This is a genomic window from Mariniluteicoccus endophyticus, from assembly GCF_054780035.1.
Window position 1 is genome coordinate 224,654 of the sequence record NZ_BAAGXC010000017.1, and the last position, 54,000, is coordinate 278,653.

The 54,000-nt window shown below is 70.8% G+C and carries 58 protein-coding genes and 2 pseudogenes (2 of these 60 only partly in view); 31 read left to right on the top strand and 29 right to left on the bottom strand.

Annotated elements, in window-relative coordinates; all coding sequences use genetic code 11:
• The 5 genes from ACYVGD_RS08350 to pepN form a co-directional block, all read right to left on the bottom strand.
• On the bottom strand, positions 1–916 hold the 5' portion of the coding sequence (locus tag ACYVGD_RS08350) for an ABC transporter ATP-binding protein (protein ID WP_460742776.1). Its footprint begins 152 nt before the window's first position; only the first 916 of its 1,068 coding nucleotides appear in the window; its start codon is at positions 914–916; the stop codon falls past the left edge of the window.
• A 14-nt stretch (positions 917–930) separates the two neighbouring features.
• Complete coding sequence (locus ACYVGD_RS08355) at positions 931–1,851, bottom strand: ABC transporter permease (RefSeq protein ID WP_460742777.1); 921 nt, start codon at positions 1,849–1,851, stop codon at positions 931–933.
• Entirely contained in the window at positions 1,844–2,782 is a 939-nt protein-coding gene (locus ACYVGD_RS08360; protein WP_460742778.1) for an ABC transporter permease, read from the bottom strand. Before ACYVGD_RS08360 ends, ACYVGD_RS08355 begins: the two co-directional genes overlap by 8 nt.
• 129 nt (positions 2,783–2,911) lie before the next feature.
• Positions 2,912–4,534 carry a peptide ABC transporter substrate-binding protein gene (locus ACYVGD_RS08365; protein ID WP_460742779.1) on the bottom strand — a complete coding sequence of 541 codons (1,623 nt, stop codon included), beginning with the start codon at positions 4,532–4,534 and terminating at the stop codon, positions 2,912–2,914.
• A 248-nt stretch (positions 4,535–4,782) separates the two neighbouring features.
• Positions 4,783–7,305, bottom strand: coding sequence for an aminopeptidase N (gene pepN, locus ACYVGD_RS08370; RefSeq protein WP_460742780.1), 2,523 nt, complete (start codon positions 7,303–7,305; stop codon positions 4,783–4,785).
• 84 nt (positions 7,306–7,389) lie between these two features.
• Here pepN and ACYVGD_RS08375 point away from each other — a divergent pair, with 84 nt between their 5' ends.
• Complete coding sequence (locus ACYVGD_RS08375) at positions 7,390–8,571, top strand: GNAT family N-acetyltransferase (protein WP_460742781.1); 1,182 nt, start codon at positions 7,390–7,392, stop codon at positions 8,569–8,571.
• Between the two features lie 45 nt (positions 8,572–8,616).
• Entirely contained in the window at positions 8,617–9,621 is a 1,005-nt protein-coding gene (locus ACYVGD_RS08380; protein ID WP_460742782.1) for an LLM class F420-dependent oxidoreductase, read from the top strand.
• Between the two features lie 12 nt (positions 9,622–9,633).
• On the opposite strand, the gene ACYVGD_RS08385 is transcribed toward ACYVGD_RS08380, so the two are convergent.
• The 3 genes from ACYVGD_RS08385 to yaaA all read right to left on the bottom strand — a co-directional run bounded on the left by ACYVGD_RS08385 (position 9,634) and on the right by yaaA (position 12,395).
• Positions 9,634–10,962: an SMI1/KNR4 family protein gene (locus ACYVGD_RS08385; protein ID WP_460742783.1), complete on the bottom strand. Its 1,329-nt coding sequence runs from the start codon at positions 10,960–10,962 to the stop codon at positions 9,634–9,636.
• 40 nt (positions 10,963–11,002) lie between these two features.
• Positions 11,003–11,467 (bottom strand): SRPBCC family protein, encoded by a 465-nt coding sequence (locus tag ACYVGD_RS08390; protein ID WP_460742784.1) that lies wholly within the window; start codon positions 11,465–11,467, stop codon positions 11,003–11,005.
• 145 nt (positions 11,468–11,612) lie between these two features.
• Positions 11,613–12,395: a peroxide stress protein YaaA gene (gene yaaA / locus ACYVGD_RS08395; RefSeq protein WP_460742785.1), complete on the bottom strand. Its 783-nt coding sequence runs from the start codon at positions 12,393–12,395 to the stop codon at positions 11,613–11,615.
• Positions 12,396–12,435: 40 nt separating this feature from the next.
• Between yaaA and fumC the strand changes: the two genes are divergently transcribed.
• Positions 12,436–13,830: a class II fumarate hydratase gene (fumC, locus tag ACYVGD_RS08400; RefSeq protein ID WP_460742787.1), complete on the top strand. Its 1,395-nt coding sequence runs from the start codon at positions 12,436–12,438 to the stop codon at positions 13,828–13,830.
• A gap of 75 nt (positions 13,831–13,905) precedes the next feature.
• Here the strand turns inward: fumC and ACYVGD_RS08405 are convergent, their stop codons facing one another.
• Positions 13,906–15,249, bottom strand: a complete 1,344-nt coding sequence (locus tag ACYVGD_RS08405) for an MFS transporter (RefSeq protein WP_460742789.1) — start codon at positions 15,247–15,249, stop codon at positions 13,906–13,908.
• Positions 15,250–15,360: 111 nt separating this feature from the next.
• On the opposite strand from ACYVGD_RS08405, the gene ACYVGD_RS08410 reads away from it, so the two are divergent.
• Together ACYVGD_RS08410 and ACYVGD_RS08415 are read left to right on the top strand one after the other, a co-directional pair.
• A complete protein-coding gene (locus tag ACYVGD_RS08410) occupies positions 15,361–16,962 on the top strand; it encodes a hypothetical protein (protein WP_460742790.1) in 1,602 nt (533 codons plus the stop codon).
• A gap of 69 nt (positions 16,963–17,031) precedes the next feature.
• Complete coding sequence (locus tag ACYVGD_RS08415) at positions 17,032–17,655, top strand: IMPACT family protein (RefSeq protein ID WP_460742791.1); 624 nt, start codon at positions 17,032–17,034, stop codon at positions 17,653–17,655.
• A 6-nt stretch (positions 17,656–17,661) separates the two neighbouring features.
• Here ACYVGD_RS08415 and ACYVGD_RS08420 read toward each other — a convergent pair whose 3' ends face one another.
• Positions 17,662–18,912: a hypothetical protein gene (locus tag ACYVGD_RS08420; RefSeq protein WP_460742792.1), complete on the bottom strand. Its 1,251-nt coding sequence runs from the start codon at positions 18,910–18,912 to the stop codon at positions 17,662–17,664.
• A 95-nt stretch (positions 18,913–19,007) separates the two neighbouring features.
• Here ACYVGD_RS08420 and ACYVGD_RS08425 point away from each other — a divergent pair, with 95 nt between their 5' ends.
• Positions 19,008–19,901, top strand: coding sequence for a hypothetical protein (locus ACYVGD_RS08425; protein WP_460742793.1), 894 nt, complete (start codon positions 19,008–19,010; stop codon positions 19,899–19,901).
• Here ACYVGD_RS08425 and ACYVGD_RS08430 read toward each other — a convergent pair.
• A complete protein-coding gene (locus ACYVGD_RS08430; RefSeq protein WP_460742794.1) occupies positions 19,849–20,583 on the bottom strand; it encodes a CDP-alcohol phosphatidyltransferase family protein in 735 nt (244 codons plus the stop codon). The two genes, ACYVGD_RS08425 and ACYVGD_RS08430, sit on opposite strands and share 53 nt — an antisense overlap.
• A gap of 146 nt (positions 20,584–20,729) precedes the next feature.
• Here ACYVGD_RS08430 and ACYVGD_RS08435 point away from each other — a divergent pair, with 146 nt between their 5' ends.
• A complete protein-coding gene (locus ACYVGD_RS08435) occupies positions 20,730–22,952 on the top strand; it encodes an NADP-dependent isocitrate dehydrogenase (RefSeq protein WP_460742795.1) in 2,223 nt (740 codons plus the stop codon).
• Between the two features lie 84 nt (positions 22,953–23,036).
• Here the strand turns inward: ACYVGD_RS08435 and ACYVGD_RS08440 are convergent, their stop codons facing one another.
• Positions 23,037–23,999 carry a tetratricopeptide repeat protein gene (locus tag ACYVGD_RS08440; protein ID WP_460742796.1) on the bottom strand — a complete coding sequence of 321 codons (963 nt, stop codon included), beginning with the start codon at positions 23,997–23,999 and terminating at the stop codon, positions 23,037–23,039.
• A gap of 104 nt (positions 24,000–24,103) precedes the next feature.
• Between ACYVGD_RS08440 and ACYVGD_RS08445 the strand changes: the two genes are divergently transcribed.
• Genes ACYVGD_RS08445 through ACYVGD_RS08455 form a run of 3 tightly spaced genes read left to right on the top strand, consistent with a single transcriptional unit; the run spans position 24,104 to position 26,285 of the window.
• Positions 24,104–24,799 carry a type 1 glutamine amidotransferase gene (locus tag ACYVGD_RS08445; protein ID WP_460742797.1) on the top strand — a complete coding sequence of 232 codons (696 nt, stop codon included), beginning with the start codon at positions 24,104–24,106 and terminating at the stop codon, positions 24,797–24,799.
• 52 nt (positions 24,800–24,851) lie between these two features.
• Positions 24,852–25,472 (top strand): biliverdin-producing heme oxygenase, encoded by a 621-nt coding sequence (locus tag ACYVGD_RS08450; protein ID WP_460742799.1) that lies wholly within the window; start codon positions 24,852–24,854, stop codon positions 25,470–25,472.
• Between the two features lie 57 nt (positions 25,473–25,529).
• Entirely contained in the window at positions 25,530–26,285 is a 756-nt protein-coding gene (locus ACYVGD_RS08455; RefSeq protein ID WP_460742800.1) for an SGNH/GDSL hydrolase family protein, read from the top strand.
• 73 nt (positions 26,286–26,358) lie between these two features.
• Here ACYVGD_RS08455 and ACYVGD_RS08460 read toward each other — a convergent pair whose 3' ends face one another.
• Both ACYVGD_RS08460 and ACYVGD_RS08465 read right to left on the bottom strand, forming a co-directional pair.
• The gene (locus ACYVGD_RS08460) at positions 26,359–27,138 is read right to left on the bottom strand and encodes a siderophore-interacting protein (protein ID WP_460742801.1); all 780 of its coding nucleotides are present in this window, start codon (positions 27,136–27,138) and stop codon (positions 26,359–26,361) included.
• Positions 27,135–28,388 (bottom strand): MFS transporter, encoded by a 1,254-nt coding sequence (locus tag ACYVGD_RS08465; RefSeq protein WP_460742802.1) that lies wholly within the window; start codon positions 28,386–28,388, stop codon positions 27,135–27,137. The genes ACYVGD_RS08460 and ACYVGD_RS08465 overlap by 4 nt, the downstream gene beginning before the upstream one ends.
• Before the next feature lie 256 nt (positions 28,389–28,644).
• On the opposite strand from ACYVGD_RS08465, the gene ACYVGD_RS08470 reads away from it, so the two are divergent.
• Positions 28,645–29,943 carry an ATP-grasp domain-containing protein gene (locus ACYVGD_RS08470; protein WP_460742803.1) on the top strand — a complete coding sequence of 433 codons (1,299 nt, stop codon included), beginning with the start codon at positions 28,645–28,647 and terminating at the stop codon, positions 29,941–29,943.
• Between the two features lie 67 nt (positions 29,944–30,010).
• Here ACYVGD_RS08470 and ACYVGD_RS08475 read toward each other — a convergent pair whose 3' ends face one another.
• Positions 30,011–30,571 (bottom strand): hypothetical protein, encoded by a 561-nt coding sequence (locus tag ACYVGD_RS08475; RefSeq protein ID WP_460742804.1) that lies wholly within the window; start codon positions 30,569–30,571, stop codon positions 30,011–30,013.
• A gap of 28 nt (positions 30,572–30,599) precedes the next feature.
• Here ACYVGD_RS08475 and ACYVGD_RS08480 point away from each other — a divergent pair.
• The 5 genes and pseudogenes from ACYVGD_RS08480 to ACYVGD_RS08500 form a co-directional block, all read left to right on the top strand.
• Positions 30,600–30,920 (top strand): annotated as a pseudogene (locus ACYVGD_RS08480) (DUF933 domain-containing protein); the annotation flags it as partial.
• Positions 30,921–30,922: 2 nt separating this feature from the next.
• Positions 30,923–31,465 (top strand): hypothetical protein, encoded by a 543-nt coding sequence (locus tag ACYVGD_RS08485; RefSeq protein ID WP_460742805.1) that lies wholly within the window; start codon positions 30,923–30,925, stop codon positions 31,463–31,465.
• A gap of 231 nt (positions 31,466–31,696) precedes the next feature.
• Positions 31,697–32,263, top strand: coding sequence for a TetR/AcrR family transcriptional regulator (locus tag ACYVGD_RS08490; protein WP_012802027.1), 567 nt, complete (start codon positions 31,697–31,699; stop codon positions 32,261–32,263).
• A 2-nt stretch (positions 32,264–32,265) separates the two neighbouring features.
• On the top strand, positions 32,266–33,222 hold the full coding sequence (locus tag ACYVGD_RS08495) for an SDR family NAD(P)-dependent oxidoreductase (RefSeq protein WP_460742806.1): 957 nt from the start codon (positions 32,266–32,268) through the stop codon (positions 33,220–33,222).
• Complete coding sequence (locus tag ACYVGD_RS08500; protein ID WP_132991877.1) at positions 33,219–34,043, top strand: SDR family NAD(P)-dependent oxidoreductase; 825 nt, start codon at positions 33,219–33,221, stop codon at positions 34,041–34,043. Before ACYVGD_RS08495 ends, ACYVGD_RS08500 begins: the two co-directional genes overlap by 4 nt.
• Here the strand turns inward: ACYVGD_RS08500 and ACYVGD_RS08505 are convergent.
• The 3 genes from ACYVGD_RS08505 to ACYVGD_RS08515 are packed head-to-tail and all read right to left on the bottom strand — an operon-like array spanning position 34,027 to position 35,888.
• Positions 34,027–34,770: a hypothetical protein gene (locus ACYVGD_RS08505; RefSeq protein ID WP_460742807.1), complete on the bottom strand. Its 744-nt coding sequence runs from the start codon at positions 34,768–34,770 to the stop codon at positions 34,027–34,029. The two genes, ACYVGD_RS08500 and ACYVGD_RS08505, sit on opposite strands and share 17 nt — an antisense overlap.
• 21 nt (positions 34,771–34,791) lie before the next feature.
• Positions 34,792–35,265, bottom strand: a complete 474-nt coding sequence (locus ACYVGD_RS08510) for a PH domain-containing protein (RefSeq protein WP_460742808.1) — start codon at positions 35,263–35,265, stop codon at positions 34,792–34,794.
• A gap of 2 nt (positions 35,266–35,267) precedes the next feature.
• Positions 35,268–35,888: a TetR/AcrR family transcriptional regulator gene (locus tag ACYVGD_RS08515; protein WP_460742809.1), complete on the bottom strand. Its 621-nt coding sequence runs from the start codon at positions 35,886–35,888 to the stop codon at positions 35,268–35,270.
• Between ACYVGD_RS08515 and ACYVGD_RS08520 the strand changes: the two genes are divergently transcribed.
• Both ACYVGD_RS08520 and ACYVGD_RS08525 read left to right on the top strand, forming a co-directional pair.
• On the top strand, positions 35,887–36,447 hold the full coding sequence (locus ACYVGD_RS08520) for an HXXEE domain-containing protein (protein WP_460742810.1): 561 nt from the start codon (positions 35,887–35,889) through the stop codon (positions 36,445–36,447). The genes ACYVGD_RS08515 and ACYVGD_RS08520 overlap by 2 nt on opposite strands.
• Positions 36,448–36,537: 90 nt before the next feature.
• Positions 36,538–36,765: pseudogene (locus tag ACYVGD_RS08525) on the top strand (ABC transporter permease subunit); the annotation flags it as partial.
• On the opposite strand, the gene ACYVGD_RS08530 reads toward ACYVGD_RS08525, so the two are convergent.
• Positions 36,760–37,686: an AraC family transcriptional regulator gene (locus ACYVGD_RS08530; RefSeq protein ID WP_460742811.1), complete on the bottom strand. Its 927-nt coding sequence runs from the start codon at positions 37,684–37,686 to the stop codon at positions 36,760–36,762. The pseudogene ACYVGD_RS08525 and the gene ACYVGD_RS08530 overlap by 6 nt on opposite strands.
• Positions 37,687–37,786: 100 nt before the next feature.
• Here ACYVGD_RS08530 and ACYVGD_RS08535 point away from each other — a divergent pair, with 100 nt between their 5' ends.
• The 5 genes from ACYVGD_RS08535 to ACYVGD_RS08555 all read left to right on the top strand — a co-directional run bounded on the left by ACYVGD_RS08535 (position 37,787) and on the right by ACYVGD_RS08555 (position 41,151).
• Positions 37,787–38,491, top strand: a complete 705-nt coding sequence (locus ACYVGD_RS08535; RefSeq protein ID WP_460742813.1) for an NAD(P)-dependent oxidoreductase — start codon at positions 37,787–37,789, stop codon at positions 38,489–38,491.
• 7 nt (positions 38,492–38,498) lie between these two features.
• Positions 38,499–38,963: an anthrone oxygenase family protein gene (locus tag ACYVGD_RS08540; protein ID WP_460742814.1), complete on the top strand. Its 465-nt coding sequence runs from the start codon at positions 38,499–38,501 to the stop codon at positions 38,961–38,963.
• A gap of 128 nt (positions 38,964–39,091) precedes the next feature.
• Positions 39,092–39,529 (top strand): hypothetical protein, encoded by a 438-nt coding sequence (locus ACYVGD_RS08545; protein WP_460742815.1) that lies wholly within the window; start codon positions 39,092–39,094, stop codon positions 39,527–39,529.
• Positions 39,530–39,531: 2 nt separating this feature from the next.
• Positions 39,532–39,966, top strand: a complete 435-nt coding sequence (locus tag ACYVGD_RS08550; RefSeq protein WP_460742817.1) for a zinc-binding dehydrogenase — start codon at positions 39,532–39,534, stop codon at positions 39,964–39,966.
• A gap of 114 nt (positions 39,967–40,080) precedes the next feature.
• The gene (locus ACYVGD_RS08555) at positions 40,081–41,151 is read left to right on the top strand and encodes an inositol-3-phosphate synthase (protein ID WP_460742912.1); all 1,071 of its coding nucleotides are present in this window, start codon (positions 40,081–40,083) and stop codon (positions 41,149–41,151) included.
• Positions 41,152–41,316: 165 nt separating this feature from the next.
• On the opposite strand, the gene ACYVGD_RS08560 is transcribed toward ACYVGD_RS08555, so the two are convergent.
• Positions 41,317–41,853: a DJ-1/PfpI family protein gene (locus ACYVGD_RS08560; RefSeq protein ID WP_460742818.1), complete on the bottom strand. Its 537-nt coding sequence runs from the start codon at positions 41,851–41,853 to the stop codon at positions 41,317–41,319.
• A gap of 87 nt (positions 41,854–41,940) precedes the next feature.
• On the opposite strand from ACYVGD_RS08560, the gene ACYVGD_RS08565 reads away from it, so the two are divergent.
• Both ACYVGD_RS08565 and ACYVGD_RS08570 read left to right on the top strand, forming a co-directional pair.
• The gene (locus ACYVGD_RS08565) at positions 41,941–42,714 is read left to right on the top strand and encodes a dihydrofolate reductase family protein (RefSeq protein WP_460742819.1); all 774 of its coding nucleotides are present in this window, start codon (positions 41,941–41,943) and stop codon (positions 42,712–42,714) included.
• The gene (locus ACYVGD_RS08570; protein WP_460742820.1) at positions 42,690–43,202 is read left to right on the top strand and encodes a flavin reductase family protein; all 513 of its coding nucleotides are present in this window, start codon (positions 42,690–42,692) and stop codon (positions 43,200–43,202) included. Before ACYVGD_RS08565 ends, ACYVGD_RS08570 begins: the two co-directional genes overlap by 25 nt.
• 14 nt (positions 43,203–43,216) lie before the next feature.
• Here ACYVGD_RS08570 and ACYVGD_RS08575 read toward each other — a convergent pair whose 3' ends face one another.
• From ACYVGD_RS08575 to ACYVGD_RS08585, 3 genes are read right to left on the bottom strand one after another with little or no spacing between them, the layout of a single operon-like run.
• Complete coding sequence (locus ACYVGD_RS08575; RefSeq protein ID WP_460742822.1) at positions 43,217–44,017, bottom strand: alpha/beta fold hydrolase; 801 nt, start codon at positions 44,015–44,017, stop codon at positions 43,217–43,219.
• 9 nt (positions 44,018–44,026) lie between these two features.
• Positions 44,027–45,730, bottom strand: coding sequence for a 3-ketosteroid-delta-1-dehydrogenase (locus ACYVGD_RS08580; RefSeq protein ID WP_460742824.1), 1,704 nt, complete (start codon positions 45,728–45,730; stop codon positions 44,027–44,029).
• 60 nt (positions 45,731–45,790) lie between these two features.
• Positions 45,791–46,390 carry a TetR/AcrR family transcriptional regulator gene (locus ACYVGD_RS08585; RefSeq protein ID WP_460742826.1) on the bottom strand — a complete coding sequence of 200 codons (600 nt, stop codon included), beginning with the start codon at positions 46,388–46,390 and terminating at the stop codon, positions 45,791–45,793.
• A 40-nt stretch (positions 46,391–46,430) separates the two neighbouring features.
• Between ACYVGD_RS08585 and ACYVGD_RS08590 the strand changes: the two genes are divergently transcribed.
• Positions 46,431–47,216, top strand: coding sequence for a hypothetical protein (locus ACYVGD_RS08590; RefSeq protein WP_460742828.1), 786 nt, complete (start codon positions 46,431–46,433; stop codon positions 47,214–47,216).
• Positions 47,194–47,850 carry an alpha/beta fold hydrolase gene (locus ACYVGD_RS08595; RefSeq protein WP_460742830.1) on the top strand — a complete coding sequence of 219 codons (657 nt, stop codon included), beginning with the start codon at positions 47,194–47,196 and terminating at the stop codon, positions 47,848–47,850. Before ACYVGD_RS08590 ends, ACYVGD_RS08595 begins: the two co-directional genes overlap by 23 nt.
• A 5-nt stretch (positions 47,851–47,855) precedes the next feature.
• Here the strand turns inward: ACYVGD_RS08595 and ACYVGD_RS08600 are convergent, their stop codons facing one another.
• From ACYVGD_RS08600 to ACYVGD_RS08610, 3 genes are all read right to left on the bottom strand, one after another.
• Positions 47,856–48,587 (bottom strand): hypothetical protein, encoded by a 732-nt coding sequence (locus ACYVGD_RS08600; protein WP_460742832.1) that lies wholly within the window; start codon positions 48,585–48,587, stop codon positions 47,856–47,858.
• A complete protein-coding gene (locus ACYVGD_RS08605; RefSeq protein WP_460742834.1) occupies positions 48,584–49,381 on the bottom strand; it encodes a hypothetical protein in 798 nt (265 codons plus the stop codon). Before ACYVGD_RS08605 ends, ACYVGD_RS08600 begins: the two co-directional genes overlap by 4 nt.
• A gap of 103 nt (positions 49,382–49,484) precedes the next feature.
• Entirely contained in the window at positions 49,485–50,081 is a 597-nt protein-coding gene (locus tag ACYVGD_RS08610) for an ATP-binding cassette domain-containing protein (protein ID WP_460742836.1), read from the bottom strand.
• 130 nt (positions 50,082–50,211) lie between these two features.
• On the opposite strand from ACYVGD_RS08610, the gene ACYVGD_RS08615 reads away from it, so the two are divergent.
• The 3 genes from ACYVGD_RS08615 to ACYVGD_RS08625 are packed head-to-tail and all read left to right on the top strand — an operon-like array spanning position 50,212 to position 52,226.
• Positions 50,212–51,081: a sensor histidine kinase gene (locus ACYVGD_RS08615; protein ID WP_460742838.1), complete on the top strand. Its 870-nt coding sequence runs from the start codon at positions 50,212–50,214 to the stop codon at positions 51,079–51,081.
• Entirely contained in the window at positions 51,078–51,740 is a 663-nt protein-coding gene (locus ACYVGD_RS08620; RefSeq protein ID WP_460742840.1) for a response regulator, read from the top strand. Before ACYVGD_RS08615 ends, ACYVGD_RS08620 begins: the two co-directional genes overlap by 4 nt.
• 24 nt (positions 51,741–51,764) lie before the next feature.
• Complete coding sequence (locus ACYVGD_RS08625) at positions 51,765–52,226, top strand: DUF1801 domain-containing protein (RefSeq protein ID WP_460742842.1); 462 nt, start codon at positions 51,765–51,767, stop codon at positions 52,224–52,226.
• Here ACYVGD_RS08625 and ACYVGD_RS08630 read toward each other — a convergent pair.
• Genes ACYVGD_RS08630 through ACYVGD_RS08640 form a run of 3 tightly spaced genes read right to left on the bottom strand, consistent with a single transcriptional unit; the run spans position 52,223 to position 53,545 of the window.
• Positions 52,223–52,753: a hypothetical protein gene (locus ACYVGD_RS08630; protein WP_460742844.1), complete on the bottom strand. Its 531-nt coding sequence runs from the start codon at positions 52,751–52,753 to the stop codon at positions 52,223–52,225. The two genes, ACYVGD_RS08625 and ACYVGD_RS08630, sit on opposite strands and share 4 nt — an antisense overlap.
• On the bottom strand, positions 52,743–53,048 hold the full coding sequence (locus ACYVGD_RS08635) for a hypothetical protein (RefSeq protein WP_460742846.1): 306 nt from the start codon (positions 53,046–53,048) through the stop codon (positions 52,743–52,745). Before ACYVGD_RS08635 ends, ACYVGD_RS08630 begins: the two co-directional genes overlap by 11 nt.
• Complete coding sequence (locus tag ACYVGD_RS08640) at positions 53,045–53,545, bottom strand: DinB family protein (protein WP_460742848.1); 501 nt, start codon at positions 53,543–53,545, stop codon at positions 53,045–53,047. Before ACYVGD_RS08640 ends, ACYVGD_RS08635 begins: the two co-directional genes overlap by 4 nt.
• 87 nt (positions 53,546–53,632) lie before the next feature.
• Here ACYVGD_RS08640 and ACYVGD_RS08645 point away from each other — a divergent pair, with 87 nt between their 5' ends.
• Positions 53,633–54,000, top strand: partial view of an FAD-dependent oxidoreductase gene (locus tag ACYVGD_RS08645; RefSeq protein WP_460742850.1) — the 5' portion only. 985 nt of this gene lie beyond the right edge of the window; the window shows 368 of its 1,353 coding nt (coding positions 1–368); its start codon is at positions 53,633–53,635; the stop codon falls past the right edge of the window.

Here is a 54,000-nt window from a genome sequence, read left to right on the forward strand (position 1 = left end):
GGATGCGCATGAGGTTCGGCGGCAGTCCGCCGATGGCCGACAGAGTCTGGCCCTTCTGGTCCAGGCGCGGGATCGACTCGAGCAGGCCCTTGGTGTAGGGGTGGGCAGGCTTGCCGTAGAGGTCGTGGACCTCGGCGGTCTCGACAAGCCGGCCGGCGTACATGACCGCGATGCGGTCGGCGACGTCGGCCACGACGCCCAGGTCGTGGGTGATCAGGATCAGACCCATCCTGCGCTCCTCCTGGAGCTCCTTGAGCAGGTTCATGATCTGAGCCTGGACCGTGACGTCGAGGGCCGTCGTCGGCTCGTCGGCGATGAGGACGGCCGGATCGAGCGCGATGGACATCGCGATCATGATGCGCTGGCGCATGCCGCCCGAGAACTGGTGGGGGTATGCCTTCACGCGCTCCTTGGCGGCGGGGATGTTGACGCGCTGCATCAGGCGTACGGCCTGGTCGAGCGAGTCGGACTTGTTCATCCCACGGTGCTTGCGGAACATCTCGGCGATCTGCCAGCCCACCGGGAACACCGGGTTGAGCGCCGACAGCGCGTCCTGGAAGATCATAGAGATCTCGGCGCCGCGGATCTTCTGGCGCTCCTTCTCGGGCATTTTCAGCAGGTCGGTGCCGCAGTAGCGGACCTGACCACCGGTGACATAGCCGGGCGGGGTGTCGAGGATCCCCATGATCGCCTGCGCGGTCACCGACTTGCCGGAGCCCGACTCGCCGAGGATCGCGAGCGTCTCGCCCTCGTCGAGGGTGAAGTCGACCCCGTTGATGGCCTTGGCCACGCCGTCACGCGTGCGGAACTCGACCTGCAGGTTCTCGACGTCCAGGAGACGCCCGTCGACGGCCTTCCACTTCGACGGCGCGTGTGTTGGCTTGGTGGTGGGAAGCTCTTCGGCCTTGGTTGCCATGTCGTCCCCTCCTCTCAGCGGTTCTTCGGGTCCAACGCGTCACGGATCGACTCACCCAGCAGGATGAAGCCGAGCACCGTCAGCGACAGGAACAGGGACGGGAACAGGAGCATGTGCGGGGCGGCGGCGATATAGCCGATGCCCGACGCCTCGGAGATGGCCACGCCCCAGGAGATGACCGGGGCCTGGAGGCCGATGCCGAGGAACGACAGCGTCGCCTCGGTGGCGATGTAGGCACCCAGGTTGATCGTCGCCACGACGACGGCGGGCGCGAACGCGTTCGGCAGCACGTGGGAGAAGATCAGCCGCATCGGGGTCGCGCCGAGGGCGCGGGCGGCCTGGACGTAGTCGGTCGGCTTGACCTGCAGCACCGACGAGCGCATGAGGCGCGCGATGGTTGGCCAGCCGAGCACCACGATGGCCGCGACGACCTTCAGCACCACGACCATGTAGGGCGTGTCGAGCTTGTTGGGGAACGTGTAGAGGATCAGGATGCCGCCGAGAAGCAGCGGGATCGCGAAGAACACGTCGCCCACGCGGGAGAGGATCGTGTCGACCCAGCCGCCGAAGTAGCCGGCGATGATGCCCACGAGCGAGCCGAGGAGCAGCGTGCCGAGGGTGGCCAGCACACCGACGAGGACCGAGGCGCGTGCACCGTAGATGGTGCGGGCGTACACGTTGCACCCCTGCAGGTCGTAGCCGAACGCCGCGCCGGGGCCGGGGGCCTGACGGGCGTGGTTGAGGTCGCAGAAGAGCGGGTCGGCACGGGTGAACAGCTGGGGCACGACCGCCATCAGGACCACCAGGCCGATGAGGAGGGTGGCGATCCAGAACATCGGGCTCACACGCAGCTCGCGCCACGCGTCGCCCCACATCGAACTCACACGCTCCCTGGGCGCGTTGTCGACCTGGACTTGGGTCGCGGTGTCAGTCATGGCTGATCCTGGGGTCGAGGAAGGCGTACAGGACATCGACGATGAGGTTCGCCAGCAGGTAGATCAGCACGAGGCACGTGACCGCGCCGACGACGGAGACGCCGTCCTGCTGCTGGATCGACCGGAAGATGAAGAAGCCCACGCCGTTGATGTTGAAGATGCGCTCGGTCACGATGGCGCCGCCCATGAGGCCGCCGAAGTCGATGCCGATCTGGGTGACGACCGGGACGAGGGAGTTGCGCAGCGTGTGGACGCCGATCGTGCGGCCCTTCGACAGGCCCTTGGCCTTCGCGGTGCGCACGTAGTCGGCGCGCAGGTTCTCCACGAGGCTCGTGCGCGTCAGGCGCGTGATGTAGGCGATCTGCAGCGACGCGAGCACCATCGCCGGCAGGATCAGCGAGTAGATCAACTCTGGACCCATGTCACCGTTGGCCGCTGTCACCGGGAACAGGTGGAGCTTGAGGCCGAAGATCATCTGGAACAGACCGCCGATGACGAACACCGGGATCGAGATCAGGATCAGCGTGATGATCGTGATGATGATGTCGGGCAGCTTGCCCTTGGTGATGCCGGCGAGCACACCGGCGGCGATGCCGATGACGATCTCAAGCAGGATGGCCATAAGGGCGAGGACCGCGGTGGTCGGGAATCGCTGGCCGAGCTCGTCGACGACCTTGTTGTTGTAGAAGTTTGTGCCGAGGTCGCCACGCAGCAGCTTGCTGAGGTAGAGCGCGTACTGGACGAGCACGGGCTTGTCCAGGTTGTACTCGTGCTTGAACTTGTTGATGTACGCCGCGTCGCAGGGGCGCTCGCCGCAGCGGCCCTCCCAGGGCTCACCGGGCAGCGCGTACACCAGGACGTAGATCAGAAAGGTTGCGCCCAGGATCACCGGGATCATCTGCAGCAACCGTCGGATGACATAGGTGATCATCCCGTGCTCCTCTCCGTTCGTGGCTGGAGGCGCGGATCAGACTATCCGTCCGGCGCACCTCGTCCAATAGGGACATGAGGCGGCCCGCCGGCTGGGTGTGCCGGCGGGCCGCTTCGGGTCAGCCTGGGATCACTTGGTGGTGATCGAGGACAGGTCGAGCGTGCCGAACGGCGTGACCTTGACGTTGGTCACCTTGTTCGACCAGCCGGCCGGGGTCGCCGAGTACCACGTCGGGGTGGTGGGCAGGTCCTTGGCGAGGATCGCCTCGGCCTCCTGGTAGAGCTTGTTCGCAGTGGCGGAGTCGGTGGCCTTGTCGGCCTCGACGAGCTTGGCGTCGAACTCGGGCGACGAGTAGTTGAAGTCGTTCGACGAGGCGCCCGTCTTGTAGATCGGCGTCAGGAAGTTCTCGATGTGCGGGTAGTCCATCTGCCAGCCGTTGCGGAACAGGCCCTTGATCTCGCGCTTCTTGATCTGGTTGCGCAGGGTCTTGAAGTCGGGCGTGGTGATCACGCGGCAGTCGACACCCAGCACGTTGCGCCAGTTGTTGCACACGGCGTCGGCCCACTGCTTGTGGCCGCCGTCACCGTTGACCGCGAGGGTCAGCGGGCCGTTGTAGCCGCCGGCGGCGGTCCACAGCTCCTTGGCCTTGGCCTCGTCGTACTTGCAGTTGTCGCCGCACTGGTTGGGCTTGGCGCCGTCGACGACGGGCGAGACCCAGCCGGTGGCCGGCGTACGCGAGCCGTTGAAGATCTGCTTGGTGATCAGGTCGCGGTTGATCGACATCGACAACGCCTGACGCTTGCGGACGTCCTTGAGCTGCTCGTCGACCGGCGAGAAGGCCATGGCCTGGATGACGCCCGACTGAGCGGTGGTGGAGCGACCGTTGAGCTGGGCCTTCCACGCGTCACCCACGAGCTGGTCGGCCGGGATGACGTCGGTGAAGTCGAGCTGGTTGGCGACCACGTCGTTGTAGGCGGCGTTGGCGTCGTTGTAGATCTTGTAGTTGACCTTGTCGACCTTGGCGCCGAACTTGCCCGAGTAGTCGGCGAACTTCTCGAGGACGATCGCCTGCTCGTTGTTCTGGGTCACCTTGAACGGACCGGCACCGACCGGGTTCTTGCCGTAGGCCTCGGGATCCTTGAAGAAGGAGTCGGGCAGGGCCGAGAAGGCGGTGTAGCCGAGGCGGACCGGGAGGTTCGAGACCGGCTCGGTGGTCTTGATGGTGAAGGTGTAGTCGTCGGTCGCCTTCAGGCCGGACATCTCGGACTTGAGGCCGTCGCACTTCTCGCCGTCGCCGTAGACGTCCTTGTAGCCCTCGATCGGCTCCATGAAGTAGCCGGAGACGTAGCCCTGCTTGCACGCGGCCGAGAAGTTCCAGGCGTCGACGAAGTTCTTCGCCTTGACCTCGGTGCCGTCGTGGAACTTCACGCCCTTGCGGATCGTGACGGTGAAGTTCTGGTTGTCATCGGTCTTGATCGACTCGGCGATGTCGTTCTCGGGTGCCGCGGTCTCGGGGTTGTAGTGAACGAGCTTGGCAGAGATGGCGTCCATGACGTTGCCGCCACAGGTCTCGTTCGTGTTGGCGGGGATGAGCGGGTTCTGCGGGGTGCAGCCGCGCATCGAGATCTGGCCACCGGTCTTGTTGCCGCCGGTGTCGCCACCGGTCGTGCCGCCGCCACCGCAGGCGCTGAGGGCCAGGGCGGCGATGCTGGTCATCGCGGCGGCGGCCATCAGGCGAGAATTTCCTCGCATGCAAGTCCTCCTAGAGCTGGGGCCGGGCTGTCGCCCCACCCGTACGATTTGTCCGTCATGCGGACACGGCGTGGCAGGCCCTGATCGGCACCACCGCGCTCAGTAGAGCCAGTTCTATGCCATGCAAGAACTGGGTTACAAGCGGCTCACCAAAGCGCAACTGTTTTGTGACCTCCATGTGCCGCCACGGCGAACCGTTAACTTTGTGACCACGATCACAAGTTGAGTACCCGCCGGTAAGGAGGTGGTCAGGCCCCGTCGTGCCACGCCTCACCCGCGTACCGGCGCTGCGACTCGACGGCCCGACGCAGCACCTCGGCGGCATCGGTCAGCGACCGGCGCACGCTCGGGTCGAGGTCGGGCTTGGCCAGGGTCTCCCCCACAAGGTCGAGCGTGCGCTGCGACGTCACCGACAGCGGGAACGCCTGCAGCACGAGACGGGCCAGCGCCCAGCCGCGCCGGAACGACGCCGTGCTGTTGACCTTGGCGAAAAACGGCTCGACGAAGCGCTCGGTCAGCTCCACCTGCTCGGGCAGGAACAGTCCGTCGGCGGTCGCGTACAGCTCGTACGCAGAAGCCTCGCTCGGGCCCATCAGGAGGTCGAAGGCGGTCTCCTTGGCCTCGGGCTCGGGGATCGCGGCCAGCGCCCGGGCGCGGTGGTTGCGCCCCGAGGCCGAGCGGTCACCCGCGAACTGTCGCTCGACGAGCTCGCGGTCGCCCGTCAGTGCGGCCAGGCGCTCGACCACCGACCAGGCCATCTCGGAGTCGAGCTCGCGACCGCTCGGCACGCCGTCACCGGTCAGCCAGCCACGGAGCTGATCCTCGTCGTGGCTGGTCCCGATCAGGGTCCGCCACGCCGTCAGCTGCCGGTCGGAGCCGGGCTCGGCGTCATCGAGGACGCGTCCGGCCAGCAGCGCCAGCCGCTCGGTGCGCTGCGGGCGCACCATCGGCGGCGTGTAGGGGCCGATGAGCTCGGCGCGGGCCCAGCTCAGCATCGCCCGCAGGATCACGTCGTCAGGCTCGTCGTCGAGGTGGGTCTCGAGCATGGTGAGCACCAGGTCGGGGTCGACCTCGGTGGAGCGGACCTGGTCGCGGACGGAGTTCCACAGCACCACGCGGGCGAGCGGGTCGGTCACGACGTCGATCGAGGGCCAGTCGAACGGGACGTGGTCGGGACGGATCCGGGCCCAGGTGTCGTCACCGGCATCGGGCACGAGGAGGACCCCGGACAGGTCGACCTCCACCGGCTCGTCGGCGACCTCGACCTCTTGGGTCGCGGTCTCGCGGCCGTTGATGTCGTAGGCGGCCACGGTGATGACATGGGTGCGGCGCGAACCCGTCGCACGCTCCTCGACATCGGCCTGGTCGCCGCGACGCTGGTCGTCGGGCGACTCACGCACCACGACGTTGCGGTCGCCGTCACGCACCACGCGGAGGATGTCCATGCCGACGGAACCCAGCCACGCGTCCGTCCACTCCCCGAGGTCACGGCCGCTGGCCCGCTCCCACGCGGCGACGAGGTCGGCGAACTCGGCGTTGCCGAACGCGTGGCGCTCGAAGTAGTCGCGCAGCCCGAGGATGAAGCTGTCTTGACCGATGTAGGCCACCAGCTGCCTGAGGATGCCCGCGCCCTTCGCGTACGAGATGCCGTCGAACTGGGCCAGGGCGCTCTCGGCGTCCTCCGAGCCGTTGCCGGCCACCGGGTGGGTCGACGGCCCCTGGTCGGCGACGGCGCCCCAATCCTTGCGATTGATGCCGAAGTCGACCCACAGGTCGTAGTCGGTCCGGTCGCTGGCAACCCACTGGCCCATGAGCTCGGCGAACGACTCGTTGAGCCACAAATCGTCCCACCAGCGCATGGTCACGAGGTCGCCGAACCACTGGTGGGCCATCTCGTGGGCGATGGTCGAGGCGCGGGTCGCCCGCTCCGAGCGGGTGGAGGCGCCTCGGAACAGGAACTGGTCGCGGAACGTCACGCACCCCGGGTTCTCCATCGCCCCGGCGTTGAAGTCGGGCACGAACACCTGGTGGTAGGACCCGAACGCGTACCGCACGTCGAACATGTCGTGGTAGGCGTCGAAGCAGCGGCGCGTGACCTCGAGGATGTCGTCGGCGTCGCGCTCCAGCTCGGCACGCAGCGACTGGCGGGCGTGGATCCCCAGCGGGATGCCGTCGTGGACGGCGGTCACCGACGCGTACGGCCCCGCGACGAGGGTGGCGAAGTAGGTCGACAGCGGCGGCGTGGGCGCCATCTCCCAGCGCCCCGGCTCGGTGCAGGTGAACTCGCCGTTGCCGAGCACCTTCCAGTCGAGCGGCACACGCACCGACATCGTGTACGGCGCCTTGAGGTCGGGCTGGTCGAACGACGCGAACCAGCGGGGACCGGCGTCGAGGAACGACATCGCGTACGCGTAGTAGGCGTCGTCGGCGGGGTCCTGGTGGAGGTGCAGGCCCTCGCCGTCGTTCGACCAGCCCATGAGGCCGCTCACGACCAGCACGTTCTCGGCGGCCAGGCCGGGCAGGGGGAGGCGACGCCCGTCTGTGTCGAACGTGGCGGGGTCGAGCTCGACGTCGTTCAGCGTCGCGGCGACCAGCGAGACGGGCGCGAGGTCGACCCACGTGGACTCCCCCGGCGTACGCGCGGTGAACCGGATGGTCGTCGTCGAGCCGAACACCGGCTGGGTCGGGTCGAGGTCGAGGTCGACGTGGACCGAGGTCACCTCGACGAGATCGGCTCGAGCGCGTGCATCTGCGTGGGTGAGGCTGGCCATGCCCTCACGCTAGCGGGGGGCCACGCCGGGGACCAGAGCGGCCACGCTTTGCGCCCGTGGGTGCGGCGCCTGTTGGATGGGCCCATGGACACCCGCCCGCTGGTCCCCGAGGACGCCGAGGCGTCCCGCACCCTTCGCCACGAGGCGTTCGGCACACCCCGCCGCCGCGACGACAAGGCCTTCCTCGCCACGCGCGGGCAGCACTGGCTCGGCACCTTCGACGGCGACCGGCTCGTGGCCCGGTTCGCCGAGCGGGACTATCAGACGTGGTTCGGCGGAGGCCTGGTGCCGACGTCGGGGCTGGGCAGCATCACCGTCGCCGCTGAGCACCGCAGGGCTGGGCTGCTGGAGCCCCTGATGCGGGCGGGCCTGACCCACGGGCTCGACCGCGGCACCGCGATCTCGACGTTCTTCCCCACCGTCCCGAAGATCTACCGCCGCTTCGGGTGCGAGGTCATCGGCGCCAACGACACGGTCTCGCTGCCGATGCACGCGGTGGCTGGCGTACACGCTCCCGAGGGCGTACGCGTGACCCGGGCTGGCGTCGAGGATTTCGAGACGATCCGCGCGGTCTACACCGCCTGGGCGCGGGAGCAGAACGGCCCGCTGTCGCGCACCGGGCCGCTGTTCACGGCGAGCGCGGAGAAGTTCATGGACTTGTACTCGGGAGTGACGCTGGCGTGGCGCGGCGACCGGTGCATCGGTTACTGCTCGTGGACGCGCGGCTCCGGCTATGGCGACGACTCACGCGTGACCACCTCCGACCTCATCGCCCTCGAGGGTGAGGCCTGGGCGGCACTGCTCGCGGTGCTCGGCTCGTTCTCGGCCGTCGCCGGCGAGGTCCGCATCGACACCTCGGGCGCCGACCTGGCCCGGTATGCCATCGGGACCAAGCACTGGAAGGTCATCGACTCCTCGGCGTACATGCTGAAGGTGCTCGACCCCGGCCGCGCGCTCTCGGCCATCACGTACGCGCCCATGCTGTCGGGCGGACTGCGGTTCGGCGTCGAGGGCGACTTCCTCGGCCACGCCGACGGCACCTGGGAGCTGGAGGTCTCGGGGGGCGGCGGCGAGTGCCGCCGCACCTCGGCCGACGACGCCGCGCCGGTGTTCAGCGCGCGCGGTCTCGCCCTCTGGTACGCCGGAGCCCAGTCCGCCGCGAACCTCCGAATGGCGGGGATGCTGCACGGTGGCGACCCCGCACGCGACCGCGACCTCGACGCGCTGACCGGTGGCCGACAGGTGCACATCCGCGACTACTTCTGAGCCCCGGCGGCGGTCCTGTCGGACGCCGGCCCTAGAGTTCGGGACATGCGATTCGGACTCTTCATCCCGCAGGGCTGGCGCTTCGACCTCGTCGGCATCGACCACGCACAGCACTGGGAGGTCATGCGCGGGCTCGTCGAGCACGCCGACACCGGCGACGCCTGGGAGTCGGTGTGGGTCTACGACCACTTCCACACCACGCCGGTCCACTCGCAGGAGGCCACCCACGAGGCGTGGGCGCTCATGTCGGCTTTCGCCGCGGCCACGTCGCGCGTACGCCTGGGCCAGATGTGCACATGCATGGCCTACCGCAACCCCATGTACCTCGCGAAGTTCGCCACGACCGTCGACCACGTGTCGGGCGGCCGCCTCGAGATGGGCATCGGCGGCGGCTGGTACGAACACGAGTGGCGGGCCTACGGCTACGGGTTCCCACGCGCCGGCGTACGCCTGGGCATGCTCGACGAGGGCGTCCAGATCTTCCGCCAGGCCTGGAACGAGGGCAAGGCCACGCTCGACGGCAAGCACTACCAGGTCGACGGTGCGCTCAACTTCCCCCAGCCGCTGCAGCAGCACGCCGGCAAGCCGCACATCCCGCTGTGGATCGCCGGCGGCGGCGAGAAGGTCACGCTGAAGATCGCCGCGAAATACGCGCAGTACACGAACTTCTCGGGCACGGCCGACGACTTCGCCCACAAGTCCGAGCTGTTGAAGGCCCACTGCGCCGATGTCGGCAGCGACTTCGACGCGATCACCCGGTCGGCCAACTACAACGTGTTCATCGGCCGCGACGAGAACGAGGTCGCCGAGCGCCGGGCCGCCTACATCGATCGCGTGAAGCCCCATCTCACCGACGAGCAGCTCGCCGGCCAGCTCCGCGCGTTCGACGGCATGCCGGGCGTCGGCACGCCCGAGCAGATCGTCGAGAACCTGCAGGGGCTGAAGAAGCTCGGGATGACATACGCGATCACCTACTTCCCCGAGGCCGCGTACGACCGCTCGGGCATCGAGCTGTTCGAGCGCGAGGTCGTCCCCGCGCTGCGCGGCTGACGGGGCCGCCCGTCAGCCGATCGGTTCCTTCTGCAGGGTGAACGTCGGCTTCCCGTAGTGCTCCAGCACGGCGTTGGTGATCTCGAGCGCACGCTCGAGGCTCAGGTCGCGGGACTCGGTGATCGTCGCCGCCGCCAGCCGCGGCGGGAACGCGTCCTGCTCGATGATCTGCGCCCACACGGCCTCGGGTGCCGACAGGTCCTGCAGCGCGGTCAGGGTCGGCAGCGCCGAGAGGTCGTACTCCGGGTGGTTGCGGCCGTACTTGTCGAACTCCAGCGTCACGAGCGCCCGCGACCCGCGCAGCATGCCGTGGTCGAACGGCTCCGGCGTCGGGTTGACCACCACCTCGGTGGCGGTCAGCGCGGCCCCGGGCGTGAGTCGCCGCTCCTTCGGCACGCGGTCGGAGTCGGAGTGGACCAGGCGCGACCCGGCATCGGCGGCGGGCCCCCACGGCTTGGAGCGCTTGAGCCTGCCGCGCAGGAACTCCGTGAGGGACTCGGCGACCAGCAGGGGCGGGGTGTCGAGCTCGTGGTCGAACTGCACGACCTGACCGAGGGCGCCCTTCGGTCCGGGCACGAGGTCGAGGGCGTACGCGTTGCCGCCGCCGTCGTCGGCGAACACGATCCAGAGCGGGGACGCGTACGCCGGCTGGACGACGTCCTTAGCGGTCGGCGCGGGCATGGTCGGCAGCGCGTCCTTGCGGCCCCAGCGCTTCTTCGGGTCGACGACGTTGCCGAGCTTCCCGGTGCCGCCGAGCAGTCCGTCACGCACCTCGGCGTACGCGCCGCGTCCCGACGGCGAGCCGAGGATCTCGCCCTCCTTCACCAGCGAGAACAGCAGTCGCAGCTCCGGCGGGAACCCGACCCCGCGCTTCTTCTCGGCTGCGGCGATCTGCTTCTCGGTGAAGCCCTTGGTGTGGCCGCGCTCGCGCAGCAACCGCTCGATCTCGGCGAGGTCGTTGTCGGCGACGCGGTCCGACAGCGGGACCGGCATCGGGACCGCCCTCGAGCGCGACCCCACCTTGTGGGTGCCGATCCGCCCGGAGACGACGTCGACCGACGGGTTGGTGAACCAGTGCAGCTCGCCGGTCCCGTCGCTGTCGACGACCCACTCCACCACTGTGCTCTCGGGCACGATCGTGATGATCTGGTGGGTGTCCGGCTTCTCCTCGTCGCGGTGGTCCCGGGCCTCGAAGTCCGGATCGCTGCAGCCGTAGACCATCGGCCCCGAGGCCGACCTCCCGTGGTAGGACGCGTCCACGCGCAGCGAGGCGCCGACGTCGCGGGCCATCGCGCAGTAGTAGTCGGACAGGGGCTTCAGCGCCTCGGAGACCTCGCTCATGCATCCATGATCGACTACGGCGGGGCCAGCGGGCCAGAGGTCACTCCACGGCGGAGGCCAGCGCAGCGAGCGAGTCCTCCAGCTGGTCCTTCGACACGAGCGGGAACTTCACCTTCTTCAGCAGGTCGGGGTCGGTGACCTGGGCCCAGTCGTACTGGAGCGTGACGTCGGTGGCGCCCGCGTCCCGGGGCTCGAGTACCCACGTCCACGACCAGCCCTTGGGCTCGGTGTTCGCCGGCGCGGTCTGCCAGCCCACCTGCTTGTTCTCGTGGAACGTCGTCACGCGGTTGTCGGTCTGGTAGTCGCCGCCCATGTGGTCGCCGCGCATGTTCATCCGGAACATCTGGCCGGTGCCGGTGATGCGCTGGGCGTGGCGGTCGGCCGACTGCACGAAGCCGGAGCCGTCGAACTCGGCGTGGCGCTCGGGGTTGGTGAGCGCATCGAAGATGTCGGCGGCCGACGCGTTGATGGTACGGGTTACGGTCACATTCGTCTGGTCAGTCATACGTCGACACTAGGCGGTGTACGCGGCCTTGCCTGCAGGGCCCCCCGCGTACGCCGCGCGACGGCCGTCCGTGGCCTATCCCCAACCGGCCCTCGCCGACCGGCACCCAGCCCGTGGGCCGGGGCACCAGCGCTGAGTACGCGGATCAGCCCCGAGTGCGGCGGAAGACCGGCACCTCTGGCGTGGAGTGTGCCTCCTCGTACCGGTAGCCGGCGGCGTCGAAATCCTTGACCTTCGCAGCGCTACGAACGCGGTGCTGCACCAGCCAGGCGGCCATCTCGCCGCGCGCCTTCTTCGCGGCGAACGAGATGACCTTCCAGTCGCCCTTCGGGCCCTGGTCCTCGAAGCGCGGCGCGACGACCGGGCAGTCGAGCGCGTCGAGATCGACGGCCTTGGCATATTCGTCGGAGGCCAGATTCACCAGCACGCGCGAGCCCGGCGACTCGTCGAGGTCAGCGCGCACGAGGTCAGTGATCCGGTCGCCCCACCAGGCGTAGAGCGACCGCCCGCGGTCGGTGACCAGCGACGTGCCCATCTCCAGGCGGTAGGCCTGCATGAGGTCGAGGGGGCGGAGCAGCCCGTACAGGCCGGACAGGATGCGTACGGTCTTCTGGGCCTCGGTGAGGTCGCGGGCGTCGAAGCGGTCGCGCGCCGCCATGCCGCGGTAGACGTCGCCGTCGAACATGAACAGCGACGGGCGGGCGTTGCGCGCGGTGAACGGCGTGGAGAACTCGCGGAAGCGCTTGACGTTCAGCTCGGCGATCTCGTCGGAGACGTGCATGAGCGCGGCGATCTCGTCGGCGGTGCGCGTACGCATCTCATCGACCAGCTGCTCCGACTCCTCCAGCATGCGTGGCTGGGTGTGCTTCTTCGTGGACAGCGGGGATTCGAGGTCCAGCGACTTGGCGGGCGAGAGCAGGGCGAGCATGGCCGGAAGGCTACCGAATGGGCTCGCGTACGGTGGAGACATGGAGACCCGTACCGAACGCGACAGCATGGGCACGATCGACGTGGCGGCCGACCGCTACTGGGGCGCACAGACCCAGCGCAGCCTCGGCAACTTCGACATCGGCCGCGACACCTTCGTCTGGGGGCGACCGATGGTCCGCGCCCTGGGCGTCCTCAAGAAGGCCGCCGCACAGGCCAACGGCGAGCTGGGCGAGCTGCCGGCCGAGGTTGCCGACCTCATCGAGCGTGCCGCCACAGAGGTCATCGACGGCCAGTTGGACGACCACTTCCCGCTCGTGGTCTTCCAGACCGGCTCGGGCACGCAATCCAACATGAACTCCAACGAGGTCATCTCGAACCGCGCCATCGAGATGGCGGGTGGCGAGCGCGGCTCGAAGGACCCCGTCCACCCCAACGACCACGTCAACCGCGGCCAGTCGTCCAACGACACGTTCCCCACGGCCATGCACATCGCCGTCGTCTGCGAGCTGAACGAGCGCCTCTACCCCGCCGTGCAGCGCCTGCGGGACACGCTCGCCGCCAAGGCTGAGGAGTACGCCGACGTCGTCAAGGTCGGGCGTACGCACCTGCAGGATGCCACCCCGATCACGCTCGGCCAGGAGATCGGCAGCTGGGTCGCCCAGCTCGAGTTCGCGCTCGAGGGCGTACGCGAGGCCGACCGCCGCGCCCGCGGTCTGGCCATCGGCGGGACCGCCGTCGGCACCGGGCTGAACGCCCACCCGGAGTTCGGCGCGCTCGCCGCGGCGAAGATCTCGCAGATCACCGGCCTGGAGTTCCAGCAGGCCGACAACCTGTTCGCCTCCCTGTCGGCCCACGACGCGCTCGTGGGCGTCAGCGCGGCGCTGCGTACGCTCGGCGGCGCAGCCATGAAGATCGCCAATGACGTACGCTGGCTCGCCTCGGGCCCGCGCAACGGCATCGGCGAACTGCTGATCCCCGAGAACGAGCCCGGCTCGTCGATCATGCCGGGCAAGGTGAACCCGACCCAGTGCGAGGCGCTGACCATGGTCGCCGCGCGCGTGTTCGGCAACGACGCGACCGTGGCGTTCGCCGGCTCCCAGGGCAACTTCCAGCTCAACGTCTACAAGCCTGTCATGGCCCACGGCGTCCTGGAGTCGATCCGGCTGCTGGCCGACGGCTTCGTGTCGTTCGACGAGCACTGCGCGTCGGGGATCGAGCCCAACCGCGACCGGATCGCGAAGAACCTGGACGCGAACCTCATGGTCGTCACCGCGCTGAACCGCCACATCGGCTATGACAAGGCGGCGGCGATCGCGAAGAAGGCCCACAAGGAGGGCACCACGCTGCGCGAGGCCGCCATCGCATCCGGTGACGTCAGCGAGGCCGACTTCGACGCGTGGGTCGTGCCGATGGACATGACGCACCCGAGCTGACACCCGCCCAGACGTCACTCACCCTCGTACGCGGGTCCGATCCGAGTACGAGGGTGAGTCGCGTCGATGCCCCGGTCACTCCTCCAGCGCGAGGGCCTTCTTCTCCGGCAGGGTGAAGGCCGCCACGGCACCGAGCGCGAACGCCGCGGCGAAGACGGTGAACACCAGCCAGTTGCCGCCCCCGCCCATGCCCAGCAGGAACGGCACCAGTGACGGGGCGATGATCGAGGCGATGCGACCGAACGCGGCCGCGGCGCCGGTGCCCTTGCCGCGGGCCGCAGTCGGGTAGAGCTCGGGGCCCACCGCGTACAGCGCGCCCCACGCGCCGAGGTTGAAGAACGACAGCGCGCATCCGGCCGCGACGATAGTCGCAGGCGAGTTGGCCAGGCCCATCAGTCCCGCCGCGACCGCGGACCCGATCATGAAGGTCGCCAGCGTCGGGCGGCGGCCCCACTTCTCGATGAGGTACGCCGAAGCCGCGTACCCCGGCAGCTGGGCGAGGGTGATGATCAGCGTGTACTCGAAGGACTTGACCAGCGAGAAGCCCTGGTTGACCAGCAGCGTCGGCAGCCAGATGAACGCGCCGTAGTAGCTGAGGTTGATGCAGAACCACACGACCCACAGGGCGGCGGTGCGGCCCCGGAGCTCGCGGCTCCAGATCGACGGTGGCTTCTCGCCCGTGCTGATCGCCGAGTCGGGCGACGGCACCGGTTCGACGCCCGCCGACTCCTCGAACTTGCGGACCGCCGCCTCGGCCTCGACCTCGCGGCCATTCGCCTCGAGGAAGCGGACCGACTCGGGCAGCCCGAAGCGGATGACGGCGGCGTACACGGTCGGCACGATGCCCACGGCCAGCGCCCATCGCCAGCCCTCGTCGACGGTGGGGATGAGGAAGTAGCCCAGCAGGGCGGCGAGGATCCAGCCGACAGCCCAGAAGGCTTCGAGCATGACCACGACGCGGCCCCGGATGTGACGAGGCGCGAACTCCGAGACCAGGGTCGAGGCGACCGGCAGCTCCGCGCCCAGGCCGAGGCCCACGAGGAAGCGCAGGACCATCAGCACGGCGACCGAGCCGGCGAGCGCCGACGCGCCGGTCGCCAGGCCGTAGACCAGCAGCGTCAGCGCGAAGACCTGGCGGCGGCCGAACTTGTCGGCGAGGAGCCCGCCCAGGGAGGCGCCGATGGCCATGCCCACGAAGCCGATGGAGCCGATGAGCCCGAGCGTGCCCTTGTCGAGCACCCACTCCTTGGCCAGCGCGGCCATCACGAACGAGATGAGGCCCACGTCCATGGCGTCGAGCGCCCACCCGATGCCCGAGCCCACGAGCAGGTTGCGGTGGGCGCCGGAGAACGGCAGGCGGTCGAGGCGCTCAGAACGGGTGAGCGTCTGGGGTCCCGTGGACCCGGGGGTCGTTGACATCGGCGTCCTTTCTGTGGCAGCCAGACCACTTTAGCGTCACTTCCACATGTTTTCCTCTCAGGCCCGAACCCTTACGATTGGAACGTTCTCATCTCCGGACGAAGGTCTTGCATGTCTGACACCCCACGACGCGCCGCCGCGCCATGGGATGACCAGATCTCCTCGCCCGCGCCGGACGCGCCACGCCATGCCGCGGACGTGCGGGACGAGCTCGAGCCGGCTCCCGCGCGGGGGCTGGGCTTCCTCGACGACGCCCTGGTCCGCGACTCCTGGCCGACCGAATCCTGGGATCCCCCCCGTCCCCATCACGTGGCGACCGATGACCTCGGCACGGGCGCCGACGACGACTGGGAAGACCTCGTGCCCGCCCGCGGGCTCGGTTTCCTCGACGACGAGGGGGACGTCGACGAGGGGTACGCCGACCGCGAGGATCTCCACCAGTCCGAGACACCCACCGAGACCCTCCCGCTCGTCCCATCGGTCGAGGACCACGAGGATGACGAGGACGACGCCCCCCACCCCGCCCGGGGCCTGGGCTTCCTCGATCCCGACGAGGCCACGGATGAGCCGACCCACGCCGAGCGGGCGTACGCCGAGAACACCTACGACGAGAACGCGTACGACGAGCCGGTTTACGCCGAGACCGAGGTTGACCCAGACCACGCGGAGGCCCACGAGCTCGAACCGGCCGAGCAGCACGTGGCGGCGTACATCTGGTCGCCCGTCACTGCCGCGATTTGGGATGACGTGTGGGCCGACGACCCGAACCGCGTGCCGGCTCTGGAGCCCCCGCGTGCGCGCTGGCGCCCCCGCCTCAGTCTGGTGACCGCAGCCGTGGCGACCATGGTGGTCGCCGCGATCCCGGCCGCTGCGGGCATGATGAGCAGCCCCCCTGGCGAGGCGGCGGCGATCGCACCGCCGCTGAGCCTGCCGGTCCCGGCCGTCACGCCCACCGCGTCCCCGACACCGACGCCCCGCCCGACGGTCGAGGCCCCGCCCGCGCCGATGGTCCAGCCGGAGGCCGTCCTGCCGCCGGTCAAGGAGCCGGGCGCTGTGACGGGCATCCCCCGTCCGTGCTCGGTCGACCTGCCGTTCCCCACCAGCGGATCGCTGTCGACCCACGTCGACCGCATGGAGAAGCAGTGGAACCTGGAGCTCACGGGCCCCCAGTGGCGCGACGATTCCTACCGCCCGGTGGTGAAGATCTTCTCCGAGACCATGGACGCCGTCGACTGCACCGACTATCTCAAGCGCGTCCAGTCCGGCCACGGCGGGCGCCTCGAGGTCGACTCCGGCTCAACGCGGTCGTGGGCCTGGGGCGACTACGGGCTGACCCGCACCCACGTCCTCACGCTCGACTTCGCCAAGTTCCGGCAGGGGTACGCCGAGGGCGACCGCGGACGCCTCGTCCGGCTCATCATCCACGAGATGGCCCATGCGCTGAACGCCGACCGGGACGGCGAACCCGCCTACTGGCAGCGCTTCCACGGCGTGTGGCAGGCCAATGGCAGACCCACCGCGTACGGCTCGACCGAGACCGAGGCGTTCGCCGACGCGATCGGCTACTACGTGGCGCGCTGCGCGGCCGATAACCCGTACGCGGACCCCAAGAAGAAGCCCTACTACGACTACGTGAAGGCCAACATCTTCGGCGGTCGCGAGTTCGGTGGACCGGTCGCGACGCGCCAGGTCTGCGACGGCGAGGGCCGGTAGCGGTTGACCGAGGAGTCCCGCGCGACCAGGTGCACCACCCTCGATGCCCGGCATCGTGGTGAGCCCGTCGTGGCCGAGCTCGAGATCAAGCGCTCACGCTTCCTCGGCTGCCTGCTGCGCGTCGACGACGAGGCCGCCGCACGCGACTTCGTCGCCCGGCTCCGCCGCACCCACCACGACGCCCGCCATCACTGCTCGGCGTTCGTCCTGGGGCCGGACCGCGACGTCCAGCGGTCGTCCGATGACGGCGAGCCCGCCGGCACGGCCGGGATCCCGATGCTCGAGGCGCTCACACTGCGCCGCACCCGCGGCGACGTCGCCGACCTGACCGACGTCTGCGCCGTGGTCGTGCGGTGGTTCGGTGGCATCAAGCTCGGCGCGGGCGGGCTGGTCCGCGCTTACTCGGACGCGGTCTCCGCCGCGCTGGACACCGCTCCCCTCGTCTCACGCGAACGGCTGCGCATCCTCGAGCTCGACCTCGACCACCGCGACGCCGCACGTGTTGAGGCCTCCATCCGAGATGACGGGTTCGTCGTCCACGACATCGCCTACGCCGCCACGGTGAGCCTGCAACTCGCGGTCCCCGACAACCCGGAGGGGCTGGAGGACGCGTACGCGCGGCTGGCCGCCCTCACCAACGGCGGACGGCCCACCCCCGCAGGATCTGCGTGGGTGGACCGGCCAGCGGGGTGATGTCGTTCAGCTGCGACGACGACGCAGCAGGAGGGCGCCCGCGGCGATGGCCGCGACGGAGGCGCCGATGACGCCGGGCGACATCGGGGCGCCGGTGTCGGCCAGACCCTTGTCGTCCTGCACGTCGCTGCTGGTCGGGGTTCCGGAATCGGCCGGTGCCTCGTCGACCGGCATGTCGGCCGGCGCATCGGCCGGCATGTCCGCCGGGACATCGGCGGCCTGCGGCTCACCGGCAGGCTGGTCGGAGACCGGGGTGTCGCCCACGGGCTCGTCGCCCACCGGCTCGTCCACCCGAACGTCATTCACGGGCTGGTCGGTGACCGGCTGATCCGTCACGGGCTGGTCGGTCGGCGGGACCTCCGGCGACGTGGTCGCGCGCGGGCTGGCCGGCGCGGTCGTCGGGCGGCCGGTTCCGGGCTGCAGGGTCTGCTTCGGCGTGCTCGGCTTGCGCGGCGTGAGGGTCGTGCCGGGCTTCGGCGGCATCGTCGTCGCCGGCGCCGTGGGCTTCGCGGGCGATGACGGCTTCGCCGTTGCGCGCGGCGTGCCAGGCAGCGACGGCTTGTGTGTCGTCGATGGCTTCCCGGCGGTCGAGGGCGTCGCGGTTCCGCGCGGCGTGCCGGACACCGTTGGCTTCGAGGTGGACGAGGGCTTCACCGTTCCGCGCGGGGTGCCCGTCACCTTGATGGTGGTCGCCTTCGGCGTGGACACGACGGTCGGCTTCTTCGTGGGCTTGGTCGTCGGCTTGGTGGTGTTGATCGCCACGATCTCCTTGGCAAGCGACTCCCACTTGGCGTACGCGTCGGGGTAGGCCGAGCGCTGGACCTTCTGGGCGGCGACGCTGAGCGGCATGGACTCCCAGCCCTTGACGTCGGTCAAGCCGGGGTTGTTCGTGTGCTTGGCGACGCCGTAGAAGGCTGCGGTGGCCTTGTGGACGTCACGGATCTCGGCGATGGTGCCCCACCCCATGGACGGGCGCTGCTGGTAGAGGCCGACCGAGTCGCGGTCGCCCCAGTCGAGGTTGCGCAGCGACGACTCCTGAAGGGCGGTCGCGATGGCGATGGCCATGGCGCGCTCGTTCATGCCGAGCTTCTTCGACGCCTCGACGATGGCCTTGCCGTTGGCCTTCTGCTCGCCCGTCAGGTTCGAGTAGGCGGTCGACGCGGCCTGCGCCGACGCCAGGAACGGTGCGGCGGCGACGGGCGACCCGACGACGACACCTGCCGCGAGGGCGGCGAGGAACTTGCGCGTGATCTTCATGACGTCTCCTGGTGAGGGGGCGTCAACAAAGTTAGGGAGGATGACGGGCCGCGCGCATCCGGCGCGGGCAGGAACCTTCCCCCTAGGATTGTTTGATGCCCGTCTCCGGACTGCAGACCGCACGTCAGTTCGCGCTCTCGCCCACCGCCCTGCTCGAGGTCGCCGGCGTCCACCGCAGCTCAGACCTGCGGGCGCATCACGTTCGCGAGGTCCCCGAGCTGGCCGTGCGCCACCTTGCCGACGTCGTCGAAGGCGACGTCTCGGTGCTGGGCCACCTGCTCGAGACGGCCTTGGAGGAGGGTTGCGTCCTCTGGCTCACCCATGTCGACGAGGGACGTCGCGCGGCGCTGGGCGAGCTGTTCGGCCCGGGGCTCGTGCACGTCGTCGGCACGCCGCAGGACGACCTCGTCCCCATCGCGGTGAACCCCACCGCCCTCGTCGAGGCGTGGGCCCAGGACGAGGCCCGCCGTCCGTTCCTGCGGGAGGCCCTCGACGGGCTCGATGCGATCCGCCTACCCGGGCGGGTCGTCCGGGCGCTCGACGCGGCCGGCGTACGCTTCGTCCGCCACGGGCGTCTGGAACGCGCGATCCGCAACCCCGTCGTCATCGCGTACGCGGTGGTGCTGGTCTACTCGGCCCTGCGTGCGCTGCCGGTCAGCTTCGTGCGGGAGTTCCACGGCAATCTGGCGGTGCTGTGGGCGATCGACCTCGTCACGGCGATCCCCTACACGTGGGGCGTGCTCGCCATGGTCACCGCCCATGGAATCGGCCGCCGCCTCGCGGGCACCCTGGTGACGGTGGTCACGTTCGTCGCGCCCTACATCTACTTCTGGGCCCACGGCCGCCACTACCCGCCGTACGTGGTCGTCGTCGTGGTGGCGCTGATGGCGAGCGGCATCGCGATCGAGGGCTGGAAGATCAGCCGCGACCGCCAGATCAACCGGCGGCTGGCTGCTCCTCCCGACCACGGATCGTCCGCCACAGGCTGAGCAGCCCGCACCAGCCGATGCCCAGCCACCACAGCACCTGGATCCACACGGGGCGATCGGGGTGCATGAGCACCAGAGCGACCGTGCATGCGAACCAGACGATGACGGCGACGATGTTGACCGCCATGAGCCGGCGTACGCGGAAGGGGTGGAGATAGACCATCGGCACAAGGGTCATGACGGCGAGGACGACGGTGGCGACCACGTTGACGACCGGCCCGGTCTGCAGGATCCACATGTAGACGGCCACGATGTTCCACGCCGCCGGGAAGCCGACGAAGTAGTTGTCGGACGACTTCATCTGGGTGTTGCAGTAGCAGAACATGGAGGTCGCACAGACGACGACCATCATGAGCGCACCCATGGGCGCGGGACCGAACGGCACGTGGAGGTAGAGGAACAGTGCCGGGATGAAGGTCCACGTCAGGTAGTCGACGATGATGTCGAGCACCGTCCCGTCGAACCACGGCACGTGGCGCTTCACCTCCGCACGACGGGCGAGCGTGCCGTCGAGGGCGTCGACGACCAGCGCCACGCCGAGCCACCCCCACATCGCGAGGACGTCACCCCGCACGAGCGACACGAGCGCGAGGCAGGCCCACGCGACGCCGGTCATGGTGAAGGCGTGGACAAGCCAGGCACGGACGATCTGGGCGGGGGTGGACTGCGTCGTGTTCGGCATAACCGGCCCATTCTCGCACGTCAGTGGCACACGCCCGGTCGGCTCGCGCGCGCCTGCGATAGATTCGAGGAAGCACGCAGGGTCGCACACCGACCCACGCGTCCGCCGGACGCACCCCGTCCCCGCACATGAGGAGCCGCCGACACATGGCCAAGATCATCTACACCAAGACCGACGAGGCGCCGCTGATGGCGACGTACTCCCTCCTGCCGATCATCGAGGCGTTCACCTCGCAGGCCGGCATCGAGGTCGAGACGCGCGACATCTCGCTCGCCGGTCGCATCCTGGCCGCCTTCGCCGACCGCCTGCCCGCCGACCAGAAGACGGCCGACGCTCTCGCCGAGCTCGGCGAGCTGGCGAAGACGCCCGAGGCGAACATAATCAAGCTGCCGAACATCTCGGCGTCCGTCCCCCAGCTGAAGGCCGCCATCGCCGAGTTGCAGGCTCAGGGCTTCGACCTGCCCGACTACCCCTCGTCGCCCGACACCGACGAGGAGCGCGACGTCCAGGCGCGCTACGACTCCGTCAAGGGTTCGGCCGTCAACCCGGTGCTGCGCGAGGGCAACTCCGACCGCCGGGCGCCGCTGGCGGTGAAGAACTACGCGAAGTCCCACCCCCACTCGATGGGTGCGTGGAGCGCCGACTCGAAGACCAACGTCGCCACCATGGGCGCCGACGACTTCGCCGCCAACGAGAAGTCGGTCGTCATGGAGGCCGACGACACGCTGAAGATCCAGCTCGTGAAGGCCGACGGCGAGACCGTCGTGCTGAAGGAGAAGCTGCCGGTCCTCGCCGGTGAGGTCATCGATGGCACCTTCATGTCGGCCAAGGCCCTCGACGCCTTCCTCGCCGACGCCATCCAGCGCGCGAAGTCTGACGACGTCTTGTTCTCGGTCCACCTCAAGGCGACGATGATGAAGGTCTCCGACCCGATCATCTTCGGTCACGTGGTGAAGGCCTTCTTCCCGCAGGTGTTCGAGAAGTACGCCGACCAGCTCGCCGCCGCCGACCTGTCGGCCAACAACGGTCTCGCCGCCATCCTGGGCGGCCTCGACAAGCTCGAGGCCGGCGTACGCGACGAGGTCAAGGCTGCGATCGAGCAGGGCATCGCCGACGGCCCGAAGCTCGCGATGGTGAACTCCGACAGGGGCATCACGAACCTCCACGTCCCCTCCGACGTCATCGTCGACGCCTCCATGCCGGCCATGATCCGCACCTCGGGCCACATGTGGGGTCCGGACGGCAACGAGGCCGACACCCTCGCGGTGCTGCCCGACTCGTCGTACGCCGGCATCTATCAGGTCGTCATCGACGACTGCCGCGCCAACGGCGCGTTCGACCCGGCCACCATGGGCTCGGTGCCGAACGTGGGCCTCATGGCCCAGAAGGCCGAGGAGTACGGCTCACACGACAAGACGTTCGAGATCCCCGCCGACGGCAAGGTCCAGGTCGTGAACGCCACGGGTGACGTGCTCATGGAGCACGCGGTCGAGGCCGGCGACATCTGGCGCGCTTGCCAGACCAAGGACGCCCCGATCCGCGACTGGGTCAAGCTTGCCGTCACCCGCGCCCGCGCCTCCCAGACGCCGGCGATCTTCTGGCTCGACTCCAAGCGTGCCCACGACGCCAACCTCATCGCCAAGGTCGAGAAATACCTGGCTGAGCACGACACCGACGAGCTCGACATCGAGATCATGTCCCCGGTCGAGGCGACGAAGAAGTCGATCGAGCGCATCCGCCGCGGCGAGGACACCATCTCCGTCACGGGCAACGTGCTCCGCGACTACAACACCGACCTGTTCCCGATCCTCGAGCTCGGCACCTCGGCCAAGATGCTGTCGGTCGTCCCCCTGATGAACGGTGGCGGCCTGTTCGAGACCGGCGCCGGCGGCTCTGCCCCCAAGCACGTGCAGCAGTTGCAGCAGGAGAACTACCTGCGCTGGGACTCGCTGGGTGAGTTCCTCGCCCTGGCCGAGTCGCTGCGCCACTTCTCCGAGGTCGAGTCGAACCAGCGCGCCGCCGTGCTCGCCGACGCGCTCGACAAGGCCACCGAGCGCCTCCTCAACGAGGACAAGTCGCCGGCCCGCAGGCTCGGCAAGATCGACAACCGCGGCTCCCACTTCTGGTTGGCGAACTTCTGGGCCCAGGAGCTCGCCGCCCAGTCCGAGGACGCCGAGCTGGCGAAGGTATTCGGCCCCGTCGCCGACGAGCTGAAGGGCCAGCAGGACCTCATCGACGCCGAGCTCATCGGCGTCCAGGGGAGCGCGACCGACATCGGCGGCTACTACCGCCCCGACGACGCCAAGGCGTTCGACGTCATGCGCCCGTCGGCCACCTTCAACAAGGTCATCGACGACCTGAAGAAGTGACCCGCTGACCACAGGAGGGCCGCCCCGTCGGGGCGGCCCTCCTGCATGTCCGGGCCTGCGCCCGTCGAGTCATCTCGTGGACGATCAATCGTCGCCCGCGGCGACCTTGTCGTCGGTGCTCACCAGGCGGGCCCGACGTACCATCCCCACACCCGCGCCGACTGCCACGGCCGCGACCACGAGCGCAGCCCCGACCTGCTGGGTGGCCAGGTCGGTGAGGAACGCGAGCACGAGGGCGATCACACCGGCGGCAGCCGCCCCGGCGTCGATTGAGACGAGGATGGGGCGCGTACGCACGAACTCGTGCAGGTCGCGCTGGGGCACCTCCTCGCGGAAACGGCCGATCCACTCCAGGTGGGCCCAGCCTGCGGCGCCGATGAGGCCGATGGCGACGAGGCTGCCCCACAGCCCACCCATGCCTAGGCGTGCCGGCACCGCGACGATCAGGGCGCCCAGCATCGCCGCGATGAGCAGGCGCATGGACAGGTCGAGATAGCCGGTGAAGGCCGCGGACGCGTGCGGAACGTCGAGGTCCGGGTCGAGGTCGAGCGCCGCCTTGTAGGCGCGGCGGGCGCTCGCGTGGTCGTCGCGGTCGAAGTGGTGGTCACCGAGCGCCACGTGCAGCAGCGGCACGTCGGGGTGCTCGGCGATCCCTTCGTCCAGAGCCGCCAGCGCCGCCGCGTGGTCGCCGGCCAGCTGGTGGCCCTCGGCCAGGCGTACGTAGGCCACGGGAGTGCCCGGCTCGGAACGCAGCCAGGCCTCGGCCGACTCGACGAGCTCGGGCCCCTTGCGCAGGCCGCTGGCGATGATGCACCGCTGCTCCCACAACCACCCTGAGACGGCGTTGGCGGTCTGGAGCTGGAGGCAGAGTCGGCGCGCCTCCGACCACGACTCGTGGTCGATGAGCTGGGCGAGCCGCAGCTCGCTGGCCCGGTAGTCGAACGGGTCGAGCGACAGGACCTCGTCGGCGACGCGGTAGGCGCGGTCACGCTCCCCCGCCTCGAACATGCGCCATGCCTGCTCGACGATCATCCGGTGCTCACCCATGCCTGAAGGGTAGGTGGGCACGGTCGCCGGCCCGACGATCGACGCGCAGTTTCGGCGAAGGTTTGGACTCGTTGTCAAATTGCCTGCTGGACTAGGCTGCGCAGGTGGCCAAGAAACCCCGCATCACCGTGCTCCAGCCCGAACCCGACGTGCCCCTCGAGCGGCTGGAAGAGTGGCTCGACACCGACGGTCTACGCATGAGCGTGATCGACCTCCAGGCCAAGGATGTCCCCAACCTCGAGACCATCGGCGACGGCCTGCTGGTGCTGGGCGGACGCATGAACGCGATGTCCCACGACCAGCACCCGTGGCTGCCGCGCGTCAAGGATCTCGTGGCCGACGCCCAGGCCATGGACCTTCCGATACTGGGCATCTGCCTGGGCCACCAGATCATCGCCGACGCGCTCGGCGGCGAGGTCACAGTCGCCGACCCCCGCGGCCTCGAGGAGGGGCCGGTGCGGCTGCGGTGGACCGACGCGGCCGCCGACGACCCCGTGCTCGGCGAGATGGTCGCCCTCGGCGACGGACCGGTGCCGATGTCCCACTACGACGCGGTGACTCGTCTGCCCGAGGGCGCGGTCGAGCTCGCTCGCTCCGACAGGTACGCCAACCAGGCCTTCCGCCTCGGCTCGGCGTGGGGTGTCCAGTTCCACCCGGAGGCCTCCCCGGAACTCATGCAGCACTGGTACGAGGGCCGCCAGACAACGATGCTCGACCGGATGCGTGAGGTCGACGACGAGGTCGTGCGGGCCTGCCGGACCATCTCGCGCGGTTTCGCCAAGCAGGTGTATGCGGGCTGAAACGGTCCCATCGGACCGTCCGCGCCGACCTCCGACGGGGCATGCTGGGCCCATGACCGACCTCGAGACCCTGCCGCTGAGCGAAGCACTGCGTACGGCCACCGACCAAGCCCACCAGGAGGCCGAGCACTCCCCGTTCATGTCCGATCTGCTCGAGGGCCGGGCCGGCCGGGACGCGTTCGTGCGGTTGACCGGCCAGCTGCTGCACGTCTACCGCGCGCTGGAGGCGGGCGTACGCGCCCATGCGGGCTCCCCCGCGCTCGCACCGCTCGTCGACGACCGCCTGGAGCGCACTGCCCGGCTCGAGGCCGACCTGCGCGCGCTGGGCACCGACCCGGCGAAGGCCGAGGCCCTGCCGGCGACCGCTGCCTACGTCTCGCGGCTGCGGGCCGCCGACGCGCCGCGCCTGGTGGCCCACCACTACGTCCGATATCTGGGCGACCTGTCGGGCGGGCAGGTCATCGCGACCTACATGCAGCGGCACTACGGGCTCACCGAGGGCCTGACGTTCTACGACTTCACCGGGGTGGGCAGGCCCAAGCCCTACAAGGACGCCTACCGCGAGGCGCTGGACGGCCTGCCGCTGTCCGTCGAGGAACGCCGGGCGGTCCTCGACGAGGCCGTCGACGCGTTCCGCGCCAACCGGTCGGTATTCACCGAGCTGACCACCTGAGCACTTTCTCAGGGTCCTCTGCTCACTCTCACAGGTTTAGTTGATTGACTGGACAACATGTCCACCTTCCAACTCATGACCGCGCGGATGGCGCTGGGGCTCGCGCTCGTGCCGTCAGGGCTCGCGTACGCCCTCCCGGCGCACGCCGAGCCGGGCGTCGTGACGACCTATGGCACCGGTGCCCCGACGCGCCTGGTGACGCTGGGCGACTCGGTCCCCGCGGGCACAGCCTGTGACTGCGACGACTTCGGCAAGGTCCTGGCTGCCGACCTCGCCACCAGCGACGGAGGGGCCACGGTGGTCAACCACGGGCGCCCCGGCGCGACGACGGCGACCCTGCTCGCCCAGCTCGACGATGAGGACGTGCGCCGCGACCTCACCACCGCGACGGTCGTGACGGTGACCATCGGCGCGAACAACCTCTCCGTCGACGACGCCGCCGACCCGGCACCCAAGGACGCCGTGCTGCGCGCAGAGCTGGCCCGCGCCCTGGCCGAGGTGAAGCAGCAGGCGCCGCACGCCCGCATCCTCGTGACGAATTACTGGAACGTGTCGAAGGTGGGGGCGGTCGCCGCCCCGCTCGGCCCCGACTACGCCCGTGACGCCGAGACGGTGACGCAGGTCGTCAACGCCGCCGTGCGCGACAGCGCCCGCGAGGCCGCGGTGAGGTTCGTCGACATGGAACGCGCGTACGTCATCGCCAGCCTCGACGTGACGACGCTGCTCGCCGCCGACGGCGACCACCCCAACCAGCGGGGTCACGAGGTCATCGCCGCCGCGGTGAAGCACACGCTCACCGACACCCGCGCCTGACCCTTGCCGCGGCCGCTCCCGAACCGCAGGACAGGAAGCCCTGCCCGGTCCGAGCGAGCGCCGGCGGGACGAGCTACCGCCGCCAGTAGCCGCAGAACGTGACCTCGTCCTTCGCCCAGCCGCACCCGCGCACGAGGTGGCGTCGTGCGCCCGTGGCGAGCCTCGCCTCCCCCACCGCGAACGCGTGCCTGCCTCCCGCGGGCAGCGATGCCTCGCCCAGGGCCTCCACGATCAGGTCGCCGGGCGGCGTATCGCCGGGCCGTTCCAGCCAACGCACCTCGACACCGTCCGGAGCGTCGACGGGTTGGCGGTCGGCCGCATCGGTCACCTCCAGCAGGGCCAGTCCCGTCGAGGCGCGCGGGAGGTCTCGCAGCACCCCCAGCACCGCCGGCACGCCCGTCTCGTCGCCGACCAGCAAGACCCGGTCGGCGTGGGGCGAGGGCCAGCCGCACCCCTGATCGAGGAGCGCGACGCGGTCCCCCGCCGTCGCCGCCGCGGCCCACGGGCCCGCGACGCCGTCGGGCCCGTGCAGGACGAAGTCGATGTCGAGCTCCAGCGATCCCGGACGCCAAGCCCGCAGCGTGTAGTTGCGCACCGCGGGGCGCTCGGCCGCGGGCACCGCCATCATCCGCGCGTACGCCAGCCGCGACATGCGGTCGGGGACGTGCCGCAGCGGTGCGCCGGGCGACGGCGGCAGGAACAGGCGCACCCACTGGTCGAACCCGCGCCAGACCAGGCGCGCGAGATCGGGTCCGGTGACGGTGACACGTTGGAACCCGGGCGACACACGCGTACTGCACAGCACCTCGGCGTGGAGGGCGCCGCCCTCCTGGGTGACGGTGATGTTGCTCATGCACGCGCCCCTCGGCGGGCGTCGGCCACGGCGACGAGGGTGCCGACCAGGGCGAGGACGCCGCACCCGACGAGGACCGGCCGGTAGCCGACCGAACCGGCGGCGGCCAGCAGCGCGGCCCCCAGCAGATAGCTGGCGACCATCGCCACCGCGGCCAGTGTGGTGAAGTCCGTCGCTTCCGAGCCGGGACGCGCCATCCCCATGTTGACGGTGTAGACGACGGTGCTGGAGGCGGCCATGGCGCCCACATAGGCCGCGAGAGCGAGCATCGTCGGCACCAGCGGCACGCTGCCGGACGCGGCGGGGAGCAGACCACCGACCGCGAGGGCGGCGGCCAGTCCGGTGAAAAGCAGGCAGTCCGTGGCACCGAACCGGCGCACGCAGGGGGCGACGAGCAGCGACGCGACCGCGGCGGGGGCCACGAGGAAGAAGCCCATGACCCAGCCCAGACGCGAGAGCGACCAACCGGCATCGGTGAGGATCGGGGTGAGCAGGCCGTACGCGGCGGTGGTCCCGGCGAGGTAGAGCGGCATCACGAGCAGCCCCCACCGCAGGCCGCCGGGCTGGCGGAAGACCCGGCCGAGCGCGGCGTATGCCTCCCCCAGGCGGGGAGTGGCGGCCGCGGCGTCCCGCTCACGGTGGCGCAGGACCAGCGGCAGCGGGAGCAGGGAGAGCGCGGTGAGCGTGAGCATGGCCGCGACCCAGCCGAGGTGGGCGTGGACGAGCACGATGACGCCCCCGCCGAGCACGTTGCCGAACCACTGAGCGGCGTTGGCGATGCCGTTGGCGAGCGGGCGGGTGCGGTCGTCGACGGCGCGGGCGGTCAATCCGTCGGCCGCGATGTCCTGGGTCGCGGAGACGAGCGTGTACACGGCGATGACCGCGCCGAGCAGCCCAAGGTGGCGGGCGGGCTCGGGAATCGCGACGAGGGCGAGACCCGACAGCGCCAGCAAGGGCTGGAGGATCAGCAGCCACGTGCGGTAGTGACCCGCCGAAGTGTGACCGAACCGGTCCACCAGCGGTGCCCACAGCGGCTTCAGCGCCCACGTGATCCCGGCGAGGCCGACGGCGGCGAGGCTCTCCAGCGACACCCCTTGCTGGCGCAGCATGGCGGTCAGCCCCACGTAGATGAAGCCCACGCCCAGGTATTGCGTCACGTAGAGCGACGTGACCAGCGGGAGGAGCGAGGCCCCTCGCGCGGGCGCGTCGGTGGTGGCGGGGTCGGACAGAGCACGCTGGTGGACGCTCATCGAAACTCGTTCTCCTCGGGGACAGGACCCCTGAATGGTAAGGCCAGCCTTACCTAAGTGCAAGCCTCGGGACAGCCTCCCGAGGGAGCCCGACGCCGCACGGTGACCTCCTCCATGGGTGTCACCGAAGGTCAGCCCGGCCGGCGGTGCCACCGGTCCGGAATCAAGCAAAAGGGCTACGGCACCGGTACGCGGCCGATAGTTTGCAGGTGAGCGAGGGCCTGAGACCTCGCACCGCCCTAGCGAAAGGCACCGCATGTCGAACAAGCCCGCAGTCGGATTCCTCGGCCCCCAGCCCTACATGAAGGCAGCCATCGAAGGCCTGTCTGAGAAGTACGAGATCCATGAGCTCAACCCGACCGGCTGGTCGCCCGACGAGATGGACGCCGTCGCCACAGTCTGCAAGCAGCAGGGCATCGAGGCCGTCGCCGGCTACGCCCAGAAGGACGCGTTCCACCACATCCTGATCAACGAGCGCCTGGGCAACGTCGCCCCGAAGCGCCTCGCCTTCCTGTACTGCATGAACAAGTACCTCATGCGCACCCTCGAGGCGAACCCGTTCTGGTTCATCCCGATCGACCCGATGGCCGAGACCGACGACGAGATCATCGAGCGCGTCGCCGAGTGGCCCTTCATGCTGAAGAACACCTCACTGTCCCTGGGGCGTGGGATCTACAAGATCAAGGACGCCGACCAGCTGCGCAAGGTGCTGGCCGACTACCGTGCCGACACCGACCTGCAGGCCAAGATCGCCGCCGACAACGCCGCCTACATGCAGGACATGGAGGCCGAGGCCCCCGAGGTCATCCCGCCGTTCATCGGCGAGCACATGGTCGACATGATGAAGTGCATCGAGTACTGCTACGAGGGCTACATCACCGCCGACGGCGAGATCGTCCACTACGCGCTGACCGAGGAGGTCTACTTCTCCAACCACGCCGCCCTCGGCTACATCACGCCGCCGATCTCGATCGGTGTCGAGAAGGCCGCCGAGATCGAGGCCTGGGTCGACGACTACATGGGCCGCATGCGTGACCTCGGCTACGTGGGTCAGTTCTTCAACCTGGAGTTCTGGATCCTCGAGGACGGCACCATCGCCCTCACCGAGATCAACCCGCGCGCCGCCCACTCGTACCACTACAACTACGAGTACTCGTTCGGCACGAGCCTCTACGGGGACAACCTCGAGCTCGCCGCCCACGGCAAGAAGCTCGAGGGCAGGACGCCGTGGGAGATGTGGCGCGACGACGAGACGAAGTGCTTCACGCTCATCGCGCTGATCACGTCGACGGCCACCGGCCTGCTCGACGACATCATCGACTACGACTACGTGCGCCAGCTCGAGACCGAGGGCGTGCTGATCCGCCACACCCGTCACGAGGGCGAGGCCCTCACCGACGCCGACATGACCGCCGCCGGCGCGATGGTCATGCAGATGTGGCTGACCGGTGAGACCCAGCACGACGTCATCGCCCGCGAGCGCGAGATCCGCAGCAAGATCTACCGCATCCCGCCGGAGGGCCTGGTCTACCCGGAGTACTGGGTCACCGCCTGATCCACCTGGCACCACCGCGTACGCCGCTCCCGCTCGTCGGGGGCGGCGTACTCCGTCGTGGAGGGGTTCAGCCCGGCGAGATCGAGGACCGCTCGCGGTAGGTGAACCACCCGTCCTTGGTGATGCCGTACTTGCGCTTGCCGTCGAACGCGGCGATGAAGGTCGTGATGGCCGCCTCGATGCCCGTCCTCGTGCTGGGCCCGCTGGAGACCGTCTGGTGGTCGAGGACGACCACGACGCGGTCGGCGGTGATCTCCATGCGGGCGCGGCGCGGCACCGAGCCGGGCGTCGCCCACTCGATGACGGCGGTCTGCACCCACGAGCGCGGCAGGAGCTGGAGGTCCTCCCCCATCGTCTCCAGCGTGCGGCTGAGGATGCGCCACTCCTCCGACGGCTTCTCGGCGGAGTACTCGCCGAGCTGGTACGTACCGTCCGGCACCAAGTTGTCCGGAGGGATCACCCACCACAGGTGGACGTCTCCATCATCCATCTCACCCCACTTGCCGGCCCGGCGGACGAGGTTGTCGTACTCGGCCAGGGACTCCGCGTCGTACAGGACCGCATCCGAGGCCCAGAGGGCAGCGCTCAGGGCTCCGAGCGAGCGGCGGGAGAAGCGGTTCTCAGGCATGTGCAGGGGACTTTCGTCTCGGCGGCGACCCGTGCTTGATGTGCTGGCGCGCGTCGGCTATGACACCCTCGGCCTGCAGTCCTACTTGACCGCAGGGCCCAAGGAGGCTCGGGGATGGACCATCAAGAAGGGCTGGACCGCGCCGGAGGCTGCCGGCGTGATCCACACCGACTTCCAGAAGGGCTTCATCAAGGCCGAGGTGGTCAGTTTCGATGACCTGGTGGCTGCGGGGTCTGAGGCCGCGGCCAAGGCGGCCGGGAAGATGCGTCTGGAGGGCAAGGACTACGTCATGCAGGACGGTGACGTGGTCGAGTTCCGCAGCGGGCTCGCCTCTGGCGGGAAGAAGTAGACGTGTTCACCGATTTCATTCGCGACCACGCCTTCACCATCGCATGGTTCGGTCTGATGGCGTTCGTCTGGTTCGGCTGGGGTCAGGAGGACCCGCCGTCGGCGTGGCGATCGTGGCTCGGCGCCGGATCGGTGATGGGTCTCCTGCTGGCAGGGCTGTTCGGTTACGGGGTGTTTGCCCGGTGGAGTGAGGGCAGTGCGCTGGAGGGCAGGTACCCGTGGTTCGGGCTGGTCGTCGGCCTGGAGGTGCTGCTGGCGGTGGTCGGCTGCCTGTTCCTGCACCGCAGGGGTAAGGGCCGCTGGATGGCCTGGTGGGTGGCTCTCGTCGTGGCCCTGCACTTCGTGCCCCTGGCATTCTTCCTCGATGACCTGTCCTTGGCCGGCCTGGGGATCATCGAGGCGGCTGGGCTCGCTGCGCTGATTCCTCGGGTCGGGGGCGGGCTCGTCTCCAGCCGTCTGGTCGCACCCTGGATGGGCATCACCTTGCTGGTCTTCGCCGGTGTCTCTGCCCTGCTGTTCGTGGTTCGGACGGGTACCCCTTGGTGAAGGGCGACGCGGTGGATTGTAGATTTTCGGTCTAACGTCTGTGGTCGTCCTTCGTGCGGATCGCGGACCGAATATCCACGGGGCTCGGTTGTGTAGGAGGGCGAGTGCGGGTACCTTATGAAAGGAAACCATTTCGTATCGAAAGGACGGGGCATCGTCATGACAGATGGCTCAGGTGGACTCGGAGGATCGTCAGGTCGCCCTGTCAATGCTGAACTGACGCCGGCGATCATGGAGGCGGTGCTGTCTCTGCTCGCGGACGAGGGCTACGCCCGGCTGACCACCGCTGCGGTCGCGAAGCGGGCCGGGGTGTCCACAGCGACGCTGTACCGCCGATGGCCCTCCAAGCGGGAGCTCCTGCTGGCCGCGGCTGGTCAGATCGGCGAGGCCGAGGCGGACGACGTCGACACCGGCACAGTGGAGGGAGACCTGCGCGCGCTGCTGGCCCATAAGCGTGCTGTGCTCTCCGGCAGGATCGGCGCGACACTCGTCGCGCTCGTCGGCGAGTCGGCGCATGACCGAGAACTCGCCGCGATCGTGCGCACCAGCATCCTCGAACCGACGCGGGAGCACCTGGAGGCGATCTTCGACCGTGCTGCCGCACGGGGCGAGGCCGTGGGAGCCGATGCCGCATCCGCGGCGCACCTGGTCGTGGGGACGGTCTTGGCCCGAGTCGCTTTCGCGGAAGGCGCAGGACACGACGACCTTCTGCCGGGCAGCGACGTGACACTCCTGATCCAGGCCATCGCCGGTGACACCGCCCAACCGGGTCCCGGCGGAAGGGCCCGGAGGCGATGACGATGGAGCAGACCGTGGTGATGACCGGAGCGAGCCGCGGGATCGGCCGCACGGCGGCGCGCCGCCTGCTCGCCGGTCGCCCGCAGGCGCATCTGGTGCTGCTGAGCCGAACCGTCCCGCAGGCACTGGTCGACGAGTTGCGAGCAGCCGGCGGGTCGGTGACTGTCATCCGCGCCGACCTGTCCTCTCTGCGCAGCGTGAGCGAGGCGGCTGACGAGGTGGTGGAGCTGGTGCATCCCGGCCGCCTGCCACCGATCGGAGCGCTGGTCTGCAACGCCGGGGTGCAGCTGACGAACGCACTGACCGAGACCGTGGACGGCTTCGAGGCGACCTTCGCGGTCAACGTCCTGGCCAATCACGTCCTGCTGCGGAGGCTCCAGGGGCACCTGCCTCCCAGCGCGCGGGTCGTCGTGACGGTCAGCGACACGCACTTCGGGGACCTGAGGCACAACCTCGGCATGGTGCCGGGCCCGCAGTGGCACCCGGTCGAGACCCTGGCCCGGGCCGCAGCGTTCCCCGACCCGAGCGGCAGCACAGCGGGGCGGGCCGCCTACTCGACCAGCAAGCTCGCCGCCATCTACCTCGTCCACGAATACGCGCGCCGACTCCCGACCGGCTTGACGATCACCTCGTTCAACCCGGGCTTCGTGCCCGGCACCGACCTCGCACGCGATGCCGATGCCATCTCCCGGTTCGCCATGCGACGGGTCATGCCCCTGCTGACGCTCACTCCGCTGGCGACCTCCCCCAGCCTGGCAGGGCGTTTCCTGGCCGACGCGGTACTCGGCACCGCCTCGGCCCCCACCGGCGCGTACATCGACCGCGACCGAGTGGCTGCATCATCGCCGGCGTCCTATGACCGGCAGCGCGAGCGTGAAGCCTGGGAGGCGGTCGAAGCGCTCACAGCCCGGTTCCTCCCCTCCGCTGCTGACCCGAACCCAGGAAGGGAGAACCGATGAGAACGATCGTCATCACCGGAGCCAGTGACGGCATCGGCGCGGCAGCCAGCCGACAGCTCGCGGAGACCGGAGCACGGCTGATCCTCGTAGGGCGTTCGCCGGAGAAGACCAGCGCGGTCGCCGCCGCCACCGGTGCCGAGCACTATGTCGCCGACTTCGCCAGGCTCGACGACGTACGCCGCCTCGCCGGCGAGCTGAATGAGGTCTGCGAGCGGATCGACGTGCTGGCGAACAACGCGGGCGGCATGTTCTCCGGACCGACAGTCACCCAGGACGGCTTCGAGAAGACCTTCCAGGTCAATCACCTCGCCCCTTACCTCCTCACGCACCTGCTGATCGACAAGTTGATCGGCAGCCGCTCGGCCGTGGTCAACACCTCCAGCATCGGCGCGAGACTGTTCGGCCACATCGACCTCGAGGACCTGAACAACTGGGCGGGGTTCTCACCGAACAAGGCCTATGGCGACGCCAAGCTCGCCAACATCCTGTTCACCAAGGAGCTGCACGAGCGCTTCCACGGCCGGGGCCTCTCCTCAGTCGCATTCCATCCTGGCAATGTCGCGACGAACTTCGCCTCGGACACAGACAGCTACTTCCAACGCGTCTACCACGGCGCGCTCAGGGCGTTCCTGATCTCCCCAGAGCAGGGAGGAGCACGCCTGCGGCACTTCATCGAGGGTCAACCGGGGCGGGCGTGGACATCGGGGGAGTACTACGGTGCACCGGGCCGGATCGGCCGCACGAACAGGCAGGCCTACGACGCCGGTATCGCGGTTGAGCACTGGCGGCGAAGCGCGGCCATGCTCAGCATCGACTGGTGAAGAGCATGCGCCCACAACCCCTCGCGCACATCCGTCGGCGCTCCTCACCGTCGGAGGCGATCCTCAGCGCCGACACCCGCGCGGCCCATGCCTGTTCGCCATGCTCCATCCCGTCGCCAGCGAGCAGGTGAGCGAGCATGGAGTACTCGGCGAGGCCTCCCTCGGGTCGCCCGTCGGCGACGAGCGATGCCGCCAGACGGGATCTCAGCTCGCGCGCACCTGCGACGTCGCGACGCAGGGACACCGGCAGATCCTCGAAGCGGTCGACAAGTGCAGCCCGGTCGTCACGGAGGATCAGCGCGTACAGATGGTCCGGGCCGAAGGCGGGGCACGCCTCCAGCCGTTCCGCGGTACGCCGCCTGCGCTCCACCGGCCACTTCTTCAGCGTCATCGCGGCCCAGGCCTCCAGCTCGATCCCGGCCGGGTCGCCGGGACCGTGCGCCGCCTCCCACCGGTCGAGTCGCCGTTGCACGCGGTCGAGCCGTCCATCCACGACGACCTCGCCGACGTCCACGAACTCAAGGATCGGGGTATCCGGGCCGAAGGCCTCCTTCACATCGGTGTAGAGCCCACGGATCGCCTGTGTCCCCTCCCACGTGCCGTGCCGCGGCCACAGCCGCAGCATGTGCGCCCGCAGGACCTCGACCTTCAACATCGCCCGGACACGCGGATCGTCGGGCGCCGAGTCGAGCAGGGCTATCGCATCCTCGATGTCGAGCGGCTGCATGCTCCGCAGTCTGGGTCCGGGTCAGCGCATCTGGCGGCGGTGCGCGTCCTGCATGACCAGCAGGGCTCGCGTCGGCACAACCGCCCTGGGCGGGACCGGCTCGCCGTGGACGATGGCGTAGGCCCACGAGGTCGCTGTCACCCGCAGCGCCGCTCCCGAGGTGGTGACGACCCTCGCCGCACCGCCCGCCCACCACGACGGGTCGCGCTCGATGATGGCGACGTCGGCCCACAGGAGGCGGTGCGTACGCCACCCGTTGCAGACCTCCAGCCCCGCCTCGGTGACCCGCAGCGAACGCCGGAACACCGGCACGAACGCGAGCAGCTGCGCAGCCGCCGCGAACGCCGCCACCACGAGGACCACCGGGTGCGGGACGAGCACCGCGAGCGCCAGGGGGATCAGGACCCCGACCGCGGCGAGCGCCCCGTAGAAGATCCGCCACGGCGTGGGCAGCGACAGCGCGAACCAGGTACGGGTCCATGGGTCGGTCGGCACGGTCACTCCTGGGTCGGGGGCGCCCAGCGTACGCCTCCCGCTCCGCCCCGGTCGGCGCGCAGGCCGCCCAGCACCACCGACAGGAGGGCGTCCAGGTCGTCCTCGTCGGGCGGCTCGTGGAGGACCGTCAGGCGGTAGACCGCGGCCCCGATCAGGGCGTCGGCAGTGGCGTACGGGTCGGCGTCGCCCCGGTAGACGCCGCTGGCCTGGCCGGCGCGGATCGCCGCCACGACCGCTTCACGGACGGGGTCGACGAGAGCGGCGCGGTAGGCGCTGCGGAGCTCGGGGTCGTCCTGGCGGTGGACCTCGAGCGCGAGCGAGGCGATCCCGGGGCCGGCGTCGCACAGGGAGGCCAGACCCACGGCGCAGGCCCTGCGCAGGTCGCGCTCGGGGTCGCCGCCGGGCGTGACGTCACGCTCCCCCACGAGGTCGACCATGGCGGCGACGACCAGGTGTGCGAGGCTCGGCCATCGCCGGTAGATCGTGGTCTTGGCCACGCCGCTGCCCGCGGCCACGTCGTCGATGCGCAGGCCGGCGTACCCGCGGCCGTCCAGCAGCTCGCGCGTCGCCGCGAGCACACGCCGTTCCACGGAGTCGTCGCGTGGCCGTCCCACCTGTGCCATGGAGGCACTCTTCCAGATCGCGAAGAATTGCGCTACCGTCGGTATCGCTACTAATGGTTTCGAACCGAGGTCGATCATGGACGGCAGGGCGGACGACGGGGTGCTGGACGACAGGGAGCGCTGGCTGGTCCCGCTCTCGCTGTGGGGCTCCTACCTCGCCAACGACGGCGAGGAGCTGGCGACGATGGCACCCACCACTGGGCTGCCCCAGCGCCACGTGCAGGTCGGGGTGGCCGTCATGGGCGCGCTGTACACCGCCGCGGTCGCCGACGGGATCCGGACCCGCGGGCGGGGACGCCTCTACCAGGACGTCCAGCTCGCCTTCGGCGCGCACGGCTTCGGACATCTCGCCGCGAGCGCGCTGCGCGGCGGCTACACCACCGGCACGGCCACCTCGCCGACGGTGGTCCTGCCGCAGTGGTGGTGGGCCAGCCGCCGCCTCCGGGCGGCCGGGGTCCCGCGCACCTCGCACCCGTTGCGGGCCGCCGTCGTCACCGGCGGATGGCTTGCCGTCGCCCACGCGCTCGGCGCGTGCGCCGCCCGAGGGGGCCGGCGATGAACGCCAACGACCGCGCCTGAGCGGCCACCGCCGCGCTGATGCGGCCCGGTCGGCCTGTCGGCGATCCGCATCGCGGCGCTGTAAGGGGTGACCGTGCTGGGCCTGTCGCTGACCTCGATGCTGGTGGGGGCCGTGGTCATCGAGCGCGTCTTCGTGATCCCCGGGGTGGGCTCGATGCTGGTGGACGCCGTCGCGCAGCGCGACCTGATCCTGGTGCAGGACGTGGTCATGGTGCTCGTGGCCATGGTGCTGGTGGTCAACTTCCTGGTGGACGTGCTGTACGTGGTGATCGACCCCCGCATCGGAGGCCGTTCATGACCACTGCGGCGTCCCGGGGTGTGCTCTGACCCGCCCCGGGGGGATGCCGGTCTCCCGCCGGAACGCCCGGCGGAACGACACCTCCGACCCGTAGCCGGTGGCCCGGGCGACGGCCGCGACGCCGGAACCCTCCCGCAGGAGCCGGTGCGCCTCGGCCATGCGTACCCGGGTAACCCACGCCATCGGCGCCTCCCCGGTGAGCGCGGTGAACCGAGCACTGAAGGCGCTGCGCGACAGGCCCGCCACCCGGCTCATCCCCGTGACGCCCCACGGGTGGGCCAGGTTCGCCAGCACCGCGCCCAGCACCGGTCCGATGGCGTCGTCCCGGCTGGCGGCCCACCACCCCGCCTCGGTCGGCGCCTCCCTCACGGCTCGCCGAACCTCACGCAGTGCCAGCCCCTCCACCAGGTGTGCGCTGACCTGAGCCCACCCCTCGGCCTGTTCCTGCGCCTCCCGCAGCACCAAGGCGGCCACGGCCCGCAGAGCGGCGACGTCCTCCCCCTCGGCCGCGGCCCGCAGCAGGGGCGGCAGGCGCGCGGGCAACCGGGGGGAGGCCGGGTGCTCCAGGGCGATAGCGCCGCACACCAGGTGCAGGGCCGGGTCGCGCCCACCGAGGTCCAGCTGCTCGATACCGCCGCCCAGGTCGACCCGGCCGCTCTCGGCCAGACCCACTGTCCACAGGGGCGTTCCGTGGGCCGCGATGCGGTGTCCGGTGCCGTGCGGGACGAGGACGATCTCCCCCTCCCCGAGGGTCACCGTGGTGTCGTCGCAGATCACCACGCACGTGCCCTGCAGGACCAGGTGATACATCACTGACCCTGGCAGCGCCGGGAGGTCGACGGCGGTCGACCCGTCGAGCCTCGTGTCGCAGTGGAAGATCCCACGCGAGCGCAGCAGGGCACCCAAGGGGCTCGGGTCCATCGGTCCTCCGGACGATCGATCATGGATGGAGGACTTCCGGGCATGGATCGTCCCTCGATTCCTCGCCACGATGACACCACACGATCAGAGAGGACCCGTCATGACTCACCCAGAAGCCCCCATCACCGCCCCCGCCGCGGACGGTGCCCTGCCTGCAGCGGTCCCGGTCACCGTCGCCGTCGTCGGAGCCTCCGGCCGCGTCGGCCAGCGCGTGTCGCAGCGCCTCCGCGACGCCGGCCACCGCGTGGTGCCCGTCTCACGCACGCCCGACCCCGGTGCCCCGCCTCCCCATCGGCCGGTGGACGCGCTGGATCCCGAGGCGGTCCGCGCGGCGCTGGAGGGGGTCGATGCCGTGGTCGTCGCCCTCGGCATCTCCGAGAACCCGCTGCGGGTGCGACTGCGCGGCTCCCGGGGTACGGCGGACGACGTCCGCTCCCGCGGGACGCGTCACGTCATCGAGGCGATGCGCGCCACGGGCGCCCGGCGCCTCGTCGTGCTCTCCAGCACCGGGGTGGGGGACTCCGCCGGGGTCCTGACACCCGGCATGCGGCTCGTCATCGCCGGGCTGCTGCACCCCCAGTTCGCCGACCACGCCCGTCAGGAGGAGCTGGTGCGGTCCTCCTGCCTCGACTGGACCATCGCCCGGCCGGTCAACCTGCGCCCCGCCGCGAGCGCGCCGGTGGTGGCCGACCCGCACGGTCGGGTGGTCTCCATGGATGTCGGCATCGACCAGGTGGCCGACTGCCTGGCCCGCTGGGCAACCTCCTCGGAGCACCTCGGGGCCACCGTTGCGCTCTCGAGCTGAGGCCCCCGTGCTCGATGTCGTGATGGGTCTCGCCCTGGTGCTCGCCGCTGTGCTGGCTGGGTTCTGGGCCACCTGGTCGGTCGTGGTCCTGCCGGCCCTGGACTCCCTGCCGGCGCCCGTGGCAGTGGCGGCAATGCGGAGATGCAACGAGACGGTGCTCACGCCGCTGTTCCTCGTGCCGTTCGCGACGGCGCCGTTGACGGCGGCCGCCGGCGGGGTGGGTCTGCTGCTGGAGCGGGCGTGGCTGCCTGCGCTGCTGGTCGGCTTCGCGGTGGTGCTGCAGGTGGTGGGCGTTGTGGTCGTGACGGGGTTCGTCAACGTGCCCCTCAACGGCGCGCTGGCCGAGGCCCAAGGTGCGCCGTCGGAAGCCTGGGCGGCGTTCAGTGGGCCGTGGCAGCGGGCCAATCTGGTGCGGACGGCCTCCGGGCTGGCCGCGCTGGTGGTGCTGCTGGTCGCCGCGCGTATGCCCTGACGCCTTCCTGTCCCTGTCGACACGGGACAACTGCGCGCTGCCGGACTCGTCGACGTGCTGCGGCACGATGGACTCCTGACACCTGGGAGATGCACCAGGGGTTCCACCCGCTTCCGTAGGCTGCCTCCATGCCCACCCCGTCCCTGGCTGCCGCGGCCCCCGCTCCGGTCGCCGCCCGCCCCCCGAGCCGTGCCGGCCGCGCCTATCTGGTGGTCGGCGGGGTGATCGTGGCCGTGATGGTGGCGATGGCGCTGCTCTCCTACGTGTGGACCCCCTTCGACCCCACCCGGGTGGTCGCCTCCGACCGGCTCCAGGGGCCGAGCGCCGAGCACTGGCTGGGGACCGACAAGTTCGGGCGCGACACGTTCAGCCAGGTCCTCGTCGGGGCGCGCACCACGCTCTACGTGGGTTTCGTGGCCGTGGGCGTGGCCGCCACGCGCTCGGCGCGTGCGCCGCCCGAGGGGGCCGGCGATGAACGCCAACGACCGCGCCTGAGCGGCCACCGCCGCGCTGATGCGGCCCGGTCGGCCTGTCGGCGATCCGCATCGCGGCGCTGTAAGGGGTGACCGTGGACGCCGTGGCGGGTGCGGCGGAGCTGGAGACGTGCGCGGCGATGGGCGCCTCCGAGGTGTTCGACCACCGCCACGACACCCGCGACGTCGCGGGGTCCCGCCGGCACGACGGCGTCGTCGTGGCCGCGGGAGCCCCGGCCGACTGGTGCGCGGCGGCGCGCCCGGGCGCACGAGTCGCGCTGACCGACGCCAGCACGTGGCCGGGCTCGCTGCCGGCCGCCCGCCGCGCCGGCGTACGCACCGCCGCCGTGGCCGCCGGCCACGATGCCGCCGACCTGACATGGCTGGCGCACCGCATCGCGACCCGCGACGTGCCGGGAGTCGTGGGCCGCCGGTACGCACCGGCCGATCTGGCGCGGGCCCACGCCGAGCTGGGACAGGGCGGCACCTGCGGCGCCCGGACGGTCGACCACCTGGAACAACGGGGGTGACCCCCGGGGGGCACCGGAATATCGGGTGGCCCGGCTCGGTTCTGGCTGGTGCGGACAGTGCGGCCCGACCGGTCGGCCGCCGTTGACCAGGAGGAATTTGTGGGATCCAACGAGATTCGCGTGGCCATCGTGGGCGTCGGGAACTGTGCGGCATCGCTGGTCCAGGGTGTGACGTTCTATGCCGACGCCGATCCGGCCGAGACGGTGCCCGGCCTGATGCACGTGCGATTCGGCGACTACCACGTCGGCGACGTGAAGTTCGTGGCCGCGTTCGACGTGGATGCCGCGAAGGTCGGCAAGGACCTGGCCGAGGCCATCGTGTCGTCGGAGAACAACACGATCAAGATATGCGACGTGGCCACCACGGGCGTGACGGTGCAACGCGGCCACACCCTCGACGGGCTGGGGCGCTACTACCGCGAGACGATCACCGAGTCGGACGCCGAGCCGGTCGACGTGGTCGCCGCGCTCAAGGAGGCCCGGGTCGACGTGCTGGTGAGCTATCTCCCGGTGGGCTCGCAGGAGGCCGACGAGTTCTACGCCCAGTGCGCCATCGACGCGGGCTGCGCCTTCGTCAATGCCCTCCCCGTCTTCATCGCTGGCACCGAGAAGTGGGCAAAGAAATTCGAGGAGGCCGGGCTGCCGATCGTCGGCGACGACATCAAGTCCCAGGTCGGCGCCACGATCACCCATCGTGTGATGGCCCGCCTCATGGAGGAGCGCGGCTACACCGTCGATCGCACCTACCAACTCAACGTCGGCGGCAACATGGACTTCAAGAACATGCTGGAGCGCGACCGGCTGGAATCGAAGAAGATCTCGAAGACCCAGGCCGTGACTTCCAACATCGACCACGACCTCGCCGAGAAGGACGTCCACATCGGCCCGTCCGACTATGTGGGCTGGCTCGAGGACCGCAAGTTCGCCTTCGTGCGCCTCGAGGGCCACGGCTTCGGCAATGCGCCGATGAGCATCGAGTACAAGCTTGAGGTGTGGGACTCCCCCAACTCGGCCGGCGTGATCATCGACGCCGTGCGCGCGGCCAAGATCGGCCTCGACCGCGGCATCGGCGGCCCGCTGCTGTCGGCGTCGGCGTACCTCATGAAGTCGCCGCCCGAGCAGCGCCCCGACGACATCGCGCGTGAGCGTCTGGAGTCGTTCATCTCCGGCGGCGAGGAGCGCTGAGCCATCCCGGGGGCGTACGCGGGTCCCGCGTACGCCCCCTGTTCCTGATCATGGTTTTGATACGGCGTCTCGCATGCGATGGACACGCCCCCTCGCCTTGATGGTGACCGCAGCGGTTCGGCCTCCGCGGCCGATGACCACCCTCCCCCGGGCAGCCCCGACACCTCAGGCCTCGTCGATCGCCTTCACGAAGTCGGCGAGGTCGTCGGGGGTGCGCGAGCTGATCAGTGTCCAACCGTTGGCCGGGCATACCTTCACCGACTGGTCAACGACCGTCGCCCCGGCGTTGCGGAGGTCGGTGCGCACGGAGTCGTAGGCGGTCAGCGTCTTCCCGCGGGCCACGTCGGTCTCGACGAGGATCCACGGGGCGTGGCAGATGGCGGCGACTGTGCGCCCGGCCTGTACCTGCTCCTTGACGATCTTCTGCACTTCGGCGTCCATGCGAGCCGCGTCGGCGTTGAGGGTGCCGCCGGGCAGGACGACGACGTCGAACGGGCCCTGGGCCTCGGCGAGCTTCATGTCCGTCGGGAACACCTCGCCGCGATCCTTGTCGCCGACGAAGGTCTGGACGCCCTCGCCGCTGGGGGTGGCGACAGTGACGTCGTGACCGAGTTTCCTGAGCTCCTCGACGGGAACCTTGATCTCGTCGCGCTCCGTGCCGAAGTCCGTCGACACCACGATGATCTTCTTCTTGTCAGCCATATGACGACAATACGCTTCCCGTCGGTGGCGCCTGGAGGGGGCCACCGCGGTCGAGGCCGGCACGACCCGTCCCTCTAGAGTCGGGCCATGGACGAAATGGTCACAGGTCGACATCTGGACGACGCCCTCGACGCCTACCGCGCGGTGGACCGGTCACACCCGCAGGGCGAGGCGTGGGTGATGGGGCACATGGTCGCCGGTCTCGACGGCACCGCGGCGATCAACGGTCGGGTCGGGGCGCTGTCGACCACGCCGGACAAGGAGCTGTTCCGCCGCATGCGGGAGCTCGCCGACGTCGTCCTGGTGGGCGCCGAGACCATCCGGCGTGAGGGGTACGCGGCCATCGACCTCGACGAGGACGCCCGCGCACGCCGCGTCGGGGCGGGCCGGACGCCCACTCCCCCGGTGGCGATCGTGAGCCGCTCACTCGACCTCGACCTCGGCGGCCGCGTGTTCACCGAGCCGGAGTCGCATGCCCGGACGATGCTGGTCACCGGTCGGGCCGCCGACCCCGACCGCCTGCGCGCGGCCGAGCAGGTCGCCGACATCGTCATGGCCGGTGACGACGGCGTCGACCCGCGGGAGGCCGTCGCCGCGCTGGCCCGGCTCGGGCACCGGGTCATCGTCTGCGAGGGCGGCCCGACGTGGCTCGGCGAGCTCGCCGCCGCCAGCAGGCTCGACGAGCTGTGCCTCAGCGTCGCGCCGCTCATGGGTGGCGACCGTCTGCCGGTCGCCGTCACACCCGAGGGTGCCGGGACGACCGGGTTCGCGCTGCGCCACGTGCTCGCCGACGACGACACGCTGTTCCTGCGCTACGAGGCGCTGGGGGTGGCACGGTGGGCGGCGACTTCGATGCGCTGATGTCGGGCTGCGACCCGGCCATGGTCGTGGTGACGACCGTGGCCGACGGCGTACGCGCGGGCTGTCTCGTCGGCTTCCACGCCCAGGCCTCCATCGAGCCCCAGCACTACTGCGTGTGGCTGTCGAAGGCGAACCACACCTACCGCACGGCCCTGCGCGCGACCCACCTGGCCGTGCACTTCCTCGGCGCCGACGACCGCGCGCTGGCCGAACGGTTCGGCACCGACACCGGCGAGGAGACCGACAAGTTCGAGGACCTGGACGTCTCCGAGGGCCCCGGCGGCGTACCCCTGGTCGACGCCCTCCCCCGCCGGCTGGCCGGCGCCCGGATCGCGTTGCTGGACGTGGGCGGGGACCATGTCTGCCTGACGATCGCGGTCGACCACGCACAGACCGACGGGGACGAGTCGTTCGTGCCGCTGCGGGTGGGCGACCTGGCCGACCTCGAGCCGGGTCACGAGGCCGAGGAACGGGCCGTCGAGCCGTAGCCGGAGGGCGACGGTCAGCGCGCGAGGAACTCGAGCACGCCGCGGTTGAACACCTCCGGCTGCTCCAGGTTCGTCGCGTGCCCGGCATGCGTGATGGTGGCCGCCTCGCCCTTCGGGGCGAGGGCGGCCGCCGAGACCGCGTGGGAGGCGGGCCAGTACTCGCTCTCGTCGCCGGCGACGAACAGCACCGGCACCGACGAGGCCGCGATCGTCGGCCGCCAGTCGGCGGTGGCGTGGTCGTGGAGCAGCTCGAGCTCGGCGGGGCTGATCGTGCGGTCGACGCCCCGCATCGCGCCCAGCAGCCGCACGAGGCGACGGCCCCGCCGCCACATCGGTGTCCCGTGCCCGGTCTCGGGGATGCCGTCGGCGAAGTGGGTGTCGCGGTTGGAGTCGTCGTAGCCGTAGAAGCCGTGCGGCCAGTCGGGCGAGTTCAGCATCTTCGGCGTCTGGTCGACGACCACGATGCGGCCGATCCGGTCCGACCCGAAACGGTCGAGGTGGGCCCAGACGGTGCTGCCACCCATCGAGCCGCCGATGACCGCGGCGCCGGTCAGGTCGAGGTGCGTGAGCACGGCGTCCAGGTCCGCCGCCCTGCGCGTCATCGTGACGCCGGGGGCCAGCGGTGCTGTCGCACCGTGCCCACGGAGGTCGACGGCGAGGACGCGGTGCCCGGCGCGCTCGAGGGCGGGCACCTGGTGGCACCACGACGTCGACGGCGCCTTGAACCCGGCGACGAGCACGACTGGCAGGCCGTCCGGGTTCCCCGACTCGTGGACGTCGAGGCGTACGCCGTCGTCGGTGGTGACGTGGATCATGGTTCCTCCTCAGACCTCTGCCGGGAGCTGGCCGGCGGCGTCCTGGGCGGCCAGGTAGCCGAAGACCAGGCCCTGCCCGATGGTGGCGCCGGCGCCCGGGTAGCGGTCGCCGAACACGTTGGCGGCGGCGTTGCCGATGGCGTACAGGCCGTCGACGACCGAGCCGTCCTCGCGGAGCACCCGGCCGCGGGAGTCGGCGGCGAGACCGCCGCACGTGCCGAGGTCGGCGAGGACGACCTCCACCGCGTACAGCTCCCCGGACAGGGGGCGCAGGTTCGGGTTCGGCACGACCGTCGGGTCGCCGTAGTAGCGGTCGTACGCCGACGCGCCGCGCCCGAAGTCCTCGTCCCGGCCGCGCCCGGCCATCTCGTCGAAGCGGTCCAGCGTCCGGCGGAACGTCGTCGGGTCGGCGCCGATGGCGCGGGCGATCTCGTCGGGGGTGCCGTGGTGGGCGATGCCGGCGGCGTACCACTCCTTCGGCAGCGGCATGCGCGGGAAGGCGAGGCCGGCGAAGACGTAGCTGTCGCGGTATTCCTGGTCGAACACGATCCACATGCGCCCGACGGGGTCGCCGGCGGCGTCGAGCTCGCGCACGCGCTGGCCGAACGACATGTAGTCGGCCGACTCGTTGACGAACCGGCGGCCGTGGCCGTCGACGATGAACGAGCCGGGCAGGGAGCGCTCGGCGAGCATGATGCCGGGCTGCTGGCCGTTCACGGGGGCGACTGCGGGGAACCACCACGCCTGGTCGAGGTTCTCCAGACGGGCACCGACCTGGGTGGCGAGGCGGAACGCGTCGCCGCTGTTGCCGGGCGCACCGAGCGACCAGCCGGGCTCCAGCGTCTCGAGCTGTTCGGAGCGCCGGCGGGCGATGTCGTGGTCGAAGCCGCCGGCGGCGATGACGACGCCGCGACGGGCCCGGACCGTCACGCGCCGTCCCTGCTGGTCGACGACGGCGCCGTTGACGCGGCCGCCGTCGGTGAGCAGCTCGACGACATCGGTGCAGGTCCACGGGGTGACGCCGCGGTCGAGCAGGGCGCGGTAGATGCCGGCCTGCAGCGCCTGGCCGGTGGCGACGTACTCGCGTCGGATCGCCATGCCGCCGATCCCCTCGACGACGCGGCGGACGATGCGCGGCACCGCCTTGCCGGGGGCCTTCGCAATGAGGTTCATCCACCGGTAGTCGGGGCTCGTGATCGGCATGGGCACCGGCGCCGACATGCTCGGCGGGATCAGCCGCGCGCGCTCCTCGCCGAGGACGGCGGCGTCGAACGGTCCCGACTCGACGCTGCGTCCGGCCGCGGAGCCGCCCGGAGTCTCGGGGTGGTAGTCGCTGTAGCCGCGGGCCCACACCCACGAGTTGCGGGTCGTGGCGCGCAGCAGGTCGACCGTGGCGGGCCCGTGATCGAGGTACGCGTGGTAGCGCCCACGGTCGCCGGTCTCCCCCACCAGCCCGTCGAGGTAGCGGCGGGCGGATTCGACCGTGTCGTGCGAGCCCTGGTCGCGCTGGACGGAGTTGCCGGGGATCCAGAACGCGCCACCCGACAGCGCGGTGGAGCCGCCGACGTACTCGGTCTTCTCCGTGACGACCACCTGGAGGCCCGCCTCGCGCGCCGCGAGCGCGGCGAACAGGCCCGTGCCGGTGCCGATCACCAGCAGGTCGGTCTCGAGGTCGTGGGCTTCGACGGGTGCGGGCGGACGCTTCTCGGCCATGGCTGGCTCCTCACAGGCGGCGTACGCCCAGTCTGCCCCAGCGCCCGGGGCCCCGGGCGCTCACCCCAGGAGCGACGTCACCACGAGGTCGAGCCACAGGTCGAGCAGCTCCTCGTAGCCGTGCAGGCCGTGCCCGTCGCGCAGCGCCGCCAGCGACACGGGGAACGCGGCCGGGTCGGCAGCCATCACCGCGAGCGCGTCGGTCGCGTCGCCGCCGGACATGGCCTGGGCCAGCGCCGTCAGGAACAGGCCGGTCGCGTTCATGGCGAGCACCGCACGGTGGGGCTCCACGCCGGCGGAGACCATCTCCGCCATCCCCCACTCGATGATCGCCAGGCCGTTGGGGCCCAACCACTTGCGTGCGGACAGCAGGGGTGCGGCGTTCGGGTGGGCGGTGAGCGCGGCAAGGGTGCGGCGTACGCCGGTGGTCAGGCGTTCGACCGGCGGGCCGGGCAGGTCGGTGAGGTCGACCTCGCCCAGCACGGCCTCGACGACGGCGTCGAGCAGCGCCTCCTTGTCGGGCACGTGGCGGTAGGCGGCCATGGGGTCGACGCCGAGGTCGCGCGCGAGCCGGCGCATCGACAGCGCCGCCAGCCCGTCGGTGTCCACGATCGTGAGCGCGCGCCGCGCGAGCACCTCGCGGCTGAGTCCTTTCGCCATTCCCCTCCCCTTCCGACCCGAGAAAGTCTACACTGTAGACATGGCTGGACATGATCGTCCCGGCCTCCGTTCGCGGACACGGCTCGTCGCAGTCGTGGCCGCCCTCGCCGCCGGTGGACTCCTCTCCCTCGCGCTGCCGCGCGGACCGCAGACCGGTCCCGTGGCCCTCATGACCGCGCTCGCCGCCCTCGCGGTGGGCGGCCTGCTCGGCCACCTCCACCCCGCACGCCGCTGGCTGCTCGTCGTCGCCGCCTGGGTCGGCTACGAGGTGCTCCGCTGGCGCATCGGCACCCCGTCGACGCTGCCGATCAGCCCACGCCTGCTCACCGGCTCGCAGTACGCACTGGGCGCGACGTTGTTCGGTCGCGGCGTCGACCTGCTGCTGGTGTTCCTGCCGTTCTGGGTGGGCACGCGCCTGACCCGCGTACGCGAGGGCGTCCGTTCGCTCTCACGGGCGTACGCGGTGGTCGCCGTCGTGCTGGCACTGCTGGCGGGCGGCCTGCTCGTGCCCGCGCGTACGCCGGCCCCGACCGGGCAGGTCGGCGAGATCCGCACCGTACGCATCGCCGGTTGCGACCACCGCGTCGTCATCCGGGGGCGGGCCGGCGCGCCGGTCGTGCTGTTCCTGTCAGGTGGGCCCGGCGGCACGGAGATCGGCACGATCCGCAACCAGTGGACGGCCGTCGAGCGCACGTTCACCGTCGCCCTGTGGGACCAGACCGGCGCCGGTCTCAACGGGCGCTGCTTCCCGCGCGACGGCCGCCTGACGATGGACCGCCTGGTCGACGACGGCGCCCAGGTGGATGGCCGCGCTCGCCACGCCTGAGCGGAGGCTGGTCGTCGTCGGCAACTCGTGGGGCACGTTCCTCGGCGTACACCTCGTCCAGCGGCGCCCCGACCTGGTCGCCGCCTACGTGGGGACCGGCCAGATGGTGTCGCTGCGCGAGACCGACGTGCTGTTCCACACCGACACGCTCGCGTGGGCGGAGCGCACCGGGCGCACGGACGTGGTGCGGACGCTGACGCGCAATGGACCGCCTCCCCACCGGGAGGTCTACCCCTACGAGCCGCTGTTCAGCCACGAGGGCGCCGTGCACCCGTGGGACCGCGACCCCGCCATCGGCGCGCGGATCAACCCGATGGCCAACGTGATGGACAAGCCGGAGCTCGACCCGGTGGCGAAGCTGCGCTACCTGGCGAACCTCGTCGACACGTTCGGCGTCCTCTACCCGCAGGTGCAGGACATCGACCTGCGGCGGACCGCGTCCCGGCTCGACGTCCCCGTCTACCTCGCCGCGGGCACCCACGAGGCGCGGGGCCGCGCGGTGCTCGTCGACGAGTGGTACGCGGGCCTGCAGGCCCCGCACAAGGAGTGGGTGCGGTTCGAGCGGTCCGGGCACAAGCCGTTCGGCGAGGAGCCGGAGCTGTTCGCCCTCCTGCTGCGCCGCGTCCCCACCTGACGAGGTCAGGCGTCCTGGTGCACGACGCGGAGCGTCCCGAGCAGCGTGACGGCTGCGGCCCAGGCCAGCATCACGGCCAGCCCGACGGCCGGCGACGGGCCGGTGGCGGTGGGGTCGAGCAGTCGCTGCGTGACCTGCCCGGGCAACCACCTCGCGAGCGGGGTGACTGCCCGCAGCAGCAGGGACACGACCAGCACGAGCGCGAGGACGGAGGCGGTGCTCGCAGCGGTCGACCGGGTCAGCGTCGCCACCCCGTGGGCGAGGAGCCCGACCAGCAGCAGGTGGGCGACCAGGCCGACCGCACCGGGCACATCCGGGGGCGCCACGCCTGCCGTGGTGCGGGCCCCGCCCATCCAGACGCCGACATGGCCGGCCACGACCGTGCCCAGCGCGCAGGCCGCCAGCCAGCCGACCGCGGCGACGGCCTTGGCCGCGAGGAGCGTCCATCGGGAGGGGACGACGGACAGGCTCGTGCGGATCTGGCGGCCGGCGTACTCGTGGCCCATGACCAGTGCCCCCAGCAGCACGGGCCCGGCCTGCGTGTAGGTGACCGTCGCACCGACGCCCACGGCGGAGTCGATGCGCCCCTGTCCGCCGGCGACGTCGGCGAGCACCGCGGCGAGCAGGCCGGTGACCAGGGGCGCGCCAAGGAGCGCGGCGCGGGCGGCGGGCAGCGTCCACAGCTTGGCCGACTCCACGCCGACCAGCCGCAGGAACCGGCGGACGGCGCCGCTCATGCGTCCCTCCTCACGAAGTACGCGCCGGCCAGCGCGAGGAGGCCGAGGGTCCAGGCCGCCATGGCCATCCCACCGGGCACCGCAGCCGGGCCACCGGGGACGACGAGCTCGTCGGGCAGCCCGAACAGGCTCCGTCCGGCGAGGTCGGGCGCCCACTGCGCCAGCGACGTGACCCTCGCCAGCAGCAGCGAGACCGGCACCACCGCGCAGTTCACGATGAGCAGCGCGAGCGGGACGACACCGCTGCGGGCGAGAGTGGCGACCGCCAGGGCGATCCAGGCGAGCAGCACCCAGTAGAGGGTGCCGCCCAGCACGCGGGTGGCGAGCCGGGCGGGAGGATCGCCGGGGAGTGCGTGCTCACCCATCGCGACCGTCGCCGCGGCCACCGAGAGCGCGAGCGCCGACCACGCGACCGCGATCGTGGCCAGCGCCACCGCGGCGGCCTTGGCGACGAGCACGACCGACCGGCGCGGCTGCGCGACGAGCGTGGGCACGACCTGGCGGCTGCCGCCGGCGTCGGTGCTGTTGCGGGCGTACTCGCTGCTCATGGCGGTGACGCCGAGGATGACGGCCGAGACCGATACGAGCAGCATGGCGGGCATCAGCCCGATGTCGTACGCGGTGCCGTCCGTCACCAGCTCGGCCCGGCCGCTCGCATGGGCGTTCCTGATCGCGGCCCCGTTGAACCAGGCGAGGACCGTGGACGCCCCGACCCCGGTCAGCGCGGCGATCGCCGTGGCCGGGAGGGTCAGGAGCTTGCGCAGCTCCGTCTCGAGGGTGCGTACGCCGTTCATCGGGCCGCTCCCGAGGTGAGGGCGAAGAACGCGTCCTCGAGGGAGGCGTGACCCGCGGTGACGTCGGACAGGGGCCGGGCGGCGGCGATCCGTCCCCCGGCGATCACGACGAGGTCGTCGGCGAGGCCGCGACCTCGGCCATCTGGTGGCTCGACAGCAGGACCGTGCCGCCGGCGTCGGTGTGCTCACGCAGGAGACCGCGCAGCCAGCGGATGCCGTCGGGATCGAGGCCGTTGGCGGGCTCGTCGAGGACCAGGACCGGGGGCCGGCCGAGCAGCGCGGCGGCCAGGCCGAGGCGCTGGCCCATGCCGAGCGAGTAGCGGCCCACCCGACGTCGGGCGGCATCGGTGAGCCCGACCTGGGCGAGGACCTCGTCGACGCGCGTACGCCCGATGCCGTGCGAGCGCGCGACCCAGGTGAGGTGGGCTCGGCCGGTACGCGAGGCGTGCGCGCCGGAGCCGTCCAGCATGGAGCCGACGGTGAGCAGCGGGTCGCGCAGCGTGCGGTAGGGGCGGCCGTCGACGAGCGCGTCGCCGGAGTCGGCGGCGTCGAGCCCGAGCAGGATGCGGAGCGTGGACGACTTGCCGGCGCCGTTGGGGCCGAGGAATCCGGTGATCCGGCCCGGCCGGGCGGTGACTCCGATGTCGTCCAGGACGACCCGGCCGCCCCGGGTCTTGCGGAGTGCGTTGATCTCGATCATGGGGCCAGCCCATCGCGTACGCGGCGTCGGCGGATCGGTCCCGGAACCGGTCTGAGCGCGGGGGCTCCGACCCGAATCCCTCCGACCTGGGGCCGATCCGCCTGCGGCGCCGTCTTCCTAGACTCGCGGCATGACGGACGCGACCCGACCGAGGATGGCCGCCGGTGCGCTGTGGGCCGGTCTGGCGATGTCGCTCGCGGTGCTCGTGGTGGTGTTCGTGGCCGGCGTCCCCGACGCCCGCACCGCCGCCATCGCGGCCACGGGCGTGCTGGTGGTGACCATCGGCGTGCTGACGTGGGTGCTGCACGTCACCCGCAGCCGACTGGTCGCCCACGAGGAGGCGCTGATCGCCTGGTCGTCCGAGCGCGCGGTCACCCACGAGCGCCTGCGGATCGCGCGCGACCTGCACGACCTGGCGTCGCACGGGCTCGGGCTGATCACGGTGCGGGCGGCGTCCACCCGGTCCCTGCAGGGGCCGGACGCCGATGCCGAGCGGGCCGCCGCGCTCGCCGACATCGAGCAGGCCGCGCGCGGCGCGACGACCGAGCTGCGCCGGCTGCTGGCGGTGCTGCGCGACGGCGACGGCGATCCCGCTCCCCTGCGCCCGCAGGCCGGGCTGGCCGACATCGAGGCCGCGGTGACGCGTACGCGGGACGCCGGCGTCGACGTCACGCTCGACCTCGCACCCGAGCTCGTCGCGGCGGCCGACGTCTCCGGTGGCGTGCAGTCCGCCGCGTACGCCGTGGTCGCCGAGGCGCTGGCGAACGTGGCCCGCCATGCGGGCCCGACCCGGGCGCGCGTCCGCGTGGCCCGGGTGTCCGACGGGCTGGCCGTGGAGGTCGACGACGGGCCCGTGGCCGGCTGGCGGCCGGAGCCGGGAGCGGGTCTTGGCCTGACGGGCCTGCGCGAGCGGGTCGCCGCGGTCGGCGGCACGCTGACCGCCGGGCCCACGGACGCCGGGTTCGGCGTACGCGCCCACCTCCCCGAGGAGGCGTCGTGACCGGGCCCAACGTGCTGGTCGTCGACGACCAGCCGCTGATCCGGCACAGCCTGCGCCTGATCCTCGAGGCTGCAGGCATGGCCGTGGTGGGCGAGGCGGGGTCGGGCCGTGGCGCCGTCGTCGAGGCGCGGCGACTGACGCCGGACGTGGTGCTGATGGACATCCGGATGCCTGACGGGGACGGCCTCGAGGCGACCCGCTGGATCGTCGCCGACCCGGCACTGGCGAGGACGCGCGTTGTGGTGCTGACGATGTTCGAGCTCGACGAGTACGTGCACACCGCCCTCCGGGCGGGCGCGAGCGGGTTCCTGCTGAAGGACGCCGAGCCGGACCGTCTCGTCGATGCCGTACGCCGTGTCCACGACGGCGAGGCGCTGTTCGCGCCGTCGGTGCTGCGCCGGCTCGTCGAGCGCTACGTACGCACGGGCGCCCCGACCGCGCCTCAGGCTCCCGCGGGGCTGACCGCACGCGAGTCCGAGGTGCTGCAGCTCGTCGGCCAGAGGCTGAGCAACACCGAGATCGCCGCAGCCCTGACCATCTCGATGGGCACCGTCAAGACCCACATCGGCAACCTGCTGGCCAAGCTCGCCGCCCGCGACCGGGCACAGCTGGTGATCGCCGCGTACGAGTCGGGACTGGTGACGCCCAGACGGAGATGAGGGGCCACTGCGTACTCTCACACCATGACGAAGCACGCCGGGACCCTCGACGAGTTCTGGGCCCGCGTGCCCGAGGCCAGGCGCGACGCCGCCGAGCGGCTCTTCGAGACGATCTCGGACAACATCGACCCGGCCTACGAGCAGCGCATGTACTGCGGCATGCCGACGTGGTTCGTCCCCCGCGAGCGCTACCCGCAGGGCTACCACTGCGACCCGTCGTCCGCCCTCGCGCGCATCTCGCTGGGCAACATGGGCGGCCACCTGGCGGTCTACGACATGGGCATGTACGCCGATCCCGAGGTCAGCGACTGGTTCGTCGCCGAGTACGCGAAGACCGGCTGGAAGCTGAACATGGGCAAGTCCTGCGTACGCTTCACCGCCATGTCACGGATCCCGTACGAGCTGATCGGGTGCCTCGCCGCGCGCATCCCCGTGGACCGGTTCGTGGCCACGTACGCCGCGCACGACCCGCGCAACAAGAACTAGGCCCGCCGGGCCCGCGCGCCTATGCCGGCGTGCCCCGCCACGAGCTTCAGGTACGCCGGGCCGAACCAGCGGCTCCCCGACCGGTCCGTGGCGAGGTCCACGACGGCCGCGACCAGACCGAGTGCCATCGCAGCTCTGCGCCTCGCCTGCGGCGACAGCGGCGCACGCTGCAGACCCTCCGTCACGGCGACGGCGTACGCGTACCTCGTCGCGTTCCTGGTCCACGACCCCTCCCCCAGCGCAGCCAGGACCGCCGGATGGAGGTGTGCCGCGACGAACCCGAGGTGCTCGACTGACGACTTGCGCGCGTACTCGGCGCGAGTGGCCGGGACCTGGAAGGCGACCATCCCGCCGACGATGTCGAAGGCCATGGCACCCATGACAACCCTGCGCCAGACGGGGCCCGGGGTCGACACGGCCACCGCGCACGTGGCGGCGCCCGCCCCGGCCATGATGACGCCTGAGGTACGCGGCGGGACGGGGCCGACCAGCCCCGTCCAGAAGCGCCTCAAGAGCTCACTGCCCATCCCTGTTCCCTTCGCACGTGGCCTCCCATCGCGGACGCAGCTCGGGCAGCAGCGCCGCCAGGTAGCTCGCCGCCTCGTCGTCGTTGGTGAGCGGGAGCGGCAGCTCCACGGCGTACGTCCCCCATCGATTGTCGTCCGGTTCCCGGAGGACGTCGAACGAGGCTGGCCCCGTCTCCCAGACCAGGCCCGCGATCCGACCATCGGGCGCGCGTACCCAGGCGTCGCCGCAGTCGTCGTACGACACGAACATGCCGAGCTCGAAGCCGTCCACCTCGGCGCGGGGACAGGTACTCACCGAGCGTCCCGGGCCGCGACGATCTGCTCGACGAGGATCTCCGCGTGCCCGGCATGCTGGGCGAGCTCGCGTACGCAGTGGGTGAGCACCCAGCGCAGGCTGAGCTCACCCATCACCGGGTGGACGCAGGTGTCGTCGAGGGCGAGGCGAGCGATGACCTCGTCGGCGCGCGCGACAGCCTCCTCGTGCCGGGCGGCGAGCGCCGCCAAGGTGTCGTCGGGCGCGAGCGTGAAGCTCTCGTCGACCGTCTCGGGGATCCCTGCCTGGGCGCGGGTCAGGCCACCGAAGCGGCACACGAACCAGGCCGTGTCGACGAACGCCGCGTGCTTCAGCAGCCCCATCGGCGTCGTCAGCGAGGGCACGAGCGACCTCCGCGCCTCGTCGTCGGACAGCGCGAGGACGGTCGTCCGCAGCTGCTCCCTGTGCTCGGCGAGGAAGGCGAGCAGGACCTCCCGCTCGCCACCGGTACGCGCGGCCAGGGCTCCTGTGTCGGACATGTCCCCAAGCCTTGCGCGAGCGGAGGGGTTGTCGACCCATGTCGGGGTTCACGTGCTTCACTGGACGTCCTCCACCGAAGGATCGCCATGACGTCACCCCAGCCCCAGCCTGTGATCGTCGTCGGCGCCGGCCCCGTCGGCCTCGCCGCCGCCCTCCTGCTCCGCGCCCAGGGGCATCCGGTCACGGTCTACGAGGCTCGAGACCAGCTCAAGCTGTCGAACGCCAACAGCTATCCGATCGGCGTGAACCTGCGCGGTCAGGAGACGCTGCGGCGCATCGACCCATCCCTGCTCGGCCGGCTTCGCGCCGAGGGCGAGGTCGTCGCCGCATTCAACATCTACTCGGGCACCCGGAAGGTCGCGTCGTTGAAGAGCGGCACGCTCATCGCGACGACGCGAGCCTTCCTGACCCGGCTCCTGTTCGAGCGCGTGCGCGAGACCGAGGGCATCACCTA

Excerpts from the sequence above, each read along its gene's own strand:
- ACYVGD_RS08640 (WP_460742848.1), bottom strand. The coding sequence starts at position 53,545 with ATGTCCGACACAGGAGCCCTGGCCGCGCGTACCGGTGGCGAGCGGGAG.
- ACYVGD_RS08420 (WP_460742792.1), bottom strand. The coding sequence starts at position 18,912 with ATGAAGATCACGCGCAAGTTCCTCGCCGCCCTCGCGGCAGGTGTCGTC.
- ACYVGD_RS08365 (WP_460742779.1), bottom strand. The coding sequence starts at position 4,534 with ATGCGAGGAAATTCTCGCCTGATGGCCGCCGCCGCGATGACCAGCATC.
- ACYVGD_RS08435 (WP_460742795.1), top strand. The coding sequence starts at position 20,730 with ATGGCCAAGATCATCTACACCAAGACCGACGAGGCGCCGCTGATGGCG.
- ACYVGD_RS08355 (WP_460742777.1), bottom strand. The coding sequence starts at position 1,851 with ATGACTGACACCGCGACCCAAGTCCAGGTCGACAACGCGCCCAGGGAG.
- ACYVGD_RS08425 (WP_460742793.1), top strand. The coding sequence starts at position 19,008 with ATGCCCGTCTCCGGACTGCAGACCGCACGTCAGTTCGCGCTCTCGCCC.
- ACYVGD_RS08475 (WP_460742804.1), bottom strand. The coding sequence starts at position 30,571 with ATGCCTGAGAACCGCTTCTCCCGCCGCTCGCTCGGAGCCCTGAGCGCT.
- ACYVGD_RS08590 (WP_460742828.1), top strand. The coding sequence starts at position 46,431 with ATGGCTGGACATGATCGTCCCGGCCTCCGTTCGCGGACACGGCTCGTC.
- ACYVGD_RS08625 (WP_460742842.1), top strand. The coding sequence starts at position 51,765 with ATGACGAAGCACGCCGGGACCCTCGACGAGTTCTGGGCCCGCGTGCCC.
- ACYVGD_RS08630 (WP_460742844.1), bottom strand. The coding sequence starts at position 52,753 with ATGGGCAGTGAGCTCTTGAGGCGCTTCTGGACGGGGCTGGTCGGCCCC.
- fumC (WP_460742787.1), top strand. The coding sequence starts at position 12,436 with ATGGAGACCCGTACCGAACGCGACAGCATGGGCACGATCGACGTGGCG.
- ACYVGD_RS08460 (WP_460742801.1), bottom strand. The coding sequence starts at position 27,138 with ATGAGCAACATCACCGTCACCCAGGAGGGCGGCGCCCTCCACGCCGAG.
- ACYVGD_RS08535 (WP_460742813.1), top strand. The coding sequence starts at position 37,787 with ATGACTCACCCAGAAGCCCCCATCACCGCCCCCGCCGCGGACGGTGCC.
- ACYVGD_RS08375 (WP_460742781.1), top strand. The coding sequence starts at position 7,390 with ATGGACACCCGCCCGCTGGTCCCCGAGGACGCCGAGGCGTCCCGCACC.
- ACYVGD_RS08440 (WP_460742796.1), bottom strand. The coding sequence starts at position 23,999 with ATGGGTGAGCACCGGATGATCGTCGAGCAGGCATGGCGCATGTTCGAG.
- ACYVGD_RS08380 (WP_460742782.1), top strand. The coding sequence starts at position 8,617 with ATGCGATTCGGACTCTTCATCCCGCAGGGCTGGCGCTTCGACCTCGTC.
- ACYVGD_RS08565 (WP_460742819.1), top strand. The coding sequence starts at position 41,941 with ATGGACGAAATGGTCACAGGTCGACATCTGGACGACGCCCTCGACGCC.
- ACYVGD_RS08505 (WP_460742807.1), bottom strand. The coding sequence starts at position 34,770 with ATGCAGCCGCTCGACATCGAGGATGCGATAGCCCTGCTCGACTCGGCG.
- ACYVGD_RS08390 (WP_460742784.1), bottom strand. The coding sequence starts at position 11,467 with ATGACTGACCAGACGAATGTGACCGTAACCCGTACCATCAACGCGTCG.
- ACYVGD_RS08560 (WP_460742818.1), bottom strand. The coding sequence starts at position 41,853 with ATGGCTGACAAGAAGAAGATCATCGTGGTGTCGACGGACTTCGGCACG.
- ACYVGD_RS08605 (WP_460742834.1), bottom strand. The coding sequence starts at position 49,381 with ATGAACGGCGTACGCACCCTCGAGACGGAGCTGCGCAAGCTCCTGACC.
- yaaA (WP_460742785.1), bottom strand. The coding sequence starts at position 12,395 with ATGCTCGCCCTGCTCTCGCCCGCCAAGTCGCTGGACCTCGAATCCCCG.
- ACYVGD_RS08615 (WP_460742838.1), top strand. The coding sequence starts at position 50,212 with ATGACGGACGCGACCCGACCGAGGATGGCCGCCGGTGCGCTGTGGGCC.
- ACYVGD_RS08490 (WP_012802027.1), top strand. The coding sequence starts at position 31,697 with ATGGAGGCGGTGCTGTCTCTGCTCGCGGACGAGGGCTACGCCCGGCTG.
- ACYVGD_RS08600 (WP_460742832.1), bottom strand. The coding sequence starts at position 48,587 with ATGAGCGGCGCCGTCCGCCGGTTCCTGCGGCTGGTCGGCGTGGAGTCG.
- ACYVGD_RS08595 (WP_460742830.1), top strand. The coding sequence starts at position 47,194 with ATGGCCGCGCTCGCCACGCCTGAGCGGAGGCTGGTCGTCGTCGGCAAC.
- ACYVGD_RS08450 (WP_460742799.1), top strand. The coding sequence starts at position 24,852 with ATGACCGACCTCGAGACCCTGCCGCTGAGCGAAGCACTGCGTACGGCC.
- ACYVGD_RS08530 (WP_460742811.1), bottom strand. The coding sequence starts at position 37,686 with ATGGACCCGAGCCCCTTGGGTGCCCTGCTGCGCTCGCGTGGGATCTTC.
- ACYVGD_RS08465 (WP_460742802.1), bottom strand. The coding sequence starts at position 28,388 with ATGAGCGTCCACCAGCGTGCTCTGTCCGACCCCGCCACCACCGACGCG.
- ACYVGD_RS08385 (WP_460742783.1), bottom strand. The coding sequence starts at position 10,962 with ATGAGCGAGGTCTCCGAGGCGCTGAAGCCCCTGTCCGACTACTACTGC.
- ACYVGD_RS08500 (WP_132991877.1), top strand. The coding sequence starts at position 33,219 with ATGAGAACGATCGTCATCACCGGAGCCAGTGACGGCATCGGCGCGGCA.
- ACYVGD_RS08575 (WP_460742822.1), bottom strand. The coding sequence starts at position 44,017 with ATGATCCACGTCACCACCGACGACGGCGTACGCCTCGACGTCCACGAG.
- ACYVGD_RS08495 (WP_460742806.1), top strand. The coding sequence starts at position 32,266 with ATGGAGCAGACCGTGGTGATGACCGGAGCGAGCCGCGGGATCGGCCGC.
- ACYVGD_RS08455 (WP_460742800.1), top strand. The coding sequence starts at position 25,530 with ATGTCCACCTTCCAACTCATGACCGCGCGGATGGCGCTGGGGCTCGCG.
- ACYVGD_RS08610 (WP_460742836.1), bottom strand. The coding sequence starts at position 50,081 with ATGATCGAGATCAACGCACTCCGCAAGACCCGGGGCGGCCGGGTCGTC.
- ACYVGD_RS08405 (WP_460742789.1), bottom strand. The coding sequence starts at position 15,249 with ATGTCAACGACCCCCGGGTCCACGGGACCCCAGACGCTCACCCGTTCT.
- ACYVGD_RS08585 (WP_460742826.1), bottom strand. The coding sequence starts at position 46,390 with ATGGCGAAAGGACTCAGCCGCGAGGTGCTCGCGCGGCGCGCGCTCACG.
- ACYVGD_RS08470 (WP_460742803.1), top strand. The coding sequence starts at position 28,645 with ATGTCGAACAAGCCCGCAGTCGGATTCCTCGGCCCCCAGCCCTACATG.
- ACYVGD_RS08515 (WP_460742809.1), bottom strand. The coding sequence starts at position 35,888 with ATGGCACAGGTGGGACGGCCACGCGACGACTCCGTGGAACGGCGTGTG.
- pepN (WP_460742780.1), bottom strand. The coding sequence starts at position 7,305 with ATGGCCAGCCTCACCCACGCAGATGCACGCGCTCGAGCCGATCTCGTC.
- ACYVGD_RS08430 (WP_460742794.1), bottom strand. The coding sequence starts at position 20,583 with ATGCCGAACACGACGCAGTCCACCCCCGCCCAGATCGTCCGTGCCTGG.
- ACYVGD_RS08580 (WP_460742824.1), bottom strand. The coding sequence starts at position 45,730 with ATGGCCGAGAAGCGTCCGCCCGCACCCGTCGAAGCCCACGACCTCGAG.
- ACYVGD_RS08545 (WP_460742815.1), top strand. The coding sequence starts at position 39,092 with ATGCCCACCCCGTCCCTGGCTGCCGCGGCCCCCGCTCCGGTCGCCGCC.
- ACYVGD_RS08360 (WP_460742778.1), bottom strand. The coding sequence starts at position 2,782 with ATGATCACCTATGTCATCCGACGGTTGCTGCAGATGATCCCGGTGATC.
- ACYVGD_RS08410 (WP_460742790.1), top strand. The coding sequence starts at position 15,361 with ATGTCTGACACCCCACGACGCGCCGCCGCGCCATGGGATGACCAGATC.
- ACYVGD_RS08520 (WP_460742810.1), top strand. The coding sequence starts at position 35,887 with ATGGAGGCACTCTTCCAGATCGCGAAGAATTGCGCTACCGTCGGTATC.